Origin of the sequence: Phytopseudomonas dryadis, from assembly GCF_004327355.1 — a bacterium.
Classification (GTDB): domain Bacteria; phylum Pseudomonadota; class Gammaproteobacteria; order Pseudomonadales; family Pseudomonadaceae; genus Aquipseudomonas; species Aquipseudomonas dryadis.
Genome location: NZ_QJUM01000024.1, coordinates 57,672 through 100,430, shown reverse-complemented (window position 1 = coordinate 100,430; position 42,759 = coordinate 57,672). Strand labels below are relative to the sequence as shown.

General features: G+C 68.0%; 30 protein-coding genes (1 of these 30 cut by a window edge). 24 read left to right on the top strand and 6 right to left on the bottom strand.

Annotated features, from left to right (window positions below; translation table 11 throughout):
• Positions 1-339: 339 nt before the first annotated feature.
• On the bottom strand, positions 340-1,722 hold the full coding sequence (locus DNK34_RS19120) for a M16 family metallopeptidase (protein WP_131177819.1): 1,383 nt from the start codon (positions 1,720-1,722) through the stop codon (positions 340-342).
• Positions 1,723-1,760: 38 nt separating this feature from the next.
• The gene (locus tag DNK34_RS19115; RefSeq protein WP_131177818.1) at positions 1,761-3,404 is read right to left on the bottom strand and encodes a Na/Pi cotransporter family protein; all 1,644 of its coding nucleotides are present in this window, start codon (positions 3,402-3,404) and stop codon (positions 1,761-1,763) included.
• 199 nt (positions 3,405-3,603) lie between these two features.
• Between DNK34_RS19115 and recC the strand changes: the two genes are divergently transcribed.
• The 7 genes from recC to DNK34_RS19080 all read left to right on the top strand — a co-directional run bounded on the left by recC (position 3,604) and on the right by DNK34_RS19080 (position 17,831).
• The gene (gene recC, locus DNK34_RS19110; protein ID WP_131177817.1) at positions 3,604-6,927 is read left to right on the top strand and encodes an exodeoxyribonuclease V subunit gamma; all 3,324 of its coding nucleotides are present in this window, start codon (positions 3,604-3,606) and stop codon (positions 6,925-6,927) included.
• Positions 6,924-10,484, top strand: coding sequence for an exodeoxyribonuclease V subunit beta (recB, locus tag DNK34_RS19105; RefSeq protein WP_131177816.1), 3,561 nt, complete (start codon positions 6,924-6,926; stop codon positions 10,482-10,484). Before recC ends, recB begins: the two co-directional genes overlap by 4 nt.
• A 93-nt stretch (positions 10,485-10,577) precedes the next feature.
• Entirely contained in the window at positions 10,578-12,416 is a 1,839-nt protein-coding gene (gene recD, locus DNK34_RS19100) for an exodeoxyribonuclease V subunit alpha (RefSeq protein ID WP_131177815.1), read from the top strand.
• 442 nt (positions 12,417-12,858) lie between these two features.
• The gene (locus DNK34_RS19095; protein WP_131177814.1) at positions 12,859-13,617 is read left to right on the top strand and encodes a PspA/IM30 family protein; all 759 of its coding nucleotides are present in this window, start codon (positions 12,859-12,861) and stop codon (positions 13,615-13,617) included.
• A 3-nt stretch (positions 13,618-13,620) separates the two neighbouring features.
• Complete coding sequence (locus DNK34_RS19090) at positions 13,621-15,273, top strand: AAA family ATPase (protein WP_131177813.1); 1,653 nt, start codon at positions 13,621-13,623, stop codon at positions 15,271-15,273.
• The gene (locus DNK34_RS19085) at positions 15,270-16,118 is read left to right on the top strand and encodes a hypothetical protein (RefSeq protein ID WP_131177812.1); all 849 of its coding nucleotides are present in this window, start codon (positions 15,270-15,272) and stop codon (positions 16,116-16,118) included. Before DNK34_RS19090 ends, DNK34_RS19085 begins: the two co-directional genes overlap by 4 nt.
• Positions 16,119-16,163: 45 nt before the next feature.
• Positions 16,164-17,831 carry a phosphate ABC transporter substrate-binding/OmpA family protein gene (locus DNK34_RS19080; protein ID WP_131177811.1) on the top strand — a complete coding sequence of 556 codons (1,668 nt, stop codon included), beginning with the start codon at positions 16,164-16,166 and terminating at the stop codon, positions 17,829-17,831.
• 90 nt (positions 17,832-17,921) lie between these two features.
• On the opposite strand, the gene DNK34_RS19075 is transcribed toward DNK34_RS19080, so the two are convergent.
• The 3 genes from DNK34_RS19075 to DNK34_RS19065 form a co-directional block, all read right to left on the bottom strand.
• Positions 17,922-18,695, bottom strand: a complete 774-nt coding sequence (locus DNK34_RS19075) for a TerC family protein (protein ID WP_131177810.1) — start codon at positions 18,693-18,695, stop codon at positions 17,922-17,924.
• A gap of 103 nt (positions 18,696-18,798) precedes the next feature.
• A complete protein-coding gene (locus DNK34_RS19070) occupies positions 18,799-20,103 on the bottom strand; it encodes a CitMHS family transporter (protein WP_131177809.1) in 1,305 nt (434 codons plus the stop codon).
• Between the two features lie 532 nt (positions 20,104-20,635).
• Positions 20,636-21,595 (bottom strand): AEC family transporter, encoded by a 960-nt coding sequence (locus tag DNK34_RS19065; protein ID WP_207401634.1) that lies wholly within the window; start codon positions 21,593-21,595, stop codon positions 20,636-20,638.
• A gap of 59 nt (positions 21,596-21,654) precedes the next feature.
• On the opposite strand from DNK34_RS19065, the gene DNK34_RS19060 reads away from it, so the two are divergent.
• The 17 genes from DNK34_RS19060 (at position 21,655) to DNK34_RS18980 (ending at position 42,380) form a co-directional block, all read left to right on the top strand.
• Positions 21,655-22,059, top strand: a complete 405-nt coding sequence (locus tag DNK34_RS19060; RefSeq protein WP_131177807.1) for a GFA family protein — start codon at positions 21,655-21,657, stop codon at positions 22,057-22,059.
• A 139-nt stretch (positions 22,060-22,198) separates the two neighbouring features.
• Positions 22,199-22,708, top strand: coding sequence for a sigma-70 family RNA polymerase sigma factor (locus tag DNK34_RS19055; protein ID WP_131177806.1), 510 nt, complete (start codon positions 22,199-22,201; stop codon positions 22,706-22,708).
• The gene (locus DNK34_RS19050) at positions 22,702-23,658 is read left to right on the top strand and encodes a FecR domain-containing protein (RefSeq protein ID WP_131177805.1); all 957 of its coding nucleotides are present in this window, start codon (positions 22,702-22,704) and stop codon (positions 23,656-23,658) included. The genes DNK34_RS19055 and DNK34_RS19050 overlap by 7 nt, the downstream gene beginning before the upstream one ends.
• A 562-nt stretch (positions 23,659-24,220) precedes the next feature.
• Complete coding sequence (locus DNK34_RS19045; protein WP_131177804.1) at positions 24,221-26,665, top strand: TonB-dependent receptor; 2,445 nt, start codon at positions 24,221-24,223, stop codon at positions 26,663-26,665.
• A 185-nt stretch (positions 26,666-26,850) separates the two neighbouring features.
• The gene (locus tag DNK34_RS19040; protein ID WP_131177803.1) at positions 26,851-28,248 is read left to right on the top strand and encodes a diaminobutyrate--2-oxoglutarate transaminase; all 1,398 of its coding nucleotides are present in this window, start codon (positions 26,851-26,853) and stop codon (positions 28,246-28,248) included.
• A gap of 106 nt (positions 28,249-28,354) precedes the next feature.
• Positions 28,355-30,091 (top strand): IucA/IucC family protein, encoded by a 1,737-nt coding sequence (locus tag DNK34_RS19035; protein WP_084303494.1) that lies wholly within the window; start codon positions 28,355-28,357, stop codon positions 30,089-30,091.
• Positions 30,084-31,298 (top strand): type III PLP-dependent enzyme, encoded by a 1,215-nt coding sequence (locus tag DNK34_RS19030; RefSeq protein ID WP_131177802.1) that lies wholly within the window; start codon positions 30,084-30,086, stop codon positions 31,296-31,298. The genes DNK34_RS19035 and DNK34_RS19030 overlap by 8 nt, the downstream gene beginning before the upstream one ends.
• The gene (locus DNK34_RS19025) at positions 31,298-32,755 is read left to right on the top strand and encodes a DHA2 family efflux MFS transporter permease subunit (protein ID WP_131177801.1); all 1,458 of its coding nucleotides are present in this window, start codon (positions 31,298-31,300) and stop codon (positions 32,753-32,755) included. The genes DNK34_RS19030 and DNK34_RS19025 overlap by 1 nt, the downstream gene beginning before the upstream one ends.
• 11 nt (positions 32,756-32,766) lie before the next feature.
• Complete coding sequence (locus tag DNK34_RS19020) at positions 32,767-34,635, top strand: IucA/IucC family protein (RefSeq protein ID WP_131177800.1); 1,869 nt, start codon at positions 32,767-32,769, stop codon at positions 34,633-34,635.
• A complete protein-coding gene (locus DNK34_RS19015; RefSeq protein WP_131177799.1) occupies positions 34,629-35,402 on the top strand; it encodes an HpcH/HpaI aldolase family protein in 774 nt (257 codons plus the stop codon). The genes DNK34_RS19020 and DNK34_RS19015 overlap by 7 nt, the downstream gene beginning before the upstream one ends.
• 4 nt (positions 35,403-35,406) lie before the next feature.
• Positions 35,407-37,278 carry an IucA/IucC family protein gene (locus tag DNK34_RS19010; RefSeq protein ID WP_131177798.1) on the top strand — a complete coding sequence of 624 codons (1,872 nt, stop codon included), beginning with the start codon at positions 35,407-35,409 and terminating at the stop codon, positions 37,276-37,278.
• A gap of 28 nt (positions 37,279-37,306) precedes the next feature.
• Positions 37,307-38,182 carry an ABC transporter substrate-binding protein gene (locus tag DNK34_RS19005; protein ID WP_131199529.1) on the top strand — a complete coding sequence of 292 codons (876 nt, stop codon included), beginning with the start codon at positions 37,307-37,309 and terminating at the stop codon, positions 38,180-38,182.
• On the top strand, positions 38,179-39,168 hold the full coding sequence (locus DNK34_RS19000) for a FecCD family ABC transporter permease (protein WP_131177419.1): 990 nt from the start codon (positions 38,179-38,181) through the stop codon (positions 39,166-39,168). The genes DNK34_RS19005 and DNK34_RS19000 overlap by 4 nt, the downstream gene beginning before the upstream one ends.
• Positions 39,161-40,192, top strand: coding sequence for a FecCD family ABC transporter permease (locus tag DNK34_RS18995; RefSeq protein ID WP_131177418.1), 1,032 nt, complete (start codon positions 39,161-39,163; stop codon positions 40,190-40,192). The genes DNK34_RS19000 and DNK34_RS18995 overlap by 8 nt, the downstream gene beginning before the upstream one ends.
• A gap of 12 nt (positions 40,193-40,204) precedes the next feature.
• Entirely contained in the window at positions 40,205-40,996 is a 792-nt protein-coding gene (locus tag DNK34_RS18990; RefSeq protein WP_131177417.1) for an ABC transporter ATP-binding protein, read from the top strand.
• On the top strand, positions 40,993-41,763 hold the full coding sequence (locus DNK34_RS18985) for an IucA/IucC family C-terminal-domain containing protein (protein WP_131177416.1): 771 nt from the start codon (positions 40,993-40,995) through the stop codon (positions 41,761-41,763). Before DNK34_RS18990 ends, DNK34_RS18985 begins: the two co-directional genes overlap by 4 nt.
• Positions 41,760-42,380, top strand: a complete 621-nt coding sequence (locus tag DNK34_RS18980; RefSeq protein WP_131177415.1) for an RraA family protein — start codon at positions 41,760-41,762, stop codon at positions 42,378-42,380. The genes DNK34_RS18985 and DNK34_RS18980 overlap by 4 nt, the downstream gene beginning before the upstream one ends.
• 103 nt (positions 42,381-42,483) lie before the next feature.
• Here the strand turns inward: DNK34_RS18980 and DNK34_RS18975 are convergent, their stop codons facing one another.
• Positions 42,484-42,759, bottom strand: the end of a protein-coding gene (locus tag DNK34_RS18975; protein WP_242675197.1) for a hypothetical protein. The gene runs 372 nt beyond the window's last position; only the last 276 of its 648 coding nucleotides appear in the window; its start codon lies beyond the right edge, outside the window; it ends in the stop codon at positions 42,484-42,486.

Genomic DNA, 42,759 nt, shown 5'->3' with positions numbered 1-42,759 from the left:
CCAGGCTACCGCTCTGGCTGCCCCTTCATCGTTCCGGCAGCGGTCATCCGCTGGCTGGGTTGATGGTGGATGAACAGCGCGTCGGCTATGCACTCCGATCCCCAACGTAGCCCGGGTCGAGCGCAGCGACACCCGGGAGCCTGCCCTGGATATCGCTGCGCTCAACACCAGGCTACCGCTCTGGCTGCCCCTTCATCGTTCCGGCAGCGGTCATCCGCTGGCTGGGTTGATGGTGGATGAACAGCGCGTCGGCTATGCACTCCGATCCCCAACGTAGCCCGGGTCGAGCGCAGCGACACCCGGGAGCCTGCCCTGGATATCGCTGCGCTCAACACCAGGCTACCGCTCTGGTTTCCCCTTCATCGTTCCAGCGGCGCGCCGCAGCAGGCGATAGACGACCCAGGGGATCAGCAACCCAGCCAGCAGCAGCGCGGCGCCGCTTCCGTACAGGCCGTTGTAGCCGAGCAGCGGTTTTTCCACGCGCAGGTAGCTGGGCTGTTGCAGCAGCAGGCGCAGGGCGGCGTCCAGTTGGGCGGTGTCGACCTGGCGCAGATCCCTGGCCGGATCGGCGAAGCGGCCTTCCTCGTAGCTGCCCAGCGCGTTCCAGTAGCTGTCGGCCAGGGCGCTGTTTCCCTGGGCCATCCAGTTCTGGCGTGCCAGGGCAACCCCGCGCAGGCGCTCGACGGTGTCGCCGTCGAGGCCAGCGCGGGCGAGCTCGTGCAGCAGGTCGTGCAGGCGGCGGACGGTTTCGTCGATGTCGCCCCGCGCCACCTTGGCACCGAGGCTGAAGAAGCTGGCGCTGGCGTAGGCGCTGCGGTCGATCTCGGGGCTGTAGGTCAGGCCGTGCTCGAGGCGCAGGTCACGGTAGATCGCCCAGTCCAGGTAGGCCCGCAGCAGCTCCCAGGTGGCATGGTCGAGTTCGCCGACCCAGGGTTCGACGAAGATCAGGTGCACCTCCGCGGTTTCGCCCGCCAGGCCGTTGAATAGCGTGCGCTCGGCCTTGGCGTCCTGCGTGCTGTCCGGCAGGTCGCGCAGCTCGGGCATGGGCCCGGGCGGCAGTTCGCCGAAGCGCCGTTCGAGGTAGGCGGGCAGACGCCGGTCCAGGTCGCCGACCAGGACCAGGCTCATGTTGTTGGCCACGTACCAGTCCTCGCGCAGCTTCTCCAGCGCCTCCCGGTCGAGGTGCTCGAGGGCGTCTTGACCGGTGCAGGCCAGGCCCAGCTCGCCGGCCAGTTGCCGCAGGGCGGCGTCGCTTCCGGCCGGGCTGCCGAGCAGGCGTTGCCAGGCGGCCGGCTGCTCGCCGTTCTCGTGGCGGATCACGCGTTTGGCGGCGTCGATGCGCGCCTGCGTCAGTTCGGTATTGAACAGCGCGGCGAGCAGCAGATCGAGCGCCTTGCGCTGGTTGGCCGCCGGCACCTCGAGGACGAAGGTGGTGTCGCTGTCGCGGGTATAGGCGTTCCATTCCCCGCCCAGGGCCTGCATGCGTTGCTCCAGCCCGGCTTCGCCGCCGTCGTCGATACCGCTGAATACCAGGTGTTCGAGCAGGTGCGGCAGTTCCTTGTGGCGGCAGTCGAACTGGTCGAAGCCGACCCCCACCACCAGGCGGATCGATACATGGCCACGCTCGCGGGTGGGCTTGAGGATCAGCTGCAGGCCGTTGTCCAGCGAATAGCCTTCCACCTGCAGGCGGTCGGCGGCCTGCAGCGCCGTACACAGCAGCATACCCAGCAGCAGGCCCAGGGCGTGGGGACGGACACGCACTACTCGCCACCTTCTTCGGCGAGCAGGGCGCCGGTTTCATGGTTACCGAGCACCGCGTAGGCGCTGCTGCAGAACAGCGAGTTGAGGCGTTTCATGTCGTCGATCAGCTCCAGGTGCAGCGAACTGGTTTCCAGGCTCTTGACCACCTGGTTGCGCAGACGCTCGACATGGGCGTGGGCCAGGCGCCGCTCCTGGATGCGGAAGCGGCGTTTCTCGCGCAGCAACTGGCGGGCGCCCTGGGTGTCGCCGGAAAAGAACACCGCCAGGCCCAGGCGCAGGTTGCCCAGCAGCCGTTCGTGCAGAGCCGTGAGTTCCTCCAGGCCGCTGTCGGAGAAGGCATGGCGCTGGGCGGTCTTCTCGTCCTGCACCTTGCCGAGCATGCGCTCGATGATGTCGCCGGCGCGTTCCAGGTTCACCGAGAATTCGATGATCTCGGCCCAGCGCCGGCTGTCCTGCTCGCTCAGTTCCTCGCGCTGCACCTGGGCCAGGTACAGCTTGACGGCGTTGTAGAGCGCGTCGATGTCGTCATCGAGCTTGCGCAGATCCTTGCCCAGGATGGGCTGGGCGCCGCGCAGGCTGTCGAGCAGGTGGGCGAGCATGCTGTCCACCAGGTCGCCGATGCGCAGGGTTTCGCGCACCGCGTTGGCCAGGGCCAGGCTCGGTGTCGACAGCGCGGTGGGGTCCAGATGGCGCGGGCGGGCCACGGCGTTGAGGTCGGGGCGATCCGGCAGCAGCCAGTTGCAGAAGCGCGCCATCGGGCCGAGGGTCGGCAGCATCGCCAGGCAGCGCAGGGTGTTGTAGAGCAGGTGGAAGCCGATCACCAGCTCCGCCGGATGCCATTCGAGGCTGTCCAGCCAGTGCACCAGCGGGTCGAGCAGGGGGATCACCAGCAGCAGGCCGATCAGCTTGTACAGCAGGCTGCCCAGGGCCACCCGGCGCCCGGCCTGGCTCTGCATGCTGGCGTTGAGAAAGGCCAGCACGCCGCTGCCGATATTGGCGCCAATGACCAGGCCGATGGCCACCGGCAGGCCGATCACCCCGGAGCCGGTGAGGGTCGCGGTGAGCAGCACCGCGGCCAGGCTGGAATAGGACACCAGGGCGAACAGCGCGCCGACCACGGCGTCGAGCAGCAGGTCGCCGGTGAGCGAGGCGAACAGCACGTGGATGCCCTTGGCCTCGGTGATCGGCGTGGCGGCGGCGACGATCAGTTGCAGCGCCAGGATCATCAGGCCCAGGCCGATGGCCACGCGGCCGAGCTGGCCGGCGCGGGTCTGCTTGCGCGAGAGGAAGAACACCACGCCGAGGAAGATCAGCAGCGGCGACAGCCAGCTCAGGTCGAAGGTCAGCACCCTGGCCATCAGCGCCGTGCCGACGTCGGCGCCGAGCATGATCGCCAGGGCCGGGGTCAGCGCCATCAGGCCCTGGCCGACGAAGGAGGTGACCAGCAGGGCGGTGGCGTTGCTGCTCTGCACCAGCGCGGTCACGGCGATACCGGCGGCGAAGGCCAGGGGCCGCTTGCCGACGTTGTGGCTGAGCACGCGGCGCAACTGCGAGCCATAGACGCGCAGGATGCCGGTGCGCACGATGTGCGTGCCCCAGATCAGCAGGGCAATGGCGGAAAGCAGGTTGAGCAGGGTCAACATCACGCATCTCCCTGATACGCAGGTTCGATCCCGTTTACCCGGGATACTGCCGATGACGGGGTTCGCGCGCAGGCCGCGCCGGGCGGTCTGGCGGACACACCGTCGATTTAGCTGTCGTCGCGGCGCCAACCCCGGGGCGCGAGCTGTTAATCTAGCGCCCTGTTCGTGCCAAGCCGACCCAACGGATACCCATGCGCCGATGCTGAGCCTCTATCACGCTCCCGATCTGGAAACCCTCGGCGAGCTGGCGACCACGCTGCTGGCGCAGCCGCTGCGTGAGCCTTTCGATCCGCTGCGGGTGGTGGTGCCGAGCCAGGGTATCGGCCGCTGGCTGACGCTGGAGCTGGCGCGCAAACAGGGCATCGCCATGCAGTTGGAGGTACAACTGCCGGCTAAGTTCGTATGGGATTTGTCGCGCCTGGTGCTGGGCCAGTTGCCCGAGCAGTCGGCCTTTTCCCCGGCGACCCTGAGCTGGCGCCTGTACGACTGGCTGTGCGAGCCCGAGCACCTGGCCGAGGCGCCGCGCCTGGCCCATTACCTGGCCGGCGGCGACGAGCGCCGGCGCCTGGGCCTGGCGGCGAAGATCGCCGACGTGTTCGACCAGTACCTGCTCTATCGCGACGACTGGCTGGCCGCCTGGGAAAACCAGACCCTGCTCGGCCTGGGGCCGGACGAAGCCTGGCAGGCGCTGCTCTGGCGCGAACTGACCCGGGACGGCCACCCGCACCGCGCGCGCCTGCTCGAAGACCTGCTGCAGCGGCTGTATCGGGACGACGCCATCGACGGCCTGCCCGAGCGCCTGCTGGTGTTCGGCATCAGCAGCCTGCCGCCGCACCACCTGCGGGTCTTGCAGGGGCTGGCCCGGCACACCGAGGTGGTGATCTTCGCCCTCAACCCCTGCCGCGAGGCCTGGGGCGAGATCCGCGACATTCGCGAGCTGGCCCGCGACGGCCTGCGCCCCGCCGAGGACGCCGCGGGCGAGCCCGCGCCGGACGACTGGTACCTGGACGTCGGCCACCCGCTGCTCGCCAGCCTGGGCAAGCAGGGCCGGGATTTCTTCGACGCCCTGTTCGCCCTGACCGCCGAAGAGGGCGGCCAGGAGTTCGGCCTGTATGCCGAGGATGCCGAGCTGCGCGACGGCAGCCTGCTGCAGGCCCTGCAGAACGATATCCTGCGCCTGCGCACCCGGCACGCCGACGAGCGCCTGGTGCTGCGCCCGGACGACCGCTCCCTGGAGCTGCACATTGCCCATTCGCCGCTGCGCGAGGTGGAAATCCTCCACGACCAGTTGCTCGCCCGCTTCCAGGCCGACCCGAGCCTGAGCCCCGACCAGGTGGTGGTGCTGACCCCGGACATCGAGCGTTATGCCCCCTATATCGAGGCGGTGTTCGCCGCTTCGCGGGTCGGGCCGCGGACGGCCGTCCCACGGATGGCCGTCCCACTCATTCCCTTCAGCCTGGCCGATCGCAGCCTGCGTGCCGAACTGCCGCTGATCGACGCCTTTCTCGGCCTGCTCGCCCTGCCGGACAGCCGTTTCACCGGCGAAGACGTGCTCGCCTGGCTGGAACAGCCGGCGCTTGCCCGGCGCGCCGGCATCGAAGCCGAAGACCTGCCGCTGCTGCGCGACTGGCTGCGCGAGGCCGGCGTGCGCTGGGGCCGCGACGCCGAACACCGGCGCCAGCTGGAGCTGCCCGCCGATGCCGCGTTCACCTGGCGCCAGGGCCTCGACCGCCTGCTGCTGGGGTTCGCCGCGCCGCCGCAACTGGCCGGCGCCAGGCCACCGCTGCTGGAGTCGATCTGGCCGCTGGATGCCCTGGAAGGCGGACGGGCGCAACTGCTCGGCCGGCTGTCGGCCTTCGTCGAACGGCTGGCGACCCTGGCCCAGCAACTGCAGCGCCCGCGCAGCCTGGCGGCCTGGTCCGGCACCCTGCTGGCGCTGATCGACAACCTGTTCGACGAGCGCGAGGCCGGCGACACCCTGTTGCTGCTGTCGCGGGCCTGCGCCGCGCTGCAGGAGCAGGCCCAGGCGGCGGGCATCGAACGGCCCCTGGAACTGGCGCTGATCCGCCAGCAACTGACCTCGGCACTGGAGCAGGGCGGCGGCGCCTCGGGCTTTCTCACCGGCGCGGTGACCTTCTGCACCATGGTGCCGATGCGCAGCCTGCCGTTCCGCCAGGTGTGCCTGCTCGGCCTGGATGACGGCGCATTGCCGCGACGCACCCCGGTGGCCGGTTTCGACCTGATCGGCCAGCACCCGCGGCGCGGCGACCGGGCGCGGCGCCTGGACGACCGCTACCTGCTGCTGGAGACCCTGCTCTCGGCGCGCAGCGGCCTGTACCTGAGCTACGTCGGCCGCGACCCGCGCAGCAACGCCGAGCTGCCGCCCTCGGTGCTGGTCAGCGAACTGCTCGACGTCATCGACCTCACCGCCCGTACCGAGGGCGACGAGGAGGGTGCCACGGCGAGCCAGCGCATCACCGTGCAGCACCCCCTGCAGCCCTTCGCCCCCGGCAACTTCGCCGGCGCCCAGCGGGCCGGCTTCTCGGTCTCCTGGTTCCAGGCCGCCGAGCGTCTCAGCCAACCCTTCGCCCAGCCGGCGCCGTTCGCCAGCCCGCTGGCGGCGCCGGACGACGACTGGCTGACCCTGGAGCCGGGGCAGTTGATCCACTGTTTCAAGCACCCGGCGCGTTTCCTCCTCGAGCAGCGCCTCGGTCTGCGCCTGGCCCAGGGCGAAGAGGCCCTGGCCGGCGACGAACCCTTCAGCGTCGAGTGGAGCAGCCAGCACGGGCTGCGCCAGCTCGCCCTGCAAGCCATCGAGCAGGGCTGGAGCGAGACCCAGGAGCGCGCCGTGGCCGCCGCTTCCGGCTGGCTGCCGGTGGGCGAGCTGGGGCAGGCGCACTGGGGGCAGATCCGCGGGCCGATCCGGGCCTTCGCCCCGACCCTGTTCGCCGAGCGCCCCGGGGATGTCGCGCAGCCACTGGCCGTGGACATCGAGCTGGCCGGCGTGCGCATCCATGGCTGGCTGGATGGCGTCAGCGGCGCCGGGCTGTTCGACTACCGCCTGCGCGACCTGGGCGCCTGGGAACTGGCGCCGTTCTGGCTGCGTCACCTGCTGCTCAACTGCTGCGCCACCCCGGGCATCCACCGCGACAGCCGCCTGCTGTCACCGAAGAGCGAGTGGCGCCTGGGCCCGCTGGACGACCCCCGGGCGCTGCTGCAGCCCTGGCTGGAGGCCTACCGCAGCGCGCTCTGCGAGCCGCTGCCGGTGCTGGCCAGGTGCAGCTATGGCTTCGCCAGGAAATGGCGCCACCCCGGGCGCAAGGCGCCCATCGACGCCGCCCGCGCCGAGGCGCGGGTGATGTGGCAGGGCAACGACTTCATGAGCGGCGAGGGGCAGGACCCGTGGAACGCCCTGGCCTTTCGCGACCGCGATCCGCTGGACGCGCGCTTCGAGGCGCTGGCCGAGCAGCTCTATGGCCCGGCGCTGGACGCCCTGCAGGGCAGCGCCGAGGAGGACGCATGAACGACGCGCCCCTGGATCTGCTGCGGGACAGCTTCAGCGGTCGCTCGCTGATCGAGGCCAGTGCCGGTACCGGCAAGACCTGGACGCTGACCGCACTCTACGCCCGCCTGCTGCTGGAAAAGCGCCTGTCGGTGGCGCACATCCTGGTGGTCACCTTCACCACGGCCGCCACGGCCGAGCTGCGCGAGCGCATCCGCCGCCGGCTGGCCGAGCTGCTGGCGGTCTACGAGCACGGGCCGGGCAGCGACGAGCTGCTCAACCGCCTGCACGCCCAGTACCCGGACGCGGCCAGCCACCGGCGTCTGCTGCTGGCCGTGCACGGCTTCGACGAAGCGGCGATCTTCACCATTCACGGCTTCTGCCAGCGCGCCCTGCAGGATGCCGCCTTCGAAGCCGGCGGCGACTTCGACAACGAGCTGACCCACGACGACCGCGAGCTGATCGACGCCTTGCTCGCCGACCTCTGGCGCCACGAACTGGCCACGGCCGAACCGGAGTGGGCGGCCTTCCTGGTGCAGCGCAAGGTCACCCCGCAGAGCCTGCGCCAGCGCCTGCGCAACCACCTGGGCAAGCCCTACCTGCGCATCGAGCCGCAGCCGGCCGCGCCTGCCGGGCTCGATGCGCTGCGCGGTGCCTGGCGGCGGGCCCGCGAGCGCTGGCAGGCCGACGGCGCGGCCTGGGTCGAGGCGCTGCGGGCCTTCGACGGCTTCAAGAGCAACATGTGCGACCCGGCCAAGCTGGCGCTGTGGCGCATCGAACTGGACAGCTACTTCAGCGATATCGCCGGCCTGTTCGGCAAGACCGAGGCGCCCCGGCGGCTGGCGCGCGAGGGCCTGGCCAAGGCCTGCAAGAAGGATCGCCAGGTGCCGCCAAGCGCCCTGGCCGATGAGCTGCAGGCGCTGTGCGAGGCCCTCGACGCATCGCTGCCCGAGGCCGAGCAACGCCTGGTCGACCTGCAGGTACGCCTGATCGGCCAGCTCGATGCGCAGTTGCCGCAGCGCAAGGCCGCGCAGCGCCTGCTGGCCTTCGACGACCTGCTCAACAGTCTGCGCCAGGCGCTGTACGCCGAAGGCGGCGAGCACCTGGCGAGCCGCCTGCGCGAGCAATACCCGGTGGCCCTGATCGACGAGTTCCAGGACACCGATCCGGTGCAGTACCAGGTGTTCCGGCGCATCTACCAGGAGGGCGGCGACCTGTGTTTCGTCGGCGATCCCAAGCAGGCCATCTATGCCTTCCGTGGCGCCGACCTGGCCACCTACATGAGCGCGCGCGCCGAAGCGGCGCGACAGTACAGCCTGGCCGTCAACCATCGTTCCAGCGCCGAGCTGATCGCCGCCCTCAACCAGTTGTTCGAGCGGCCCAGGCCCTTCGCCGAGCGCGGCCTCGACTATCCGCCGGTGGCGGCCAGCCCACGCCCGCGCGGGCAACTGGTGCTGCCGCCCCAGGCCGGCGAGGTGGAGGCGCCGCTGGCCCTGGTGTGGCTGGCCGACGAGCACCTGGGCAAGGGCGCGGCCGGTGTCCTGGCCGCCCGCGACAGCGCCCGGCGCATCGCCGCGCTGCTCGCCGCCAGCGCCCGGGGCCTGGCCTATTTCGACGCCCAGGGCACGCGCACCCCGCTCAAGGGCGGCGATATCGCCGTGCTGGTGGCCAGCCACCGCCAGGCCGCCGAGGTGGCCGCCGAGCTGGCCGCCCGTGGCGTGCCCAGCGTGCGCCGCGGCAAGGAAAACGTCTGGCACAGCGAGGAGGCTGCCGAGCTCGCTGCCGTGCTCGCCGCCTACGCCGAACCCGGTCGCGAAGGCGCCTTGCGCCATGCCCTGGCCAGCCGTCTGCTGGGGCGCAGCGCGGCGGTGCTGGCCGCCTGCCAGGACGACGCCCGGGCCTGGGACGAAGAGCGGGAGGCGGCCGAGCGTTACCACCAGCTGTGGCAACAGCGCGGTTTCATGCGCGCCTTCCGCGCCTGGCTGGACGAACAACAGGTGGCGCCGCGCCTGCTGGCGCTGATCGATGGCGAGCGGCGCCTGACCAACCTGCTGCACCTGGCCGAACTGCTGCAGAGCGAGAGCCTGCTGCGTCCGGGGCTCGAGCAACTGCTGACCTGGTTCGATGCCCAGCGCGGCGCCGAGAGCCATGGCGAAGACGCGCTGCTGCGCCTGGAAAGCGATGCCGAGCGGGTGCAGATCGTCACCATCCATACCGCCAAGGGCCTGGAATACCCGCTGGTGTTCTGTCCCTACCTGTGGGACGGCTCGCTGCTGCGCCAGCAGGAAGACATCACCTGCCATGCCGATGACGGCACGCCCTTGCTCGACCTCGGCGGTGAGCGCTTCGACCTGCACCGCGAGCGCGCCCGCCACGAGCGTTTCGCCGAGCGCTTGCGCCTGACCTACGTGGCCCTGACCCGCGCCCGCGACCGCCTGTGGCTGCACTGGGGGCCGGTGGACTGCAAGCCGCGCAAGGACGGCAGCCTGGGCGAAAGCGGCCTGCACAGCAGCGCGCTGGCCTGGCTGCTGCACGGCCGCGAGCAATTGCCGGGGGAGGACGCCCTGGCGGAACTCGCCGCGCACCTGCAACAGCTCGACCCGGCCGGCCTGCGCGCCGAGGTCGAGGCGCTGGCGGCGCGCAGCCAGGGCAATATCGTGCTGCAGGCGCTGCGCGAGGACGAGGCCAGCGCCGCTGGCGAACAGCGCGCGCCGGCTCCGCGGCAGCTGTCCCGGCTGGAGCGCGCGCTGTACAGCGCCTGGCGCATCGGCAGCTTTTCCGGGCTGGCCGCGGGCCTGCACCAGGAGGCGCCGGATCGCGACAGCCTGGTCATGCCCGATGCCAGCGAGCCGGGCACCGGCTTCTTCGCCTTCCCCCGCGGCGCCCGCGCCGGTACCTGCCTGCACGCGATCCTCGAGGACTGGGCGCGGGACAAGGCGCCGCTGGCCGAACTGGTCGAGCCGGCCCTGACCGGCCATGGCATCGGCAGCGAATGGCGCGACCTGGCGCTGGCGCAACTGGAGCAGGTGCTGCACGCCGACCTGGACGGCCAGGGCCTGACCCTGGCCAGCCTGAGCGCGGCGCGCCGGCTGCCGGAACTGGGCTTCACCTTCCCGGTGGCCGGACTCGACGTGCAGCGCCTGCGCGGCATACTCGCCGATCCCGCCCATGGCCTCGCCGCGCCGATGCGCGAGGCGGCGGCGCGCCTGGAGTTCGACAACCTCAAGGGCTTCCTCAAGGGCTTCATCGACCTGACCTTCGAGCACCAGGGGCGCTGGTACATCGCCGACTACAAATCCAACTGGCTCGGCCCGGATGCCGGCTACTACCGCGACGAGCGCCTGCTGCAGGCCCTCGCCGGCGAACACTACTACCTGCAGTACCTGATCTACCTGGTGGCGCTGCGGCGTTTCCTGCGCCAGCGCCTGAGCGATTTCGACGGCAGCCAGCTGGGTGGCGCCTACTACCTGTTCCTGCGCGGCATGCCCGACGCCGGGGTGTATTTCGCCCGTCCCGCCGACAGCCTGCTGGATGCGCTGGACGAACTGTTCGGGGGGGCAGGCGATGGCGCGTTGTAGGATGGGTGCAACCCATCGACCGCCCGATGGGTCGCACCCATCCAACGCCCACGCCTTGGCCTGTTCCCGGCGTCTGCCAGGGGAGAGCACAGCATGACCTTGGCCGACCTGCCCCTGGGCCCGCTGGAACGGGCCCTGGCCGACAGCCTGAAACGCCTGGACGGCGACGCCGACCCGCTGGTGCTGGTCTCGGCGGCGTTGCTCTGCGCCGCCCTGGAGAACGGCGATGTGTGCCTGCCGCTGGCGCGGCTGGCCGGGCAGCGGCCCTGGGCGGACAGCCCCTACAGCCTGCCGGGCCTGGACGACTGGTTGAGCCGCCTGCGGAACAGTCCGCTGGTGGGCGGCGAGGGCGTCTTCGCGCCGCTGATCCTCGACGGCCAGCGGCTGTACCTGGCCCGCTATCACGCCTATGAGCGGCAACTGGCCGAACAACTGCTCGGCCGTACCCGCGATCTGCCGGCGGTGGACGAGGCGCGCCTGAGCGAGAGCCTGGCGCGGCTGTTCGCCTTCAACCAGCAGCAACCGGACTGGCAGCGGCTGGCCGCGGCCCAGGCGGTGCGGCGCAAGCTGGCGGTGATTTCCGGCGGCCCCGGTACCGGCAAGACCACCACCGTGGTGCGCCTGCTGGCCGCCCTGCTGGAGCAGAACCCCGGGCAACGCCTGGCCATCGGCCTGGCCGCGCCCACCGGCAAGGCCGCCGCGCGGATGGCCGAGGCGATCCGCAACGCCAAGGCCGGCCTGCCGGTGGCGGCGGCCATCCGCGATGCCCTGCCGGAAGAGGCGAGCACCCTGCATCGCCTGCTCGGCAGCCGTGGCGACAGCCCGCAGGTGCGCCACCATGCCGGCAATCCCCTGGCCCTGGACGTGCTGGTGGTCGACGAAGCCTCGATGGTCGACCTGGCGCTGATGGCCAAGCTGGTCGATGCCCTGCCGCCCTCGGCACGGCTGATTCTGCTCGGCGACAAGGATCAACTGGCGGCGGTGGAGGCCGGCGCGGTGTTCGCCGAGCTCTGCGAGGGCCGTGGCTTCGACGCCCGGGCCGCCGCCGACCTGCAGCGCATCACCGGCCAGCAGGTGCCGGTGCGGGCGCCGACCTCGGCCCTGGGCGACGCCGCCGTGCTGCTGACCCATAGCCACCGCTTCGCCGGCGACAGTGGCATCGGTGAGCTGGCGCGGCGCATCAACGGCGGCGATGCCGCTGGCACCCTGCGCCTGCTGCGCGAGGGCCGCGAGGATCTGGCCTGGTTCGAGGCGCCCGCTTCCCAGGCCCTGCACGAGCGTCTGCAGCAGGGCTACGCGCCCTACCTGGCGGCGGCCCGTAGCGGCGATCCGGCCGCCGCCTTCGCCGCGTTCAACGACTTTCGCGTGCTCACCGCCCAGCGTGAAGGCGCCTGGGGCGTTGCCGGGCTCAACGAGGCGCTGGAAGCGCGCATCAAGCGCGAGCAGCGCCTGGCCAGCCGCGAGCGCTGGTACGTCGGGCGGGCGGTGATGGTGCGCCAGAACGATTACGCCCTGGGCCTGTTCAACGGCGATATCGGCATCTGCCTGCCCAGCGAACACGGCCTGCGGGTGTTCTTCGAAAGCGCCGATGCCGACGTCCAGGGCTTTCGTCCCTTCGCCCCGGCGCGCCTGCCCAGCCACGACAGCGCCTTCGCCATGACCGTGCACAAGAGCCAGGGCTCGGAGTTCAGCGAGGTGCTGCTGGTGCTGCCCGAGCAACCCAGCCCGCTGCTGACCCGCAGCCTGTTCTACACCGGCATCACCCGGGCCAGGCAGCGGGTCGAGATCTGGGGCCTGCCGGCGCGCCTGAGCGACGCCGTCGACACCCGCGCCCAGCGCGCCGCCGGGCTGGCCGAACGCCTGGCATCGGAACCAGCACCCATTCCGGCGACGCCCGATGTCGCCCCACCCGGCCAGCTCGATCTGTTCTAGGGGCGCGACAACGGTCATGTGTCGGCCTGGGCGGTAGATGTGCCTGATACGGCGAGCGGGGCAATCGTGATGGGGGCTGGCAACCATAAGGCGGGAGCGGACGTAGGATGGGTGAAACCCATCGGCATATTGATGGGTTTCACCCATCCTACGAGCTGTGGGAGGGGCCCGGCCCTTCCTGCAACCGCATCCCCGGCCGCTCGCGCCTTTGCGCAACCGCTCGGCCGAGGGTTGCACCTGCGTGGCCCGATTCCTCCAGCGGGCTTTTGCTTCTGGCTTGTCGCCTGAAGCTTGCGGCTTGTAGTTTACGGCTGCTTTTAAGCGGTTTGCTTCGCACTATCGCGTATCGAGGTTGCATCTGTCGGCGCGCTCGCGAAAAATGCCGAGGCTCTGTCGGCGTTGGCGCCGGTGACATGGAGCGTACCCATAGGAAGGAGTCGTCATGTTTTCTCGTCTGGCCAATATCTTCAAAGGCATGTTCGGTCTGTTCGTCAAAGACCTCGAACGCAAGAACCCTGAAGCGCTGCTGGAGCTGGAGCAGGAGAACCTGCGCAAGCAGATCGCCAACTTCAACCAGGGCCTGGCCGCCCACGCCGGCCTCGCCGAGCGCCTGATGAGCCAGGTGCGCAAGCAGGAAGCCGAGGAGCGTGAACTGCATGCGCGGACCACCGCCCACCTGCGTGCCGGCAACAAGTCGGCCGCCGCGCAGAACGCCCTGCGCCTGCAGACCCTGGCCCGCGAGCTGGAAGAGAATCGCCGCCAGCTGGCCCAGGCCGAAGAGACCTACCAGAACCTGACCAAGGCCCGCGAAGTGGCGGTGGCCGCCGCCCGCGCCAAGATCGAGTCGCTCAAGGGCGCGCTCAACGACATGCGCATGAAGAGCGCCATGGCCGAGATGAACGAAATGGCCGCCGGCATGGTGAGCAGCATCGGCGGTTCGGGCGATACCCTCAATCGCCTGCACGAGATGGTCGAGGAAGAGCGCACCAAGGCCGCCGGTCGTGCCCGTGTGGCCCGCGATTCGATGGACATGAGCGAGATCAACCTCAAGGAAGCGGAAATGGACGCCCTGGCCGACCTGGCCCTGGCCGAGTTCGCCGCCAAGGAAGGTATCGCCCTGCCGGACCAGGCGTCGGCCAGCGACGCGCCGGCCACCACCCGCAGCATGGGTGGCAGCGCCCCGCAGTCGGAAAACCAGTAAGCCATGGCCGAGCATCGCTCCCAGCCCGGCGAGGCCGCCTGGCTCGATGAGTTGCGCCTGGCCTACGAAAGCGGCGCCCACGGCCAGTTCGTGCTGTATGGCAACGTCGCCGACCGCTTTCCGCTCGACGGCCGTCTGGTCAGCCTGACCCGCTACCTGGAAGCGCGTCTGCTCGGCACCTTCCACATCGTGTTCCTCTTCGATCCGGGCAATGGCCTGAGCCTGTTGCGCGGCAGCGAGCGTTTCGCCCAGTGGCCGGCGGCGGAAAAGGTGCAGCCCTGGCCGCGCGGCCCCCAGGAAGCGGTGGAACTGATCAGCCGCTACCTGCGCTACCGCGCCAACCTGCGTGCCCTCGGCCGGGGTGACGACGAACACGTGGCGGTGATCCTGCGCGGCGCCGACCTGTTCCTGCCGGCCAGCCTGCAGGGCGATTTCGCCACCGCGAGCCTGGCCAGCCTGGTGCGCGACTGGGCCGCCGAGCCGCCGTTCAGCGACATGGCCTTTGCCAGCCTGCTGATCGCCGACAACCTCAACGACCTGCACCCTCTGGTGGCCAACAACCCGCGCATCGACCGCATCCAGGTTCCGCTGCCCGATGCGGCCAGCCTGGAACGGTGCCTGGCGCAACTGCGCGTCGAGCATCCGGCGGCGTTCGCCGACGACGAGGGCGGGGCCGCGCAGGCCCTGGCCGGCGTCAGCCTCAGCGCCCTGACCAGCCTGGTGCGGCGCCGCGCCCACCAGGGCAGGCTGCTCGGCGCCCGCGACTGGGTCGAGGCCAAGAAGGAACTGGTCGAGGCCGACGCCGCCGGGCTGGTCGAATTCATCGAATCCGCGCGCACCCTGGACGACTACCACGGCCAGGACGCGCTGAAGACCTGGCTGCGCCAGGACATGCTCTTGTGGCAGGCCGCCGACCTGCGTGCGCTGCCCAAGGGCTACATCGTGTGCGGCCCGGTCGGCACCGGCAAGACCTACCTGGTCGAATGCCTGGCCGGCGAGGCCGGCGTGCCGGTGGTCAAGCTGAAGAACTTCCGCGACCGCTGGGTCGGCTCCAGCGAGGGCAACCTGGAGAAGATCTTCCGCCTGATCCGCGGCCTGGGGCGCTGCATCGTGTTCATCGACGAAGCCGACCAGACCCTCGGCAAGCGCGATGGCGGCAGCGGCGACAGCGGCCTGTCCGGGCGCATCTATTCGATGATCGCCCAGGAGATGGGCGCCGCCGACAACCGCGGCAAGGTCATCTGGATGCTCGCCTCCTCACGCCCGGACCTGATCGAGGTCGACCTCAAGCGGCCCGGTCGCGTCGACGTCAAGATTCCGCTGCTGCCGACCACCACGGTCGCGGAAAGCGCCGGCCTGCTCGGGGCCATGCTCGGGCGCTTCGACCTCGAGCTGGAGCGCGAAGCGCTGCAAGCCCTGGCGCTGCCGGTGCTGCTCACCCCCGGCGCGGCCGAGGCCCTGGCGGTGAAGGTCTATCGGCAGGTCCGGACGGCGGCCATGGCGCCCATCGCCGCCCTGCAGGCCTGCCTGCAGGGCTATCAGCCGCCGGTCTCGGAGCAGGTGCTGCGCTTGCAGATGGCCATCGCCATCCGTGAAGCCACCGACATCGCCTTCGTCCCGGAAAGCCTGCGCAGCCTCGGCCAGGAGGCGCCATGAAGGCGCTCGGTTACGTCTGGGCCGCGTTCAACGCCAGGGCGCTGGGCATGCCGGTGCCGCTGAACTGGTTCGGCCTGGCGGCGTTCGGCATGCTCGGCGCGCTGCTCAACCCGGGTTTCTGGGCGCTGGGCGCCGGCCTGGAGCTGGGCTACCTGGCGCTGCTCTCGGGCAATGCACGCTTTCGTCGTGGGGTCGATGCGCGTCGGCTGCCGGCCGACAGCAGCGGCGCCCGCTACGAGAACATGCTCGGCCAGCTCGACGATGGCCAGCGGCAGCGCCAGCAGCGCATCGAGGGCCGTGCCCGCGAAGTGCTGCAACTGCTGTCGCGCTCGCCGCTGATGGCTTCCCATGCCTCCAGCCTGGAGCAACTGGTGTGGTTGCACCTGCGCCTGCTGGTGGCCGGCCAGGCGCTGACCGTGGTGGTCGACACCGCCTCCCGCGAGAGCGCCGAGCTGCAGCGCCAGGAAGACCAGATCGACCGGCGCCTGGGCGCCAGCGACCTCGGCGCCGACCTGCGGCGCAGCCTCGAGCAGCAGAAACAGGTGATCGACGCGCGCCAGGCCGCCCACGTCGAGGGCCTGCGGCGCAAGGAACACGTCGACGCCGAGCTGCAGCGCATCGACCAGCAGGTCGCCCTGATCCGCGAGCAGGCCCTGCTGGCCACCGACGAAGAGCAGATCGGCATCGCCCTCAACGCGCTGACCTCGTCCTTCACCGAGGCCAGCTCCTGGCTCAACAGCCAGCGCGACCTGATCGGCGTGCTCGAAGTCAACGAACAACACAGCCTGCCGCGCTACGTGCTGCAGGGGCAGGGCAAGCGAACGGCCACGGCCGATTCGGCCTGACACTATTGGGCGGGCGTCGGTCCGCCGACCACAGGGAGACATGTGATGCATTCGACACTCTGGGCAGGGCGGCAGCGCGGTAGCGTCGCCGGCAAGCTGCTGACCGCCGTGCTGGTGCTCGGCCTGATCGGCCTGGGCGGCTGGCTGCTGACGAAGGATTCGCTGCCGGGCGGCGGCAACCCGCTGGCGACGATCACCGGCAGCGGCGTGCCGCAGCCGAGCGAGCCGGTGGTCGGGACGCCGACGCTGCAGTCCGCCGCGCCCTACGAGATGAAGAACAACATCATCGACGTGGACATCAGCGAGTACGCCGGCTACGGCGGCCTGATCCTGGCCAACGGCGGCCTTGCCCCCAATCCGGATTCGCTGTTCGCCAAGCAGTACGGCTTCCAGCTGCGCCTGAGCACCGGCGAGAGCGAGGAATGGTCGGCGCTGAACGCCGGACAACTGGCCGCGGTGGCCACCACCACCGATGTGCTGGCCGTGCTCGGCCGACAGTTCGAGGTCACGGTGCCGGCACAGATCGGCTTCTCCCGCGGTGCCGACCAGGTGGTGGTCGACAGCAGCATCGCCAGCATCAACCAGCTCAAGGGCAAGGTGCTGGCCGGCACCCAGTTCAACGAAAGCGAGTTCTTCATCCGCTACCTGGCCTCCGAGGCCGGCGTGCCGGTCAAGGTGCTGCGCGACCTGGACAGCCGCCCGGCGCCGAACGAGCTGGGCCTGGTGTTCTATGAAGATGCCTTCCAGGGCTGCGATGCCTACGCCGCCGAACTGGGCGGCGACAAGCGCCTGAACGGCTGCGTCGGCTGGTCGCCACGCACCGATCAGGTGGTCAGGGATTCCGCCGGGGCGGCGAAGATGCTGGTGTCCAACCGCAACCTGCTGGTGGTCGCCGACATCCTGGTGTTCAACAAGGGCTTCGCCCAGACCCATCCCGAGGTGGTCAAAGGCCTGGTGCATGGCCTGCTCGAAGGCAACCGCCAGCTGCGCGAAGAACCGCGGGCACACGCCCCCGTGGTGGCCAAGGCCTTTGGCTGGAGCGAGCAGGAAACCCTCGAGGAACTGAGCAAGGTGCACCTGAGCAACCTGCCGGAGAACCTGGCGTTCTTCGACGGCAGCATCGACTCGGCGGGCTCCTTCCAGGGCATCTTCCAGTCGTCGGTGCTGGCCTACGGCGCGGTGATCCGCAACCCGGCCGACCCGGAGCGTTTCGCCGACCTGCAATACCTCAAGGACCTGCAGGCCGAAGGCCTGTTCAAGGGCCAGACGGTATCCATCGCGCCGATCCGCACCAGCGGCAAGGTGGCGCTGGAAGGCGATGCCCTGCTGAGCAAGGACATCCGCTTCTTCTTCGAGCCGAACTCCGCCGAGCTGGACAACGACGCCACGGAAAACCAGGGCTACCTGGACACCATCCGCAAGTTCCTCCAGGTCAGCCCCGGGTCGGTGGTGCTGCTGCGCGGCCATGTGGATAACGCCATGGTGCCGGAGTTCGAGCGCCAGGGCGGCCCGGCGCTGGTGCAGCGCATGGCGCTGAAGTCCATGGAGCTGTCGCGCCAGCGCGCCCAGGCGGTGAAGGCCGCGCTGCTCAAGCGTCACCCCGGCATCGAGCAGGACCGCATCGAGCTGGTCGGCCGTGGCTGGGAAGAGCCGGTCAGCCAGGACAGCGAACAGAACCGCCGCGTCGAGGTGCAGTGGTTCACCCTGGAGTGAATGCGTTGTCGCCGGGCCATGGCTCGGTGGCTCGCTGAACGAAAAACGGGGCCATCGCAGGCCCCGTTCTCGTTTGGCGTCGACCCGTGCTTACTGCCCGGGCATGCCCTTGCGCAGTTTGACCGGCGCGGTTTCCGCTTCGCCCTGCTTCTTGCGCCGCGCGGTGCGCATGCGGATGTTCAGCGCTTCCACGCCCAGGGAGAAGGCCATGGCGAAGTAGACGTAGCCTTTCGGCACGTGGACTTCGAAGCTTTCGGCGATCAGTACGGTACCGACCACGATGAGGAACGACAGGGCCAGCATCTTCAGGCTCGGGTGCTTGTCGATGAAGTCGCTGATGGCGCCGGCGCAGAGCATCATCACCAGGACGGCGACGATGATCGCGGCGACCATCACCGGCACGTGGGAGACCATGCCGACGGCGGTGATCACCGAGTCCAGGGAGAACACGATGTCGATGATGGCGATCTGGATGATGGTGCCGATGAAGTGCTTGGCCGCGCCCTTGGGTTCGTCGGCGCTTTCCTCTTCGCCTTCCAGGCCGTGGTAGATCTCGCTGCTGCTCTTCCACAGCAGGAACAGGCCACCGAAGAACAGGATCAGGTCACGCCCGGAAATGCCCTGGTCGAAGATATGGAACAGGTCGTTGGTCAGGCGCATGATCCAGGTGATCGAGAGCAGCAGCAGGATGCGCGTGACCATGGCCAGGGCCAGGCCGAAGAAGCGCGTGCGGGCTTGCAGGTGGGGCGGCATGCGCCCGACCAGAATGGCGATCATGATGATGTTGTCGATGCCCAGGACGATTTCCAGGGCAGTCAGGGTCAAGAAGGCAACCCAGATTTCCGGGTTGGTCAGCCATTCCATTAAGAGGTTCCTTGCGAGTAATTGGACGACTGGCGCGAGAACGCGGCCAGGGTGCCGAATCCTAGCGCCAGTCGTGTGAAGATTTCGTCAAAATGTGTACGGATCAGCTACCGAATAGCGGAAATACACCCAGTACCAGCGCCACGACCAGGATGGTCATGCACAGCAGTGCCGCCCACTTCAGGGTGAAGCGTTGCAGGTCGCCGAACTCGATCTTCGCCAGGCCGATCAGCAGGTAGGTCGAAGGTACCAGCGGGCTGAGCAGGTGCACGGGCTGGCCGATGATCGAGGCGCGAGCCATTTCCACCGGGCTGATGCCGTAGTTGGAAGCGGCTTCGTTGAGGACCGGCAGGATGCCGTAGTAGAAGGCATCGTTGGACATGAAGAAGGTGAACGGCAGGCTCACCAGCGCGGTGATCACTGCCAGGTACGGGCCGAAGGTCTCAGGGATGACCGCCAGCAGGCTCTTGGACATGGCGTCGACCATGCCGGTGCCGCTCAGAATGCCGGTGAAGATGCCCGCCGCGAAGATCAGGCCGACGACCGCCAGCACGTTGCCCGCGTGAGCGGCGATGCGATCCTTCTGCTGTTGCAGGCAGGGGTAGTTGATGATCATGGCGATACTGAAGGCGATCATGAACAGCACCGGCATCGGCAGCAGGCCGGCGATCAGCGTGGTCATCAGGATCACGGTGAGGGCGGCGTTGATCAGGATCAGCTTGGGGCGACGGGCCTCGGGGAACTGCGAGACGCTGATGTCTTCCTGGCCAGTCCGATCGTCCGGCAGTTGCAGAACGCCCAGACGCTTGCGCTCACGCAGGCCGTAAAGATAGGCGACGCCGAACAGCACGAGCGCGCCGAGCACCATGGACGGAATCATCGGCACGAACACATCCGACGGATCGACGTGCAGGGCGCTGGCAGCGCGAGCGGTCGGGCCGCCCCACGGGGTCAGGTTCATGATGCCGCCGGCCATGATGATCAGGCCGGCCATGAGGGTCGGGCTCATCTTCAGGCGGCTGTAAAGCGGCAACATGGCGCCGACGCAGATCATGTAGGTGGTCGAACCGTCACCGTCGAGGGAGACGATCAGCGCCAGCGCCACGGTGCCGACAGCGACCTTCAGCGGGTCACCCTTGACCAGCTTGAGGATCAGTCGCACGGGCGGATCGAACAGACCCGAGTCGATCATGATGGCGAAATAGAGGATGGCGAACATCAGCATCACGCCGGTCGGCGCGAGCTTGCTGATGCCTTCGAGCATCATCGGGCCGATCTGGGTGGCGAAGCCACCGATCAGGGCGAAAATGATCGGGATGATGATCAGAGCGATGAGCGCCGACAGGCGTTTGCTCATGATCAGGAACATGAAAGTCGAAACCATGGCAAAGCCAAGGAAAGTCAGCATGGAGATGCTCCGGACGTGATTCGGCTACGGTGCGAAAAGGCGATCGGCGTTAGCGACGAGACGAACGGAGGGGGCGGAGCAGGCGTGGGAAGCGGGTGCGGAACATGGCAATCACCTGTTTTGTTCTTGTCGATGACAGCCGCAGGCCAGGAATGGGCTACGACTCGGCGACCGGTCTTCGTCGGTCAATGGGCGGATGCTAGAGCACCAAGCTTTCAGCCAGCTTTCGCCAAATGGAGGTAATCGTTCGAGCCATGAGGTGACGCGGAGAACCGGCGCCGGCTTTGAAACCCGTGCCGGACGCGGGCTCCAGCGCGGTCGTAGGAGGCCCTGAGACGCTCAGGGATGAACGACATGCGTGGGTTGCTACAAGGCGCAAGCGGCCATTGAGCTGCAAGCCACAAGCTTCAAGCTAGAAGCGAGGCAGCCTGTAGGATGGGTGAAACCCATCAATTGCCGATGGGTTTCACCCATCCTACGGCCGCTATCGCCTTTTTGCTGCCTAAATACCATGAAAGATCATGGACAGGTTCTAGAGCGCGCGCTCCAGTAGATAGAGCATCCCTACCAGCGAAGCGGCGGCCAGCAGATGCTGCAGGGTGATGATGCCGGCCATCAGATTTCCATCGCCACCCAATTGGCGAGTGAGCACATAAGACGTCGGCGCCGTGGGCAGGGCGAAGAACAGCACCAGCACCGTGCTCTCCATCGCTGGCAACTGCAGTGCATAAGCGACAGCGAAGGCCAGCAGCGGCATCAGCAGCAGGCGCAGCAGGCTGTTCCAGGCCAGGGCTGGAACTTCGCCGCCCAGCTGTTCCGGTTTCAGCGCCGCGCCGACGCACAGCAGACCCAGTGGCAGGCTGGCGGCGGCGAGCAGGCTCAACAGGCGGTCGCTGCCCCCCGGCAAACCCAGGCCACCGAGGTTGACCAGGGCGCCGGCGAGGCAGGCCAGGATCAGCGGGTTGCGGATGATCGGCAGCAGCAGGCCGCGGGCGCTGACACCGCGTTCGGCGGTCAGCGACCAGACCGACAGCACGTTCACCGCCGGCACCATCAGCGCCAGCATCAACGCGGCCAGGGTCAGGCCCTGCTGGCCGAACAGGCTGCCGACCGCGGCCAGGCCCAGGTAGGTATTGAAGCGCAGAATGCCCTGGCTGAAGGCGCCGAAACGCGCCGCCGGCCAACCACGCAGACGGCGCACGAGCAACAATGCCAGCCAGGCGATACCCAGGCCGAGCAGCACAGCCAGGGCCAGGCGCGGCAGTTGCGGGTTGTCCAGCGGCGCGCTGGCCAGGCTGTTGAACAGCAGGGCCGGGAACAGGATGAAGTAGTTGAGGCGTTCGGCGCCGGGCCAGAAATCGCTATTGGGAAAGCCCTGGCGGCGCAGCCAGTAGCCGCCAACGATCAGGGCGAACAGCGGCCAGAGGGCCAGGAGCAGGTCGGTCACGGGTATCCCCGGTGGTGGTGGGCGCCTATCTTGGCCAGCGTTCACCGATCGCGCAAGCCGGAGTAGGCTATGTGCCGGGTGGCCTGCACGGCAGAGGAGGAGGTATGACGGATATCCACAGTGGCGGTTGTCAGTGCGCTGCGCTGCGTTACCAGTTCCAGGCGCCACTGGCGGATATCGCCCATTGCCATTGTTCGATCTGCCGGCGCAGCACCGGCGGTATCCTGGTGACCTGGATCAGCGTGCCGCTGGCCAGCTTCAAGTGGTTGGCCGGGGAGCCCGCCAGCTATGCCTCGTCGTCCAGTTGCACGCGCTATTTCTGCCCGCGCTGTGGGGCCCACCTGGCCCTGTTCACCCGGATCAGCCCACAGACATTGGATGTGACCGTCGCCACCCTCGATCGACCCGAGCTGGCCGCCGCCGATCGGCATATCTGGGTGCAGAGCCGGCTGCCCTGGCTGCGGGTCGATCCCCAGCTTCCCGAGGAGGAGCAGGAGTTCCTCGGCTGAGGCGGGTTGTCTCGGCCGCGCCGATCGGCGTCGACGACGACGACGCGGATTGGTGGCCGATAAAGCGGTGGGGGTACCGCTTAGCTCATCTGTTAATTAGAATCGATATCATTATGGGTTTCCGCAGCAGGTGCTCGGCATGGTTTCGACGCTATCGAGTGAGCAGGCTTTCCACGATCTCTACCAGGACCACCGCGGTTGGCTGGAGCAGTGGCTGAGCCGGCGCATGGGCAATGGCTGGGATGCGGCCGATCTGAGCCAGGACGCCTTCATCCGCGTGCTCGGCAGTTCGCAGCAGATCGCCGAACTGCAGGAGCCGCGTGCCTACCTGAAGACCATCGGCAAGCGCCTGCTGATCAACTTCCACAAGCGCCGCAGCCTCGAACAGGCCTACCTCGAGGCCCTGGCGCAGTTGCCCGAGGCCTGTGCGCCGTCCCCCGAGCAGCGCTGGCTCGTGCTCGAGACCCTGCAGGCGCTGGATGAGTTGCTCGACGGCCTGCCCCGGGTCGTGCGCCGCGCTTTCCTGCTCAGCCAGCTCGAGGGCCTGGGCTATCGGGAAATCGCCGAGCGGCTCGAGGTGTCCGAGCGCAGCATCAAGCGCTACATGGTCCAGGCCTACGAACATTGCCTGCTGGTGGAGTTGTGCTGAACAGGGACTCCAGCGAAGAGACCCGGCGGGTCGCCCGTTCCGCGGCACGCTGGCTGGCGCTCATCGAGTCCGGTACGGCCAGCGAGCGCGACCACGCCGGCTTGCAGCGCTGGCGCGAGCGCAGCGCCAGCCACGAACATGCCTGGCAGAAGGCCCAGGCGCTGCGGCAGCGTTTCGACGGCCTGCCCGCCGAGCTGGCGATGGCCAGCCTGGATCGTCCGGACCAGGGGCGGCGGCGCCTGCTCAAGGGCGTACTGGGCATCGCCGCCATCGCCCCGGCCGCCTGGTTCGCCAGCCGCGAGTTGCCCATCGAGGCCTGGCGCGCGGATCTGTCCACCGGCACCGGTGAGCGACGTCGCCTGAGCCTGGCCGATGGCAGCGTGCTGGAACTCAATACCGCGTCGGCGGTGAACCTCGACGCCGCGCAACGGCGCCTGAGCCTGGTGCGTGGCGAAATCGCCCTGCGTCTGGCCGATCCGGCGGCGGCGCCCTTCGTCGTCGACACGGCCCAGGGCCGGGCGACGCTGGGCAGCGGTCAGCTGTGCGTGCGCCAGGACGGCGATGCCTGCGAGTTTTCCGTTTTCGCCGGGGTCACCGACCTGCGCTCGACACGCCATGACACCCTCGTGCTGCGGGCCGGCCAGCGCGTGCGCCTGGGCGAGGGCGGCGTCGTGTCCCGTCGCACCTTCGACCCGCAGGTGCCCGGTTGGCGCGAAGGCGTGATCGTGGCCAACGACCAGGCCCTGGGCGATTTCCTGCGTGAGCTCGACCGCTACCGGCCCGGCATCCTGCGCTGGTCGCCAGCCCTCGAGTCGTTGCGCGTCACCGGCAGTTTCCGCCTCGACGACACCGACCAGATCCTCGCCCTGCTCGCCGCCAGCCTGCCGCTGGAGGTGCATGCGCGTACCCGCTTCTGGGTCACCCTCGTCCCCCGCGAACGGGCGGCCTGACGCTGCGCCTGACGCTGAATGGCGATCTCCCTGGGAAGTGCCGCGTCGAAACCTGCCTGGCGTAGCCCGGGTCGAGCGTAGCGACACCCGGGAGAGTGTGCCCTGGGTATCGCTGCGCTCAACCCAGGCTACGGTTTGTCGCTGAATGGCGATCTTTCTGGGAAGTGCCGCGTCGAAACCTGCCTGGCGTAGCCCGGGTCGAGCGCAGCGACACCCGGGAGAGAGTGCCCCGGGTATCGCTGCGCTCAACCCAGGCTACGGACTGGCAATATTCTCACCTGCAGGTGCCGGCAAGATCGGCATTCGACGCAAATCCTGTGGGAGCGTCGTCCCCGGCGCGAAAGCGATAGCGGCCATTGCGAAGATCTGCGGTATGGCCAGCATTCGCCGCGGGGTCGCGGCTCCTACAATTGCGGCCATCCCAAGAATCCGCGGCGTGTCCGCAATTCGTCGGAAAGCCGGCTCCTGCATATATTGGTCGTGAAATTTTTTCCGGGCTCTGTCCCTTTTTGTTCGCTCGCCTGTCATGGGTAGTAAGTGAATTGATCAGAGAGCCTCGCCAATGCCCGCAGTACCCCGTCATCGGACACCTCTGCTGTCTTGCATTTCCTACCCCACGGTATGCCTGAGCCTGCTGCTCGGCTTCGGCCCGGTCGCGCCGCTGGTCGCCTACAGCAATGCCCAGGAGCGTAGCTACGATGTACCGAGCAGCGACCTGGGGTCGGCGCTGACCCGTTTCGCCAGCCAGGCGGGGGTGAGCATTTCCGTGGACCCGGCGCTGGTCGGTGGCCGCAGCAGCCCGGGCCTGTCCGGTAGCTACAGCGTCGACGAAGGCTTCGCCCGCCTGCTGCAGGGCAGCGGGCTGCGGCTGCAGCCGGTCGGCGCCTCGGCCTACACCCTGGTACCTGCCACGGATGGGGCCGACGCCGTGGAAATCGCACCAACGGCGATCACCGGCGTCACGCTGCCTGCGGAGAGCCTCGAAGGCGAGCGCTATGCCGGTGGCCAGGTGGCGCGCCGCAGTTCGCAAGGGCTGCTCGGCTCGCGGGATTTCATGGAATCGCCGCTGAGCATGACCACCTACACCAGCGAGGCGGTGAAGAACAATCAGTCGCGCACCCTGGCCGACCTGACCGCCAGCGACCCGGCGGTACGCTCGACCAACCCGGCCGGCGGGCGTTTCGAGCAGTTCACCATCCGCGGTTTCAGTCTGTTCAACAGCGATGTGTCCTACGGCGGGCTGTACGGCATCATGCCGACGTACTCCATCGACATGGAAATGGCCGATCGCGTCGACATCCTTCGTGGCCCGACCCAACTGGTCAACGGTATCTCGCCGCGCGGTAGCGTCGGTGGTGGCATCAACGTGGTGCCCAAGCGTGCCACCGACCAGCCGATCACCGAGTTCACCGGCAGCTACGCCTCGGACAGCCAGGTCGGCGGCGCTGTCGACGTGGGCCGTCGCTTCGGCGAGGACAACCGCTTCGGCATCCGCTTCAACGGCGTCAAACAGTCCGGCGATACCGAGTGGGATCACCAGAAGGTCAACCGCGAGATGGCGGTGCTGGGGCTGGATTACCGTGACGAGCGCCTGCGCTTGTCGATGGACCTGGGGCATACCGAGCGCGACACCGACGCGCCTCAGGAGCGGGTGCTGGTCAGCGCCGCTGCACCGGTGCCGAAGGCTGACGACGTGCGCCACAACTATGCCCAGGCGTGGAGCAAGGCCGAGACCAGCGACACTTTCGGCGCCCTGCGCGGCGAGTTCGATATCGACGATTCGCTGATGGTCTACGGTGCCGTGGGCGCACGCAAGAGCAACCATGATTTCCTCCGCCACAACGTCTCGATCAGCAATGCGGCGGGCGACTTCACCGTGCAGCCCCGCGACTTCACCCGCGACGAGGACGTGCGCACGGTGAACATGGGCGTGCGCAAGTGGTTCCACACCGGTGCTGTCAGCCACGAAGTCAATCTGGCCGCGGACTACTTCGAGCTGGATTTCGAGAATGGCGGCGCTCGCTACGCCAACGGCGACAGCAATCTCTACGATCCGGTGCAGACGCCGAAGCCGCTCGTGCCGACGCGTTCCGATGCGAAGATCTACACCGAGAGCCGCTTCAGCGGCGTGGCGCTGTCCGACACCCTGGGCTTCATGGACGACCGCCTGCTGCTGACCCTCGGGGCGCGCTGGCAGCGGGTCAAGATCACCGACTGGAGTGATGGCGTCGAACAGCCGACCGGCTACGACGAGGAGAAGGTATCGCCCTCGGTGGGCGTGCTGTTCAAGGCCACCGACCAGTTGTCGCTCTACGCCAACTACATGGAAGGCCTGAGCCAGGGCAAGATCGCGCCATCGACCTCGAACAACGAAGACGAAATCTTCCCGCCCTTCATCAGTCGTCAGATCGAGGCGGGTGCCAAGTACGACATGGGGCGCTTCGCCATTACCGGCGCGGTGTTCCGTATCAAGCAGCCGGCCTACGAGACCGCCGCCCCTCTACCTGGACAGGATCTGGGAACCTTCGGCCCCAATGGCAAACGGGTCAACGATGGTGTCGAGCTCAGCGTATTTGGCGAACCGGTCGACGGTGTGCGGCTGCTCGGCGGTGTCATGTACATCGACAGCGAACTGCGCGGAACCAACAACGGTGGCGCCAACGACGGCAACCGCGCGCCGGCCACGCCGAAGTGGAACGCCAACCTGGGCGCTGAGTGGGACGTGCCGGGTGTCCAGGGCCTGACCCTGACCGGGCGCGGCATCTACAGCAGTTCGCAGTACCTCGATCAGGCCAATACCAAGGAGATCGATGCCTGGACGCGCTATGACGTCGGCGCCCGCTACGCCTTCAAGGTCGATGACAAGGCCGTCACCCTGCGCGGCACCGTCGAAAACGTGCTGAACAGCCGCGACTGGATCTCGGCCGGCGCGTCCGACGACAGCGAACCGGGCCTGACCCTCGCCACCCCGCGCACCTTCATTCTGTCGGCAACCGTCGGGTTCTGACCGTTGGCGCGCCTGCCAGCCAGGCGCGCCCTTGCACAACATAAAACCAACCATTCAGGGATGAAGCGGGAGCCACCGACCAGGCGGCCCCGTGTTTTTGCGTGACCTGCCATTGACTGATGAGTGCAGTGCTGACGACTTTCAACGGCTCCGCGAGGGGCCTCGAACAGATAGAGGCGAGCACCATGCTTAGCGAAAGAACCATCCCGCTGGATCGTAGCCATTACGATTCGAGCCAGCCCGGAAACGCGGACTACCTGGAACGCCAGGAACGATTCGAATCCAATGTGCGCAGTTACCCGCGCAAGCTGCCCCTGGCCATTGCCAAGGCGCAGGGCGTATGGGTGACCGACGTCGAAGGGCGGCGTTATCTCGACTGCCTGGCCGGCGCAGGAACCCTGGCACTGGGCCACAACCACCCAGCCATCGTCGATAGCCTGTCGAGCTTTCTGGCTTCCGGGGTGCCCATGCACACCCTGGACCTCACCACGCCGCTGAAGGATGCCTTCAGCGAGACCCTGCTCGGCGTGCTGCCGGGCCAGGGCTATTGCCTGCAGTTCTGTGGCCCCTCCGGGGCCGATGCCGTGGAGGCCGCGCTCAAGCTGGCCAAGACGGTGACCCGGCGCAGCAACGTCATCGCCTTTTCCGGCGGCTATCACGGCATGACCCACGGCGCCCTGGCGGTGACCGGCAACACCGGGCCGAAAGACGCCGTGGCTTCGCTGATGCCGGGCGTGCAGTTCATGCCGTTCCCCCACGAGTATCGCTGCCCGTTGGGCATCGGCGGGGAGGCCGGTGCCCGTGCCCTGGCGTATTACTTCACCCAGTTCATCGAGGATGTCGAAAGCGGTGTCTGCCTGCCGGCGGCGGTGATCGTCGAGGCGGTGCAGGGCGAGGGCGGTGCCAACCCGGCCCCCGACCACTGGCTGCGCACCCTGCGCGACGTCACCCAACGGCACGGTATCCTGCTGATCGTCGATGAGGTGCAGGCCGGCTTTGCGCGTACCGGACGGATGTTCGCCTTCGAGCATGCCGGTATCGAGCCCGACATCATCGTCATGTCCAAGGCGATCGGCGGTGGCCTGCCGCTGGCGGTGCTGGCCATCAAACGCGAGTTCGACGCCTGGCAGCCGGGCGCCCACACGGGCACTTTCCGCGGTAACCAGATGGCCATGGCCAGTGGCATGACCACCCTGCAGGTGATCCAGCGCGATGACCTTGCCGGGCAGGCCCGTGTGCGTGGCGACTGGTTGAAGCAACGCCTCGACGCGCTGCGTGAACGCTACCCGGCCATCGGCCAGGTGCGTGGGCGCGGGCTGATGCTCGGCCTGGAAATCGTCGACGAGCGCCAGCCGGTCGATGCCCAGGGTGCCCACCCCATGGACGCTGCCTTGTCGGCTTCGATCCAGAGCCACTGCTTCAGGCAGGGACTGCTACTGGAACGTGGCGGGCGCAATGGCAGCGTGATCCGCCTGCTGCCGCCGTTGATCATCGACGAGGCGCAGTGCGGTGAAGTGATCGTGCGTTTCGAGCGTGCGCTGGACGCCGCACTGGCCGCCGCGCCGGGAGGTGCCCGTGGCTGATCTGTCCGCACGCGCCGTGCGCGCCCACCCAGACCCGGATGCCTCCCCGGCCGACGCCCCCCACAACGATGGGGTGCGCGCCAGCCAGGCGCAGGTGGTCAGTGAAATGGCCGCTACCCATGCCTTGCTCAACTGCCTGATCAAGGAGTTCGCGCTGCCGGAGAACTGCGCGCGCTATGCCTGGCCGTCCCATGTGCGTGGCATCGCCCCCGCCAGCTACCTGCGGGCCATCCAGGGCAGAGGCCTGCCACTGGTGATCGACCTGCCGCAACGGCGGCAGTTTCTGGTGCTGGTGGATCGCCGCGATCCGCTCGGCAGCCAGCGTTACCTGAGCGACGTTTACACCCGGCAGGGCGACGCCGACTGGCGCTGCCCGACCTTCGCCGAATTCGCGGCGCAACTGCTGGAGGCCTGCCAGCAACTCACCGGCTCGCGCAATGCCGAGTTGCTCGACCAGGTGATGCAGAGCCAGGGCGTCACGGCGGCCATCGTCGACAGCGCGCTGCAGGGCGCGCACAACGAGCCGCTGCGCGATTACCTGGCCAGCGAACAGGGGCTGTGGTTCGGCCACCCCAACCATCCGGCCCCCAAGGCCCGGCTGTGGCCCGAACACCTGGGGCAGCAGACCTATGCGCCAGAGTTTCGCGCCCGGGTGCCGCTGCATGTCATCGAGGTGCCCCAGGACGGCCTGCAGGTGAGCGGTAACGGCCTGAGTGTCGATCAGGTGCTCGACGGCTTCGCCAGCCAGCGCCTGGCGCGCCGCGGGCGTGCAGCGATCTGCCTGCACCCGGTACAGGCCCAGCTGTTTCTCGCCGACCCCCGGGTCGCGGTGCTGATCGCCCGTGGCGAGATCGTCGACCTTGGCCAGACGGGCCCCCTGGCCAGCCCCACCGCCTCGATGCGCACCTGGTACGGTGACGGCCGCGGCTATTTTCTCAAGGGCTCGCTCAACGTGCGCATCACCAACTGCGTGCGCAAGAACGCCTGGTACGAGCTGGACAGCGCCATGCTCATCGATCGCCTGTTCACCCGCCTGCAGCGTGAACAGCCGATGACCATCGGCGGCGCCACCCTGGTCAGCGAGCCGGGTTCGCTGAGCTGGGCGCCGGTGGGCAGCAGTGCCGAAGACAGCCACTGGTTCCGCGAGCAGACCGGCGCCATCCTGCGGGAGAACTTCTGCCGCTACGCACCGCCCGAATCCTGTCTGATGGCGGGTACGCTGTTCGCCAGGGACCTGCAACTGCGGCCGCTGATCCATGGTTTCCTGCAGCAGGGATCGAAAAAGCACAGCGACGACCATCTGCTGGACTGGTTCGCGGCTTACCAGGCGCTGTTGCTGCGCCCGGTGCTGTCGCTGTTCTTCAACCATGGCGTGGTGCTGGAGCCGCACCTGCAGAACGCGGTGCTGGTGCACGACAATGGCTGGCCGGCGCAATTGCTGCTGCGCGACTTCGAAGGTGTCAAGCTCACCGATGACCTGGGCGTGGATTACCTCGAGGAGGACGTGCAGCCCCGGGTCCGTCAATCGCTGACCTACTCGCGTGAGCAGGGCTGGAAACGCATCAGTTACTGCCTGTTCGTCAATAACCTGTCCGAGGCGATCCTGGCACTGAGCTGGGATCGTCCGCACCTGGCTGCCCGCATGTGGCAGGCGGTGGCGCGTCAGCTGTTGGAGCTGCGCGGCGAACTGATCAGGCCGGCGCCCGAGCTGGACGCGCTGCTCGCCGGTGAGCCCATCGCCTGCAAGACCAACCTCAAGGTGCGCCTGTCGGCCCAGGCCGACCGCCATGCCGGCTACGTGCGCCTGGCCTGCCCATGGGCCGAGGAGGTGCAGCATGGATAAGCTGCCCGGCACGGTGCTCGACGCCATCGAGCAGGCTCGCAGCCATGCGGCGGATCCTCTGGCGGTGTTCGTCTACGACCTCGATGCCCTGGCGCAGCATGTCCGCGAGGTGATGGCCGAACTGCCCGCGGGGGTGGAGCTGTATTACGCGATCAAGGCCAACAGCGAGGCGCCTGTCCTGCAGACCCTGTTGCCGCTGGTGGATGGCTTCGAGATTTCCTCCGGTGGCGAGATCGAGCGGCTGCAGGCGGCCGCCAGCGACAAGCCCTTCGTGTTTTCCGGCCCTGGCAAGCTCGACGCCGAACTGCGTGCCGCGCTCGGCCAGGGGGTGGCGGCGATTCATGTCGAGAGCCTGGGCGAGATCGACCGCCTGCAACGCATCGCGGCCGAGTTCGGCCGGGTGCAGGCGGTGTTCATCCGCATCAACCCGGAGCTGCCGGCCACGCTGTCCACCCGGTTGGCCATGGCCGGTACCGCGACGCCGTTCGGGCTGGACGAGTCCGAGGTGCCGCAGGCGGTCAAACGGGTGGAGGCGTGCAGCCACCTGTCCCTCCAGGGTTTCCACGTGCACGCGATGTCCCACCAGCAGCAGGTGGAGCGCCACGAGCAACTGCTCGACCTGTACCTGCAGCGCTGGTCGCAGTGGAAGGCCCTGGCCAGCCGACCCGAGACGGTCACCCACCTGAACGTCGGTGGCGGTATCGGGGTGGATTACCTGAGCGGCGAGCGTTTCGACTGGCCGCGCCTGTGCCGCCATTTGGAACGTCGTCTTGGGGAGCTTGAAGGTGCACCGGTGGTGCGTTTCGAGCCGGGGCGCTTCATCAGCGCGTTCTGCGGCTACTACGCCATCGAGGTGCTGGACGCCAAATCCAGTCACGGCCAGCACTTTCTGGTCTGCCGTGGCGGCACCCACCAGTTCCGCCTGCCGGTGGCCCAGGGCCACGATCACCCGGTGATCCATCTGCCGGTGGCCGGGCGCGCGGCGAGTGGCGTAGCGCGGCCATGGACCATCGTCGGCCAGTTGTGCACGCCCAAGGACGTGCTCAGTCGTGGCCGGCAACTGGTCGATGCCGCCGTGGGCGATCTGTTGGTACTGCCGCTGGCCGGTGCCTACGGCTACAACATCTCGCACCTCGACTTCCTTTGCCATCCTCGTCCCGAGCAGCTGTTCGTCAGGGCCGAGGGCGACCGGGGAGGGGATGGCTGATGGCGCCGCTACCGGCATCGCGCCGGCTGCTGGTGGCTGCGGTGATCCTCGGCACCACCACCGTGAGCCTCAACAACACCTCGTTGAATCCGGCACTGCCGGCTTTCATCGAGGCGTTCGCGCTGGGCCCGGTGATGGCTACGTGGATCGTCGCGGCCTTCATGGTGAGCATGGGCATGACCATGCCGTTGACCAGCTACCTGGCGCAGCGCGTGGGGCGCAAGGCCCTGTACCTCGCGGGCCTGGCGCTGTTCATCGGCGGCTCGCTGCTGGGCGCCATGGCCGACTCCATCGCCTGGGTGATCACCGCCCGGGTGGTGCAGGGCATCGCCAGCGGGTTGATGATTCCGCTGTCCCTGGCGATCATCTTTTCGGTCTACCCGAAGGGCGAGCGGGGTGCGGTCACCGGCCTCTGGGGCGCAGCGGTAATGCTCGCACCGGCGGTCGGGCCGCTGTGCGGCAGCCTGGTGCTGCAGGGGTACGACTGGCGGGCGCTGTTCCTGGTCAACCTGCCCATCGGTCTGTTGGCCCTCGGCCTGGGCGTCAAGGTGCTGCCGACGAACGAGGCGGGGGCGGGCAAGCCGTTCGACCTGACCGGCTACCTGCTGGTCGCGGTCGGTATCGGCGTGCTGATGGTCACCGTGGGCCGACTGCGCCACCTGCAGGCCCTGGCTGATCCGCTCAACCTGCTCGGCCTGCTGCTGGCGGTGGCCTGTCTGGCGGCGTTCGTCAGGCAGCAGTTGCGCCACACGGCGCCCCTGCTGGAACTGCGCATCTTCGCCCTGAAAGGCTACCGGTCGAGCGTGATCATCGCCGTGGCGCAGTCCGTCGGCATGTTCGAGTGCCTGGTACTGGTGCCGTTGCTGGTGCAGATGGTGATGGGCCACAACGCCATCTGGACCGGTATCGCGCTGCTCTGCACCGCCTTGTCGGCCAGCCTGTGCGGGCACTACGGCGGCAGGCTGCTCGACCGCCACGGGCCACGGGGCATCGTCTCTGCCGGCCTGCTGTTGACCGGCCTGGCGACCTTCTCCCTGGGCACCATCGATCACGATGTCGGGATGCTCGCTATCTGCCTGCTGATGGTGGTGCGTGGTGCCGGCCTGGGGCTGTCCTACATGCCGGTGACCACCGCCGGGCTGGACGTGCTACCCGAGGCGCTGGTCACCCAGGGCGCGGCGATGAACAACATCTCGCGCCGCCTGCTGTCGTCACTGGCCATCGTGCTGGCTTCGCTGTGGCTGCAGATCCGCCTCGGCGATAACTGGGGGGCAGCCCATGCTGGCGCGGTGCACTCCGGGGCAGCCCATGCCGGTACGGCCAGCGCCATCGGCGAAGTGTTCATCGCCACCGGTGTGGTGATCCTGCTTGCCCTGCCGTTCGCCTGGCGCTTTCCAAATACCCTTTCCAACGACCCGGTCGAGCAAGGCTCGGCCCTGTCCGAACACCGTTCATGAGGTGTCTATCCATGTCTTCCTTTACTCCCCTTCGCCTGCCCGAACTGATCGCCCATGCCCACGCATGGCTGACCCCGGCTGACCCCCAACGCTACCGCCAGGTGTCGCAACGGGTGATCGGGCAACTGCTGCAAACCCTGCTCTTCGAAGATGTGCTGAGCTATCGTTGCGAGCCACTCGCAGGCGGCCGCCAGCGCTTCATCGTCGAAGGGCGCGATGAGCAGGCCCAGGCCGTGGTCGAGTACCGCTGCCTGGGGCTGCTCAGCGACAGCTTCGCCATCATCCGTCTGGACCCGGCCACCCTGCAGCGTGTCGATGCCCAGGGCCAGATCAGCCAGCCGGATCTGCACCAGGCCCTGGCGGAACTGCTCGGCGCCCTGGCCGACGGCCCGCACATGCCACGCTTCATTCAGGAACTGGAGCAAACACTGCTCAAGGATCTGCAGTCGCGCACCCAGAGCTACCGGCCCGCCGCCGCGCCGCACACCCTGGATGCCGATACCCTGGAGCGGCATTTCATGGATGCCCACAGCTACCACCCTTGCTACAAGTCGCGCATCGGCTTTTCCCTGGACGACAACCGTCGTTACGGCCCCGAGTTCGGCCTGCCGCTGGCCGTGGTCTGGCTGGGCATCGCCCGGCAGTTGGGTTCCGCCAATGGCTCGCGGGGTGTGGATCTGCAGGCGTTCCTGACGGATGCATTCGGTCAGCAGCGCTGGGCCGAGATCGACCGCGCATTGGCCGAGCAGGGCCGTTCTCTGGACGATTACTGGCCGATTCCCGTGCACCCCTGGCAGTGGGAGCAGGTCATCGTGCCGACCTTCCAGGCCGAGCTGGCGAGTGGCGAGCTGCTTTACCTCGGCACCTCGGGGGCCGATTACCGGGCTCAGCAGTCGATCCGCACGCTGGCCAACGTCGAGGAGCCCACCAAGCCCTACGTGAAGCTCGCGCTGAGCATGACCAACACCTCCAGCACGCGCATTCTGGCGCGGCACACGGTGATGAACGGGCCGATCATCAACGACTGGCTGCAACAGCTGATCGCCACCGACGCCACGGCCCGGGAACTGGGTTTCGTGGTGCTTGGCGAGGTCGCCGGGGTGAGTTTCGACTACGCCCAACTGCCGACTATCCGGCAAAGCCAGGCCTACGGCACCCTCGGTGCGATCTGGCGGGAGAACCTCAATACCTACCTGAAACCGGGCGAGCAGGGTGTGCCTTTCAATGGCCTCAGCCATGTCGAGAACCGCTACGGCGAAGGTGACCAGCAGCCCTTCATCGATGCCTGGATCGCCCGCCATGGCCTGCACGCCTGGGTGCAGCAACTGCTGCGGGTCAGCGTGGCGCCCATCGTGCACATGCTCTATGCCGAAGGCATCGGCATGGAGTCCCACGGCCAGAACATCGTGCTGATCCACCGTGACGGCTGGCCAGAGCGTATCGCCCTCAAGGACTTCCATGACGGCGTGCGCTACTCGCCTGCACACCTGGCCCGCCCGCACCTGGCGCCGCACCTGGTGCCGCTGCCCGAGAGTCACGCGCGGCTGAACCGCAACTCGTTCATCCTCACCGAGGATGTCGATGCGGTGCGGGATTTTTCCTGCGATGCGTTCTTCTTCATCTGCCTGGCCGAGCTGGCGATCTTCCTGCGTCAGCACTGCAGCCTGGAGGAGGGCGAGTTCTGGCGCATGACCGCCGCCGTGGTGCTCGACTACCAGCGCGAGCACCCGCAACACGCAGCGCGTTTCGCGGTGTTCGACGTGTTCGCCGCCGAGTACGAAGTGGAGGAACTGACCAAGCGCCGGCTGCTCGGTGACGGTGAGCGACGCTTCAAGCGGGTGCCCAATCCACTGCACATCCATGGGCCACGCACATGCTGAGAAGCAATCGACTCAAGGCGCAACTGGCCGCGGGCGAGGGGACCCGTGGCCTGATCGCGTCGATTCCCTCGCCGGCCTCCATCGAGCTGATCGGCGAAGCCGGCTACGACTTCGTGATCATCGATCTGGAGCATGTGCTGATCAACCCGGAAACCGTCGAGCACATGATCCGCACCGCCGAGAGCTATGGGCTCACGCCCCTGGTGCGGGTGCCGGACTTCGACCGCAAACGCATGCTGCGGCTGCTCGACGGCGGCGCCCAGGGCATCGTCCTGCCCCAGGTGGAACGGCCGGAGGACCTGAGCGCGGCGATCCGCGCCTGCAAGTACCACCCGCTGGGCGAGCGCAGCCTGAATGCCGGTCGTCCCGGTGCCTTCGGCAAGGCCAGCCTGGCCGAGTACGTCACCCGGGCCAACGGCCAGATCATGGTCGTGGCCATGATCGAGAGCGTCGAGGGCGTGCGCCGTGCCGCCGAGCTGGCCGCAGTGCCGGGGCTGGACATGATCCTCGAAGGCGCTGCCGATCTTTCCCAGTCGTTCGGCACGCCCTGGCGTATCGACCAGCCCGCCGTGCAGGAAGCGCTGATCGATACCTGGCGTGCCGCCCAGGCTGCCGGCATCCCGTACTGCGCCATACCACGCCAGCCCGATGACCACTTGCGGTGGCTTGAGCGCGGCGTCAATACCTTCGTGCTGGGCGACGAACGCGGCATCGCGTTCCGCGCCCTCCAGGCCAGACTGGCCGCCACCTCGACGAGAGGACACTGATCTCATGACCACCACCAAGCAAGCCATCGCCAACGATCTGGTGATGCAGGACCTGATCGACTGCCTGCTCGCCGAAGATTTTTTCGGCACCCTCGACGCCAACCTGACCGAGCCGGCCGCCTGGCGTGCCGCTCAGCCCGACTCGCCGCTCGCCAGTCTGGAGGCGCCGCACAGGATCTGGCACTGGCACTACGACGCGGCCGAGCAGCGCGGCCTGGCGGTCGCCCTGCGGGCCGGCATCACCCAGGCCTGGGAGAAGGTGCCGGGCACCCCGGTGCTCGACGTGCAGGGCGGCAGCACCCGGCTGCTGAGCCCCGATGCGTTCATGGCACTGGCCCTCAAGGGCGTGAAAGTCGATGCGCTCGACAACCACAAGGGCATCGAGCTGTTCATGGACGTGCTGCGTACCAGCGTCCGGCAGACTGCGCTGTCACTCGATCATCAGGTGCCTACGGGCGGCTTGCTGGAAAAGGACGGTGCCGCGTTCTTCCTGGCCATGGAGCAGTGGGGCTCGCTGCGCGACCGCCCGTTCCATCCCCTGGCCAAGGCCAAGCAGGGCCTGGACGATGCCCAGTACCGGCAGTATCAGGCGGAGTTCGACCAGCCACTGGCCCTCAACTGGGTGGCCGTGGCCAAGGGCAGTCTGACCTTTGGCGACGGCGTCGACGGCCTGGACAGCTGCCAGCCAGCCCACTACATCCTCGACACCGAGCAGCGCGCAGACCTGGACGCCGAGTTGCGTGCCCTCGGCCTCGCTGACAGCCATGTCGCCCTGCCTGTGCACCCCTGGCAACTGGAGCGGGTGCTGCCTGCGCAGCTCGGCGGCGCATTCGAGCGGGGTGATTGTCACCGTCTGAACTTCCAGAAGGGCAGCTTCAACCCCACGTCCTCCCTGCGTTCACTGGCTTGCGCGGCGGCGCCGGCCGATCACATCAAGCTGCCTATGGCGGTGTATTCCCTGGGCGCCTCCCGTTATCTGCCCGCCGTGAAGATGATCAACGGCGGGCTGAGCGAAGCGTTGCTGCGCCAGGGCCGGGAGCGTGACGAGGTGCTGCGAGAAACCCTGCACATCTGCGACGAAAGCAAATGGTGGGGGTACATGCCTGACGGCGGCACATTGTTCGACGAGGCGCCGCGGCACCTCTCGGCCATGGTTCGTGGCTATCCGCCGAAACTGCTCGCGGATCCCGCCAAACGCCTGCTGCCCATGGCCGCGCTGGGCACACCGTTGCAGGACAGCGACCGGCATTTCTTCGACGACTGCATCCGTCAGCGCGGTCTGCCTGCGGGCCCGTCCTCGGTGCTGCAGTTGTTCTTTGAGCTGTGCGAGCTGTTCTTCGACGTCAACCTGCGCATGTTCCGCCTCGGCATGCTGGGCGAGGTACACGGCCAGAACGCGGTGCTGGTGTATGAAGCGGGCACGGTCAGCGGCCTGCTGCTGCGCGACCATGACTCGCTGCGCCTGTACGTGCCCTGGCTGGAGCGCAATGGCATGCTCGACCCGCAGTACCGGATCAAGAAGGGCCACGCCCAGACGCTCTACCACGAGCGCCCCGAGGATCTGCTGTTCTGGCTGCAGACGCTGGGCATCCAGGTCAACCTGCGCGGTATCATCGACACCCTGGAGCGGGTCTACGACGTGCCGGCCGTGCAGGCCTGGCGTGTGCTGCGTGACGCGCTGAACGGACGAATCGCCGCCGTGCCGTTCGACGACCAGGCCCGCGCGGTGTTGCGTGGCCAGTTGTTCGAGTCCGCCACCTGGCCGCAGAAACTCCTGCTGCGTCCGATGATCGAACGAGCCGGTGGGCCGGGCAGCATGCCGTTCGGCAAGGGGCTGGTCGTCAATCCATTGAATAGGATCGAGCTTGGAAGGTAATAAGGGGTCGTTGTCCAGGCGCACGTTGATGCGCCTGTCCCTGGGAGCGCTCGCTGCAGGTGCAATCCCTGTGGCCAAGGCCGGGCCTGCACCGCAGCGGATCATCACGCTGTTTCAGGGCGCCACCGATACCGCGGTGGCGCTCGGCATTCGGCCGGCTGGCGTAGTCGATTCGTGGAGCGAGAAGCCCATGTATCGCTACCTGCGCCCAGCCCTGACAGGCGTGCCCCATGTCGGCCTGGAAACCCAGCCGAGTCTGGAGGACATCGCCTTGCTCGCGCCGGATCTGATCGTCGCCTCGCGGTTTCGCCACGAGCGGATCCAGGGGTTGCTCGAACAGCTGTGTCCGGTGGTGATGCTGGACGAGGTTTTCGAATTTCAGAAGACCCTGCGCGTGATGGGTGTCGCCACCGCGCGCAGGGTCGAGGCGGATGCCCTGCAGGCGAGCTGGGACGCACGCATCGCTGCGCTTGGGGCTCGTCTGCAGGCGCATTTCGGCGAGCGCTGGCCGCTCAGCGTGTCGGTACTGGATGTTCGCGAGGATCACCTGCGCAGCTACCTGCCCGACAGCTTCGCCGGCAGCGTGCTCGGCCAGCTCGGTTTCGTGTGGAGCGAGCAGGGCCGCAATGCCCAGGGCGTGTCCATCAAGCTCAGCAGTCGGGAAAGCCTGCCGGTGGTGGATGCCGACGTGTTCTTCGTCTTCGGTCGTGCCGACAGCCCGGGCGTACAGCGTCATTACCAGAGCCTGACCGCCCATCCGCTGTGGCAGCGCATGGCGGCACCCCAGGCGGGGCGGGTCTGGTGGGTGGGCGGGGTGGCGTGGATATTCTCCGGCGGCATCCTCGGCGCCAACCGCATGCTCGACGATATCGAGCGGACGATTCTGCGGGACGCCCAGTCATGAGGTCGGTAAGCAAACTGGGCATCGCGCTGCTGGTGCTGCTGGGCTGCTGTGCGCTGAGCCTGTCCATCGGCGCCAGCTGGATCGCGCCGCATACGGTGCTCACCGCGCTGCTGCATGCCGATCCGCTGAACATCGAGCAACTGCTGGTCAACACCACACGGCTGTCGCGCACCCTGGTCGCGGTGGTGGTGGGGGCCAGCCTGGCGGTGGCCGGCGCGCTGATGCAGGCCATGACCCGCAACCCGCTGGCCTCGCCAGGCTTGTTCGGCATCAATGCCGGAGCGACCTTTTCGCTGATTCTCTGCCTGTCGCTGTTTTCCATCAGTTCGCCCGAGCAGTGGCTGTGGAGCGCGTTCATCGGTGCGGCGCTGGCCGGTGCGCTGGTGTGGCTGGTGGGCAATACCGGACAGGGCGCGCTCAACCCCTTGCGCATGGTACTCGCCGGCGCGGCGATCACCGCCTTGTTTACGGCGTTCAGCCAGGCACTGCTGGTGATCGATCAGCAAGGGCTGGACACGGTGCTGTTCTGGCTGGCCGGCTCCCTCAGCGAGCGCAGCCTGGCGACCGCCCAGCCGTTGCTGATCTGCGCCCTGGTGGCCTTGCTGGTCGCCTGTTTGCTCGGTGCCCAGGTCAACGTCCTCAACGCCGGTGTGCAGATCGCCATCGGGCTGGGCCAGCGCACCGGGCTGATTCGCCTGCAACTGGGCGTACTGGTGGTGATGCTGGCCGGTAGCGCGGTGGCCCTGGCGGGCAGCATCGGTTTCATCGGCCTGATCGTGCCGCACGTGGTACGCCGCCTGGTCGGCATCGATCACCGGGTGATGTTGCCCGGCTGTGCGCTGCTTGGTGCCACGCTGCTGCTGGTGGCGGACATGCTGGCCCGGGTGGTGATCCTCCCGCAGGAAATCCCGGTAGGGGTGATGACGGCGCTGTTCGGTGCACCGTTCTTCATTGCACTAGCCAGGCGCGGAGGTCGTCATGCTTAACCCCGTCGTGCTGCGCTGGCGCGGCTTCTCCCGTCGTATCGAGCGCAAGGGCTCGTTGCGTCTGCTGCTGGCCGTGCTATTCAGCGCAGCGGTGATGCTGCTGAGCCTGTGTCTGGGCAAGGTCGTGCTATCGCCGCAGAGCGTACTGCAGGTTTTGGCAGGCGAGGGCGGTGCAGCCTTGTCGTTTATCGTCGAGCAGCTGCGCCTGCCCCGGTTGCTGCTGGGCGCACTGATCGGCGGTGCTCTGGCGGTTTCCGGGCTGATTCTCCAGGCCATCGTGCGCAATCCGCTGGCCTCGCCGGATCTGCTCGGGCTGTCCAGTGGCGCCAGTGCGGCGGCGGTGCTGTACCTGTCCAGCTTCGCAGCGGTGTGGGGCATGGGCGGCTTGCCGCTGGCGGCGATGCTCGGCGCCGGGGCCGCGGCGCTGGCGGTCTACGGCCTGGCCTGGAAGCAGGGCACCTCACCGCTGCGGCTGGTGCTGATCGGCGTCGGCATCTCGGCGATGCTGGCCGCGGCCACCACCTTCATGCTGGTATTCAGCCCGCTGACCACCACCTTGTCGGCCTATGTCTGGCTGACCGGCAGCGTGTACGGCGCCGGCTGGCCCGAAGTGCATGCCTTGGCGACCTGGTTGGCTTGCCTGCTGCCGATCCTGGTGCTGCTGTCGCGCCATGTGGTGGTTCAGCAACTGGACGAAGGGCTGGCCCGCGGTATCGGCGTACGCGTGCAGTGGCTGCGCGCCGCGTTGCTCGCCGTCAGCGTGGCGCTGGCGGGCTCGGCTATCGCCTGGGGCGGAGCCATGGCCTTCGTCGGGCTGATCGCTCCGCACATCGCCCGGCAGCTGATCCCCATCGGCTTCGCCGCCCAGGCCTGCATGGCGGCGCTGGTCGGCGCCAACCTGGTGATGCTCGCCGACCTGGCGGGGCGCACCCTGTTTCTGCCGCTGGACCTGCCTGCCGGCATCTTCGTCGCCGTGTTCGGCACCCCCTATTTTCTGTACCTGCTGATCAAACAGCGGCAGTGAGGAATCATCGACATGACTGCGATCGTGAGCCGCAACCTGACCCTGGCGTATCAACGCCAGACCATCATCGACGCCCTGGACCTGGAATTGCCACGCGGCCAGGTCTCGGTGCTGATCGGCAGCAACGGCTGTGGCAAGAGCACGCTGCTCAAGTCCTTCGCGCGGTTGCTCAAGCCCCAGTCGGGGACGGTGATCCTCAATGGCGCCGACATCCAGCGCAAACCGACCGCCGCCGTGGCCCGGGAGTTGGCGATCCTGCCGCAGATGCCGGTGCCGCCCGAGGGCATCAGCGTGCGCCAGCTGGTCGCTCTGGGGCGCTATCCGTACCAGAGCTGGATGCAGCAATGGTCCGCCGAAGACGAGGCCGTGGTGGCCCGTGCCCTGAGCCGCACCGGCCTGGATGAGCTGGCCGAACGTCCGGTGGATGCCCTGTCCGGCGGCCAGCGGCAACGCGCCTGGATCGCCATGACCCTGGCCCAGCAAACGCCCTTGTTGTTGCTCGACGAGCCGACCACCTTTCTCGATCTGGCCCATCAGATCGAAGTGCTCGATCTGCTGCGCGAGCTCAACCGTCAGGAGGGCAAGACCATCGTCATGGTCCTCCACGACCTCAATCTGGCCTGCCGCTACGCCGATCACATGGTCGCCGTGCATCAGCGCACCGCCTATGCCCAGGGTCGCCCGGCGGACATTCTCACCGAGGCGCTGGTCAAGACGGTGTTCGATCTGGATTGCCGCATCATCCCCGACCCGTTCTTCCATACGCCGCTGTGCATCCCCTTTGGCCGGGACATTCCGCGATGAGCTTCAGCGACGCCGAATGGGCCAGCCTGTCAGGCGCGCTGCGACTGCGCCGCGAGGAGGAACGCGACCGTGGACGCAGCCTGCCGGCCGCCGAGCTGCTGGACGAAACCACCTGCATCGCGCTGCTGGATCAGCTCGGCCCGGTGATCCTTTCGCCGTCGCGGCGCATCACCGCCTCCCTGCTGGGCAAGCGCCTGTCGTTCCTGCTCACCGGCGCCTGCCTGTACGCCATGTCGGCCTACGACAAGGGCCTGCAACTGTCGCTGGCCAACACCCTCATCGAGTATGGCCACGACGACGGTGTGTGGACGTCGTCGCTGCCGCTGCACAGCCTGGCGGTCAGCCGGCCCGAGCCGGGTGCTCGTGATGACTGGCGCGAGGCCGTGGCCACGCAGCTGTTCGCCGGGCTGCTGCAGCCCCTGTGGGATACCTTCCATGGCGTCACGGGCGTATCGCGGCGCATCCTCTGGGAAAACACCGCGGTGCGGGTGTACTCGCTGTACGAGCGGCGCCTGGCCAAGCTCGACTGCGCCGAAACCGGCCAGCGCTGCGCCGAGGACTTCCACTGGCTGACGGAGCAGGCGCCGGGCAGCGTGTTCGGCCTCGACTACAACCCGCTCAAACACTTCAACCGGCCGCTGACGCTGGTCGACGACGGCGCCCGCGCCGTGCGCTTTCGCAGGACCTGCTGTTTCTACTACCAGGCCAGCGAACCGGTGGAATATTGCTCGACCTGCCCATTGATCCGCCCGAGGGCCGGCCGATGACATTCGCAGCACCCGCCCACCGCATTCCCGCCGCACTGCTCGATGCCTACCGAGGCATCGCCGCGTCGACCATCGGCCACTTTCTGCGTGAGGGCCACATTCACGGCCTGCCACCGCTGGTGGGCGACGTGCACGTCGTTGGCCGTGTCACCACCGTGCAGATCCACGCGCCGGACGGCAGCGTGCTGCGCGACGCCCTGATCGCCAGCCAGCCCGGTGATGTGCTGGTGGTCGCCAACCTGGGCGAGCAGGGCTGCGCCTGCTGGGGGGAGCTGCGTACCCTCGCCGCGCGCATCAAGGGCCTGGCCGCCGTGGTGATCGACGGCCCGGTGACCGACGTGCGTGCCCTGCGAGCGCTTGGCCTGCCGATCTTCTGCAGCGGCGTCAGTGCCTACACCACGCGCTCCCTCGGTGAGCACGGCGCGGTGAACGTGCCGGTGACCATCCGCGGCGTCGACGTGCAGCCCGGCAATTTGCTGGTGGCCGACGACGATGGCATCTACGTGCTCGCGGCCGAACAGGCCGCTGGCTTGCTGGAACGCCTGCAGAACAAGGAAGCCGCCGATGCCGCGCGGCGCGCCGAGTTGCAGGCGCGTCTGCCAGCGGCCCGTCCCTAGCCAGTCATTGCTACTGCCATCAGTATTCAAGGCTCTCCGATGACGCAGCGCTCACTCCACCCAAAACGCTACCTTTGGATACGGAACGCGAAGCGCATACTGGTTATTCCTTTTCCGCCAGCGGCGGATAGATCACTTCCCGCGTATCCAGATTGCGAATCTCGGACTTGATGGTAATGGTCGAGACCTCACGTCCCGGAGGTCCAGTGATGTCGTCCCGGGTCGAGAAATCCACGATATAGCGCTGGCCCGGAAGGAATTCGACATCGCGGGCGGCGAAGCCGCACTTGGCGCCGCCGGTACCCAGCGCGTTCATCGATGCCCAGCACCAGCTCAGTGAGTGCTTGCCCGGGGTCAGCCGGAGTGCCTGTTTGCCGGA

Bases quoted from the DNA above. Each gene is read 5' to 3' on its own strand.
- DNK34_RS19120 (WP_131177819.1), bottom strand. From the start codon at position 1,722: ATGCTGCTGTGTACGGCGCTGCAGGCCGCCGACCGCCTGCAGGTGGAA.
- DNK34_RS19115 (WP_131177818.1), bottom strand. From the start codon at position 3,404: ATGTTGACCCTGCTCAACCTGCTTTCCGCCATTGCCCTGCTGATCTGG.
- recC (WP_131177817.1), top strand. From the start codon at position 3,604: ATGCTGAGCCTCTATCACGCTCCCGATCTGGAAACCCTCGGCGAGCTG.
- recB (WP_131177816.1), top strand. From the start codon at position 6,924: ATGAACGACGCGCCCCTGGATCTGCTGCGGGACAGCTTCAGCGGTCGC.
- recD (WP_131177815.1), top strand. From the start codon at position 10,578: ATGACCTTGGCCGACCTGCCCCTGGGCCCGCTGGAACGGGCCCTGGCC.
- DNK34_RS19095 (WP_131177814.1), top strand. From the start codon at position 12,859: ATGTTTTCTCGTCTGGCCAATATCTTCAAAGGCATGTTCGGTCTGTTC.
- DNK34_RS19090 (WP_131177813.1), top strand. From the start codon at position 13,621: ATGGCCGAGCATCGCTCCCAGCCCGGCGAGGCCGCCTGGCTCGATGAG.
- DNK34_RS19085 (WP_131177812.1), top strand. From the start codon at position 15,270: ATGAAGGCGCTCGGTTACGTCTGGGCCGCGTTCAACGCCAGGGCGCTG.
- DNK34_RS19080 (WP_131177811.1), top strand. From the start codon at position 16,164: ATGCATTCGACACTCTGGGCAGGGCGGCAGCGCGGTAGCGTCGCCGGC.
- DNK34_RS19075 (WP_131177810.1), bottom strand. From the start codon at position 18,695: ATGGAATGGCTGACCAACCCGGAAATCTGGGTTGCCTTCTTGACCCTG.
- DNK34_RS19070 (WP_131177809.1), bottom strand. From the start codon at position 20,103: ATGCTGACTTTCCTTGGCTTTGCCATGGTTTCGACTTTCATGTTCCTG.
- DNK34_RS19060 (WP_131177807.1), top strand. From the start codon at position 21,655: ATGACGGATATCCACAGTGGCGGTTGTCAGTGCGCTGCGCTGCGTTAC.
- DNK34_RS19055 (WP_131177806.1), top strand. From the start codon at position 22,199: ATGGTTTCGACGCTATCGAGTGAGCAGGCTTTCCACGATCTCTACCAG.
- DNK34_RS19045 (WP_131177804.1), top strand. From the start codon at position 24,221: ATGCCCGCAGTACCCCGTCATCGGACACCTCTGCTGTCTTGCATTTCC.
- DNK34_RS19040 (WP_131177803.1), top strand. From the start codon at position 26,851: ATGCTTAGCGAAAGAACCATCCCGCTGGATCGTAGCCATTACGATTCG.
- DNK34_RS19035 (WP_084303494.1), top strand. From the start codon at position 28,355: ATGGCCGCTACCCATGCCTTGCTCAACTGCCTGATCAAGGAGTTCGCG.
- DNK34_RS19030 (WP_131177802.1), top strand. From the start codon at position 30,084: ATGGATAAGCTGCCCGGCACGGTGCTCGACGCCATCGAGCAGGCTCGC.
- DNK34_RS19025 (WP_131177801.1), top strand. From the start codon at position 31,298: ATGGCGCCGCTACCGGCATCGCGCCGGCTGCTGGTGGCTGCGGTGATC.
- DNK34_RS19020 (WP_131177800.1), top strand. From the start codon at position 32,767: ATGTCTTCCTTTACTCCCCTTCGCCTGCCCGAACTGATCGCCCATGCC.
- DNK34_RS19015 (WP_131177799.1), top strand. From the start codon at position 34,629: ATGCTGAGAAGCAATCGACTCAAGGCGCAACTGGCCGCGGGCGAGGGG.
- DNK34_RS19010 (WP_131177798.1), top strand. From the start codon at position 35,407: ATGACCACCACCAAGCAAGCCATCGCCAACGATCTGGTGATGCAGGAC.
- DNK34_RS19005 (WP_131199529.1), top strand. From the start codon at position 37,307: ATGCGCCTGTCCCTGGGAGCGCTCGCTGCAGGTGCAATCCCTGTGGCC.
- DNK34_RS19000 (WP_131177419.1), top strand. From the start codon at position 38,179: ATGAGGTCGGTAAGCAAACTGGGCATCGCGCTGCTGGTGCTGCTGGGC.
- DNK34_RS18995 (WP_131177418.1), top strand. From the start codon at position 39,161: ATGCTTAACCCCGTCGTGCTGCGCTGGCGCGGCTTCTCCCGTCGTATC.
- DNK34_RS18990 (WP_131177417.1), top strand. From the start codon at position 40,205: ATGACTGCGATCGTGAGCCGCAACCTGACCCTGGCGTATCAACGCCAG.
- DNK34_RS18985 (WP_131177416.1), top strand. From the start codon at position 40,993: ATGAGCTTCAGCGACGCCGAATGGGCCAGCCTGTCAGGCGCGCTGCGA.
- DNK34_RS18980 (WP_131177415.1), top strand. From the start codon at position 41,760: ATGACATTCGCAGCACCCGCCCACCGCATTCCCGCCGCACTGCTCGAT.